General features: G+C 56.3%; 46 protein-coding genes (1 of these 46 cut by a window edge). 24 read left to right on the forward strand and 22 right to left on the reverse strand.

What is annotated here, in order from left to right:
* The 3 genes from BEQ56_07810 to BEQ56_07820 all read right to left on the reverse strand — a co-directional run.
* Positions 1-507, reverse strand: the 5' end (the start) of a protein-coding gene (locus tag BEQ56_07810; GenBank protein AOH43384.1) for a hypothetical protein. The gene continues 588 nt to the left of window position 1, outside the view; the window shows 507 of its 1,095 coding nt (coding positions 1-507); the start codon lies at positions 505-507; its stop codon lies beyond the left edge, outside the window.
* Between the two features lie 3 nt (positions 508-510).
* Complete coding sequence (locus BEQ56_07815; protein AOH43385.1) at positions 511-960, reverse strand: SsrA-binding protein; 450 nt, start codon at positions 958-960, stop codon at positions 511-513.
* A 194-nt stretch (positions 961-1,154) separates the two neighbouring features.
* Positions 1,155-1,874: a peroxiredoxin gene (locus tag BEQ56_07820; protein AOH43386.1), complete on the reverse strand. Its 720-nt coding sequence runs from the start codon at positions 1,872-1,874 to the stop codon at positions 1,155-1,157.
* A 230-nt stretch (positions 1,875-2,104) separates the two neighbouring features.
* Here BEQ56_07820 and BEQ56_07825 point away from each other — a divergent pair, with 230 nt between their 5' ends.
* The 3 genes from BEQ56_07825 to BEQ56_07835 are packed head-to-tail and all read left to right on the forward strand — an operon-like array spanning position 2,105 to position 5,327.
* Complete coding sequence (locus BEQ56_07825; GenBank protein AOH43387.1) at positions 2,105-2,701, forward strand: hypothetical protein; 597 nt, start codon at positions 2,105-2,107, stop codon at positions 2,699-2,701.
* A 38-nt stretch (positions 2,702-2,739) separates the two neighbouring features.
* Positions 2,740-3,084 carry a hypothetical protein gene (locus BEQ56_07830; protein AOH43388.1) on the forward strand — a complete coding sequence of 115 codons (345 nt, stop codon included), beginning with the start codon at positions 2,740-2,742 and terminating at the stop codon, positions 3,082-3,084.
* 5 nt (positions 3,085-3,089) lie between these two features.
* Positions 3,090-5,327 (forward strand): hypothetical protein, encoded by a 2,238-nt coding sequence (locus BEQ56_07835; GenBank protein AOH43389.1) that lies wholly within the window; start codon positions 3,090-3,092, stop codon positions 5,325-5,327.
* 103 nt (positions 5,328-5,430) lie between these two features.
* Here the strand turns inward: BEQ56_07835 and BEQ56_07840 are convergent, their stop codons facing one another.
* The 10 genes from BEQ56_07840 to BEQ56_07885 form a co-directional block, all read right to left on the reverse strand.
* The gene (locus tag BEQ56_07840; GenBank protein AOH43390.1) at positions 5,431-6,207 is read right to left on the reverse strand and encodes a hypothetical protein; all 777 of its coding nucleotides are present in this window, start codon (positions 6,205-6,207) and stop codon (positions 5,431-5,433) included.
* An 84-nt stretch (positions 6,208-6,291) separates the two neighbouring features.
* Positions 6,292-9,210, reverse strand: coding sequence for an excinuclease ABC subunit A (locus tag BEQ56_07845; protein ID AOH43391.1), 2,919 nt, complete (start codon positions 9,208-9,210; stop codon positions 6,292-6,294).
* 29 nt (positions 9,211-9,239) lie between these two features.
* A complete protein-coding gene (locus BEQ56_07850; protein ID AOH43392.1) occupies positions 9,240-9,818 on the reverse strand; it encodes a Holliday junction DNA helicase RuvA in 579 nt (192 codons plus the stop codon).
* Between the two features lie 2 nt (positions 9,819-9,820).
* The gene (locus BEQ56_07855; GenBank protein AOH43393.1) at positions 9,821-10,639 is read right to left on the reverse strand and encodes a hypothetical protein; all 819 of its coding nucleotides are present in this window, start codon (positions 10,637-10,639) and stop codon (positions 9,821-9,823) included.
* Positions 10,632-11,126, reverse strand: a complete 495-nt coding sequence (locus BEQ56_07860) for a crossover junction endodeoxyribonuclease RuvC (protein ID AOH43394.1) — start codon at positions 11,124-11,126, stop codon at positions 10,632-10,634. Before BEQ56_07860 ends, BEQ56_07855 begins: the two co-directional genes overlap by 8 nt.
* 6 nt (positions 11,127-11,132) lie before the next feature.
* The gene (locus tag BEQ56_07865; protein AOH43395.1) at positions 11,133-11,891 is read right to left on the reverse strand and encodes a transcriptional regulator; all 759 of its coding nucleotides are present in this window, start codon (positions 11,889-11,891) and stop codon (positions 11,133-11,135) included.
* Between the two features lie 390 nt (positions 11,892-12,281).
* On the reverse strand, positions 12,282-13,061 hold the full coding sequence (locus BEQ56_07870) for a 2-hydroxyhepta-2,4-diene-1,7-dioate isomerase (GenBank protein ID AOH43396.1): 780 nt from the start codon (positions 13,059-13,061) through the stop codon (positions 12,282-12,284).
* Positions 13,062-13,086: 25 nt separating this feature from the next.
* Positions 13,087-14,025, reverse strand: a complete 939-nt coding sequence (locus BEQ56_07875; protein ID AOH43397.1) for a magnesium transporter — start codon at positions 14,023-14,025, stop codon at positions 13,087-13,089.
* 178 nt (positions 14,026-14,203) lie between these two features.
* Positions 14,204-15,850 (reverse strand): hypothetical protein, encoded by a 1,647-nt coding sequence (locus tag BEQ56_07880; protein ID AOH43398.1) that lies wholly within the window; start codon positions 15,848-15,850, stop codon positions 14,204-14,206.
* Positions 15,825-17,192, reverse strand: coding sequence for a hypothetical protein (locus BEQ56_07885; GenBank protein ID AOH43399.1), 1,368 nt, complete (start codon positions 17,190-17,192; stop codon positions 15,825-15,827). The genes BEQ56_07880 and BEQ56_07885 overlap by 26 nt, the downstream gene beginning before the upstream one ends.
* A gap of 325 nt (positions 17,193-17,517) precedes the next feature.
* On the opposite strand from BEQ56_07885, the gene BEQ56_07890 reads away from it, so the two are divergent.
* From BEQ56_07890 to BEQ56_07910, 5 genes are all read left to right on the forward strand, one after another.
* The gene (locus BEQ56_07890; protein AOH43400.1) at positions 17,518-18,786 is read left to right on the forward strand and encodes a hypothetical protein; all 1,269 of its coding nucleotides are present in this window, start codon (positions 17,518-17,520) and stop codon (positions 18,784-18,786) included.
* The gene (locus tag BEQ56_07895) at positions 18,783-19,136 is read left to right on the forward strand and encodes a histidine triad nucleotide-binding protein (GenBank protein AOH43401.1); all 354 of its coding nucleotides are present in this window, start codon (positions 18,783-18,785) and stop codon (positions 19,134-19,136) included. The genes BEQ56_07890 and BEQ56_07895 overlap by 4 nt, the downstream gene beginning before the upstream one ends.
* 32 nt (positions 19,137-19,168) lie before the next feature.
* Positions 19,169-20,932 (forward strand): hypothetical protein, encoded by a 1,764-nt coding sequence (locus BEQ56_07900; protein AOH43402.1) that lies wholly within the window; start codon positions 19,169-19,171, stop codon positions 20,930-20,932.
* Positions 20,922-22,733: a hypothetical protein gene (locus tag BEQ56_07905; protein AOH43403.1), complete on the forward strand. Its 1,812-nt coding sequence runs from the start codon at positions 20,922-20,924 to the stop codon at positions 22,731-22,733. Before BEQ56_07900 ends, BEQ56_07905 begins: the two co-directional genes overlap by 11 nt.
* A 106-nt stretch (positions 22,734-22,839) precedes the next feature.
* Positions 22,840-24,534, forward strand: coding sequence for a hypothetical protein (locus tag BEQ56_07910; protein ID AOH43404.1), 1,695 nt, complete (start codon positions 22,840-22,842; stop codon positions 24,532-24,534).
* Between the two features lie 22 nt (positions 24,535-24,556).
* Here BEQ56_07910 and BEQ56_07915 read toward each other — a convergent pair whose 3' ends face one another.
* From BEQ56_07915 to BEQ56_07925, 3 genes are read right to left on the reverse strand one after another with little or no spacing between them, the layout of a single operon-like run.
* Complete coding sequence (locus tag BEQ56_07915) at positions 24,557-25,612, reverse strand: tRNA (adenosine(37)-N6)-threonylcarbamoyltransferase complex transferase subunit TsaD (protein AOH44464.1); 1,056 nt, start codon at positions 25,610-25,612, stop codon at positions 24,557-24,559.
* A gap of 15 nt (positions 25,613-25,627) precedes the next feature.
* Positions 25,628-26,878 (reverse strand): hypothetical protein, encoded by a 1,251-nt coding sequence (locus tag BEQ56_07920; GenBank protein ID AOH43405.1) that lies wholly within the window; start codon positions 26,876-26,878, stop codon positions 25,628-25,630.
* A 2-nt stretch (positions 26,879-26,880) separates the two neighbouring features.
* A complete protein-coding gene (locus BEQ56_07925) occupies positions 26,881-27,297 on the reverse strand; it encodes a hypothetical protein (GenBank protein ID AOH43406.1) in 417 nt (138 codons plus the stop codon).
* A gap of 119 nt (positions 27,298-27,416) precedes the next feature.
* Here BEQ56_07925 and BEQ56_07930 point away from each other — a divergent pair, with 119 nt between their 5' ends.
* The 13 genes from BEQ56_07930 (at position 27,417) to BEQ56_07990 (ending at position 46,122) form a co-directional block, all read left to right on the forward strand.
* Positions 27,417-28,181, forward strand: coding sequence for a pantothenate kinase (locus BEQ56_07930; protein ID AOH43407.1), 765 nt, complete (start codon positions 27,417-27,419; stop codon positions 28,179-28,181).
* A complete protein-coding gene (locus BEQ56_07935; protein ID AOH43408.1) occupies positions 28,178-29,389 on the forward strand; it encodes a phosphopantothenoylcysteine decarboxylase in 1,212 nt (403 codons plus the stop codon). Before BEQ56_07930 ends, BEQ56_07935 begins: the two co-directional genes overlap by 4 nt.
* A 117-nt stretch (positions 29,390-29,506) precedes the next feature.
* Positions 29,507-30,502 (forward strand): hypothetical protein, encoded by a 996-nt coding sequence (locus BEQ56_07940; GenBank protein AOH43409.1) that lies wholly within the window; start codon positions 29,507-29,509, stop codon positions 30,500-30,502.
* A gap of 82 nt (positions 30,503-30,584) precedes the next feature.
* Positions 30,585-33,092, forward strand: a complete 2,508-nt coding sequence (locus BEQ56_07945; GenBank protein AOH43410.1) for a hypothetical protein — start codon at positions 30,585-30,587, stop codon at positions 33,090-33,092.
* Positions 33,093-33,135: 43 nt separating this feature from the next.
* On the forward strand, positions 33,136-34,296 hold the full coding sequence (locus BEQ56_07950; GenBank protein ID AOH43411.1) for a hypothetical protein: 1,161 nt from the start codon (positions 33,136-33,138) through the stop codon (positions 34,294-34,296).
* 84 nt (positions 34,297-34,380) lie between these two features.
* Positions 34,381-35,004: a hypothetical protein gene (locus tag BEQ56_07955; protein AOH43412.1), complete on the forward strand. Its 624-nt coding sequence runs from the start codon at positions 34,381-34,383 to the stop codon at positions 35,002-35,004.
* Positions 35,005-35,023: 19 nt separating this feature from the next.
* Positions 35,024-35,611 carry a DNA-deoxyinosine glycosylase gene (locus BEQ56_07960; GenBank protein AOH43413.1) on the forward strand — a complete coding sequence of 196 codons (588 nt, stop codon included), beginning with the start codon at positions 35,024-35,026 and terminating at the stop codon, positions 35,609-35,611.
* A gap of 71 nt (positions 35,612-35,682) precedes the next feature.
* A complete protein-coding gene (locus BEQ56_07965; GenBank protein AOH43414.1) occupies positions 35,683-37,467 on the forward strand; it encodes a hypothetical protein in 1,785 nt (594 codons plus the stop codon).
* A gap of 22 nt (positions 37,468-37,489) precedes the next feature.
* On the forward strand, positions 37,490-38,161 hold the full coding sequence (locus BEQ56_07970; GenBank protein AOH43415.1) for a cytidylate kinase: 672 nt from the start codon (positions 37,490-37,492) through the stop codon (positions 38,159-38,161).
* A gap of 58 nt (positions 38,162-38,219) precedes the next feature.
* Positions 38,220-39,614 carry a hypothetical protein gene (locus BEQ56_07975; GenBank protein AOH43416.1) on the forward strand — a complete coding sequence of 465 codons (1,395 nt, stop codon included), beginning with the start codon at positions 38,220-38,222 and terminating at the stop codon, positions 39,612-39,614.
* A 30-nt stretch (positions 39,615-39,644) separates the two neighbouring features.
* Complete coding sequence (locus BEQ56_07980) at positions 39,645-41,009, forward strand: hypothetical protein (protein AOH43417.1); 1,365 nt, start codon at positions 39,645-39,647, stop codon at positions 41,007-41,009.
* Entirely contained in the window at positions 41,006-42,445 is a 1,440-nt protein-coding gene (locus tag BEQ56_07985) for a hypothetical protein (protein ID AOH43418.1), read from the forward strand. The genes BEQ56_07980 and BEQ56_07985 overlap by 4 nt, the downstream gene beginning before the upstream one ends.
* Positions 42,446-42,810: 365 nt before the next feature.
* Positions 42,811-46,122, forward strand: a complete 3,312-nt coding sequence (locus BEQ56_07990; protein ID AOH43419.1) for a hypothetical protein — start codon at positions 42,811-42,813, stop codon at positions 46,120-46,122.
* Between the two features lie 195 nt (positions 46,123-46,317).
* Here the strand turns inward: BEQ56_07990 and BEQ56_07995 are convergent, their stop codons facing one another.
* Complete coding sequence (locus tag BEQ56_07995) at positions 46,318-47,727, reverse strand: adenylosuccinate lyase (GenBank protein AOH43420.1); 1,410 nt, start codon at positions 47,725-47,727, stop codon at positions 46,318-46,320.
* On the reverse strand, positions 47,727-49,004 hold the full coding sequence (locus BEQ56_08000) for an adenylosuccinate synthase (protein ID AOH43421.1): 1,278 nt from the start codon (positions 49,002-49,004) through the stop codon (positions 47,727-47,729). The genes BEQ56_07995 and BEQ56_08000 overlap by 1 nt, the downstream gene beginning before the upstream one ends.
* A gap of 156 nt (positions 49,005-49,160) precedes the next feature.
* Here BEQ56_08000 and BEQ56_08005 point away from each other — a divergent pair, with 156 nt between their 5' ends.
* The 3 genes from BEQ56_08005 (at position 49,161) to BEQ56_08015 (ending at position 52,257) form a co-directional block, all read left to right on the forward strand.
* Complete coding sequence (locus BEQ56_08005; protein ID AOH43422.1) at positions 49,161-49,712, forward strand: hypoxanthine phosphoribosyltransferase; 552 nt, start codon at positions 49,161-49,163, stop codon at positions 49,710-49,712.
* Between the two features lie 69 nt (positions 49,713-49,781).
* Positions 49,782-50,969, forward strand: a complete 1,188-nt coding sequence (locus BEQ56_08010) for a hypothetical protein (protein AOH43423.1) — start codon at positions 49,782-49,784, stop codon at positions 50,967-50,969.
* A gap of 22 nt (positions 50,970-50,991) precedes the next feature.
* Entirely contained in the window at positions 50,992-52,257 is a 1,266-nt protein-coding gene (locus tag BEQ56_08015; GenBank protein ID AOH43424.1) for an MFS transporter, read from the forward strand.
* 22 nt (positions 52,258-52,279) lie between these two features.
* On the opposite strand, the gene BEQ56_08020 is transcribed toward BEQ56_08015, so the two are convergent.
* From BEQ56_08020 to BEQ56_08035, 4 genes are read right to left on the reverse strand one after another with little or no spacing between them, the layout of a single operon-like run.
* Positions 52,280-53,884, reverse strand: a complete 1,605-nt coding sequence (locus tag BEQ56_08020) for a hypothetical protein (GenBank protein AOH43425.1) — start codon at positions 53,882-53,884, stop codon at positions 52,280-52,282.
* The gene (locus tag BEQ56_08025) at positions 53,875-55,134 is read right to left on the reverse strand and encodes a hypothetical protein (protein AOH43426.1); all 1,260 of its coding nucleotides are present in this window, start codon (positions 55,132-55,134) and stop codon (positions 53,875-53,877) included. The genes BEQ56_08020 and BEQ56_08025 overlap by 10 nt, the downstream gene beginning before the upstream one ends.
* Positions 55,118-55,591 (reverse strand): hypothetical protein, encoded by a 474-nt coding sequence (locus BEQ56_08030; GenBank protein ID AOH43427.1) that lies wholly within the window; start codon positions 55,589-55,591, stop codon positions 55,118-55,120. Before BEQ56_08030 ends, BEQ56_08025 begins: the two co-directional genes overlap by 17 nt.
* Before the next feature lie 4 nt (positions 55,592-55,595).
* Positions 55,596-57,098: a hypothetical protein gene (locus BEQ56_08035; protein ID AOH43428.1), complete on the reverse strand. Its 1,503-nt coding sequence runs from the start codon at positions 57,096-57,098 to the stop codon at positions 55,596-55,598.
* Between the last annotated feature and the right edge of the window lie 573 nt (positions 57,099-57,671).

Here is a 57,671-nt window from a genome sequence, read left to right on the forward strand (position 1 = left end):
GATCCAGAAAACCTGCTGATAATAGAGCCGCGGATTATGGTCCTGGATCTCCTGGTACCAGGCCGATATCGGTTCCGCGCCATAGATAATTCCCACGTATGGAACCGTGACCTCGGCCCAGAAGCCAGGCCCCGTCGACGAAGGCGGAAGTTCAGTCTCCGGCTCATTCAATTCGATCTTAACCAGCTGGACCCCCGGCGCGAACGCGTACCCATACGGCGTTTCATACCAGGTCGACGTATACGTTCCGGCGACATCTTCGCCGACGACCTCGCGATAAACCGGGAACAGCGTATCTTCGTAAACGATCTTATTAATCTCGGCGGTCGCGCTCGGGCGAACCCGAAAATTCAGGATCCCCGACTGACAATTTCGCCCCAGGAATTCCGCGTCGGGAAAGCTGTCAAATTGATCCTGCGCATACGTCGCGGAAGCGGTCTTCGGCAGTAAGAGAAGCCCGCCCGCCATCAGCGTCGTTTTTAAAAAATCTCTCCGCGATAATTTCATCCGTTATTCTTTTCCCCTGCGCGACGATTCGCGCTCAAAATCGCGTTTCGCAATCTCCTGACGTTTATCATAATTCTTCTTCCCGCGCGCGACGCCGATTTCTATTTTCGCGTACCCGCGCGAAAAATAGATCCGAAGCGGGACGATTGTCAGCCCTTTCATCCGGACCTGATCCCAGAGCTCGCGAATCTCCTTTTTATTCAGGAGCAGCCTCCGCTCGCGCAGCGGTTGATGATTGAACCGGCTGGCGGGATCGTACGGCGAAACGTGGCAATTGATCAGCCAAGCCTCGCGCCCGTTTTTAATCTGAACGTAGGCTTCGCTGATGCTGACCTGTCCGGCGCGGATCGATTTAATTTCCGTCCCCTGAAGCGCCAACCCGGCTTCGTACGTTTCCAGAATAAAGTATTCGAACCGCGCTTTCCGGTTCGTCGCGACAGTTTTCTCACCCATGCACTCTATTTTAGCACAACGCCGCCGCAGCGTCGGGCGCCGCGTGCGGCCCTGTTTCCGCCCGGTTCACACTTCCACTGAATGCGCCGAGGACCTCGCGCCGAAGGCTGAGGGAGGCTGAAAACGGCGGGGCGTCGCTTAATAACGGAATCCCGCCCAAACTGCGGCGGGATTCCGAACGGCTGCGTTCGAGCTCAGGCCTTCCTGAAGAGTTCTTTTTCGATCGCGGCCTGATCCAGCTTCTTCATACAGAAGAACCAATCGTAGCAATGCGTTTCGCCGCTTTGATCTCCCATGCGCTCCTTCGCAACGCCGCAGGAACCCGCGGGCGGAACGATCACGTCGTCGCCCGGGCGCCAATCCGCCGGCAGCGCGACGTCGAACGCATCCGCCGTCTGCAAGCCGACGACGACGCGGTACAATTCGTCGAAATTCCGGCCAAGGCTCAGCGGGTAGTAAATAATCGTTCGGATAACGCCCTTCGGATCGATAACGAAGACGGCGCGAACCGCTCGCGTGCTGCTTTCGCCCGGCTGGATCATCCCGTATTTCGTCGCAACTTCCATCGTGATATCTTCGATAAGCGGGAACCTGACTTCAACGTTCTTCATTCCCTTATATTCAATTTTTTCGTTAATTGTACGCAGCCAGGCGATATGGCTGTACAGGCCGTCGACCGACAGGCCGACCAGCTTCGTATTAACTTTCGCGAATTTCTCTTCGAGCGACGCGAAGGTCATGAATTCCGACGTGCAGACCGGAGTAAAGTCAGCCGGATGGCTGAACAGGATAACCCAGCTGCCGCTGAAGTCAGCAGGGAAATTGATATCGCCCTGCGTCGTAACGGCGTGGAAGGAGGGAGCTTTATCGCCAATACGCGGCATCATCACAACTTGATTTTCAACAGATTCCATGATTCTTCTCCATAACTTATGTGCTTATAAAATTTCTTTCGACCCGTCAGGATTACTGACTGCGATCGACACGATAGAATAACTTCTAACTTGTAATGATTATAACCTGGCTGGCAGGAATGTCAACTGGAACCGCAGAACTGATGACAGCCGATTAAACACAAAAAAAAGCGCAAACGCGCGACCAAAAACCCTTGACAATATAGAATTAAAGTTCTATAATTTGAAATATGAAACCGCTCGCCGCTATCCAACCGCAGCTTCCGCTTCCGTCCGACCGGCAATCAGGATTATACACCATTTCCGGCCCGCATGCGGCCGGGACGCCGCTGCTGCAGCTGGCCGCGCATCTCGCGCTGAACCGGACCGTCCGAATCCTCGACTGCGGAAATCGCGGCGACATGTACCGGATCGCGAAAACGCTGCGCGGCCTGACGCCGGATCCGGCCGCGGTGATGAGCCGCGTCCTCCTGTCGCGCGCGTTTACCTGTTATCAGGCGGAAGCGCTGCTCAGGAACAGCCGCGACCTGGCGCGGACGCCAATCCTGGTCCTGGATCTTCTCGCGACGTTTTTTGACGAAAGTGTCGGCACGTCTGAGATCGGCCGCCTGTTCCGCGATACGCAGGATCACCTGAAAACGATCGCGGCGCAAAATTTCGTTATCGTCAGCGTCAGCCCGCCCGGCGAAGCCACGGCGGAACGCGCCGCCCTCTGGAACGGGCTGACGCGGCTGTCAACAGGATTTATCCAACTGGATGAGCGGAGCGAAGCGCGGGACGGCGAACGGGTCCGGGAACCGCCCGCGGACCAGCTACCGTTATTCTAAATAAAAAGACAACTTCTGGACACTGAGGAGGAAAGAAAATGGGAAGAACGATCCGATCCGCGTCACAAACCTGGTATGAAGAAGAGAAAGCGTTAGCGCGTTTTGCACGCGCGCTGCGGCGCGAAGATCAGCGCTGTTTAAGCGAATTGCTGGATCTTTCCAGGCTGCATATCGCCGAAGCCTCTTACGCCGCCAACCTGTATCCGATGGATATCTTTCTGATCAGTATGCTGATCGAAACGTATAAGAAACTGGTCCGATCGGAAGCGAAGGTTTCGGAACTCTGCGCAAGGCTCGGAATCGAAGCGCCGCAGGAACGCGAACTCCCGATTTCGACCGATATTCAATCCCTGATCGCCTCGCTCGGAGACGCGGAGGACTGACCGGAATGAACGAGACCTCCCGGGGCTGGCTTCTGGATCTTTATGAAGATGAAAACGACGGCGTCCGCCTCTGGTTCATCCTTGAAGACGGAACGCGCCGAATGTTCCGGCAGCCGTTTCAAGTCGCGTTTTACCTCGCCGGCGCGACGGACCGGCTCCATCAATGCTGCCTTGAGCTGCGAAACGCGCCGGGCGTACTGAAACTCAGCCGCGCCGTCAAGCAGGACGTTTTCAAACCGGATCCGATCTGCGCTTTAGAAATATGGACCGATAATCCGACGCGGCAGGCGGCGCTCTTCCGCCGGCTCAAAAAACGCTACGCCGAGCTGACGTTCTACAACACCGATCTCCCTGTCCAGATTCATCACGCCGCCCGATACGGAACGTTCCCGCTGGCGTACTGCGAGCTGCGTTATGAAAAGGAAAGCCGGACGCTGGAAACGATCCGTATCCTGAATTCGCGCTGGGACGTCGCGCCGGTCCTGCCGCCCCTACGCGTCATGACGATCGAACCCGACCGTAACCCGGCGCAGGAAGCGCCGCGCTTTCTTCGGATCGAAACGGCCGGAACCCGTCCGCAGCGCGTCAGGCTCGCCGAGCGGAAAAAAATTATTCCAGCGCTGAATCAGGCCATCGCCGCGCAGGATCCCGACCTGATCCTGACGCAAAATGGCGACGACTGGCTGTTTCCCTTCCTGCTCGACGTAGAAAACGAGCGTGCGGACGCCGCGCCGGCGGAAAAGCTCGTGATCAGCCGCGATCCCGAACGCGGGGTCCAGAAAAAAAAAGAAACCAGCTATTTCTCCTATGGGCAGGTTATTTACCGCAGCTGTGAAGCGCATCTTTTTGGACGCTGCCATATCGATACGCAAAACACACTTCTCTGGAAAGATTACGGGCTGGACGGGACGATCGAAACCGCCCGCGTAACCGTGCTCCCGATCGAACAGGCCGCCCGCGCTTCGTCGGGTTCCGGAATCTCCGCGATGCAGATGCTGACCGCGCTCGAACGCGGGATCCTTGTCCCGGAGCAGAAGCAGCAGGTCGAAACGATTAAAACCGGCCCCGAGCTCATCCGTTCCGACCGCGGCGGGCTCATCTATCAGCCGGTCACCGGCTTTCATACCAACGTCGCGCAGCTCGATTTCACCTCGATGTACCCCGCGATTATTATCAACAGCAATATCTCGCCGGAGATTCCGCTCCCGGACGGACTGGAAGCGGCGTCGCCGGAACTGGGCGTCGTCCCTGCGACGCTGAAACCGCTGTATGAAAAACGCGTTGAACTGAAACATAAGCTCCTGACGATCCCCGATAAACACGGAGCGCTCTGGAAAAGTTACGCCGCCCGGGCTTCCGCGCTGAAATGGCTGCTGGTCGTCTGCTTTGGGTTTCTCGGCTATAAAAACGCGCGGTTCGGACGGATCGAAGCGCACGAAGCGGTAACGGCCGGCGGGCGCGAGGTCCTGATGCGCGCGAAGCAGGTCTGCGAATCGATGGGTTTCCGCGTGCTGCATATGTACGTAGACGCGCTTTGGATCGCGAAGCCCGGCTGCCGAACGGTCGCGGATTTCGACGACGTCCTCGCCGAAATCTCCCGCCAGACGCGGTTGCTGATCTCGTTGGACGGGATTTATCGATGGGTCGCGTTCCTGCCGTCGCGCGCGAACGACCGCGTTCCCGTTCCGAATCGATATTTTGGCTGTTTTCAGGACGGGAGCCTGAAAATCCGCGGGCTGGAACTCCGCCGGCATGACAGCCCGCCCTGGGTCGCCGGCGTCCAGAAACAGATCCTGAACGTTCTCGCCTCCGCCTGGGACGTTCGGCAGATTTCCGACCTGCTCCCGAAAGCTTTCCGGATTTTCGTCGACGCGCTGAATTGCCTGAACGAAGGGAACGTCGCGATCGAGGAATTGATCCTGACGATTCGGATCAGCCGCGAGCCCGAAGCGTATAAATCGCCGACCGCCGCCGTCCGCGCCGCGATGCAGCTTCAGGAACGAACCGGGAAACGCACGGCGCCGGGGCAAAAGGTGCGGTTCCTGTTCGTTGAAAGCGAATCCGGCGTTTATAACTGGGATCAGCCGATCGAGCAATATCCGCCCGAACCGATCGACCGTCCGAAATACCGCGAGCTGCTAGCCCGCGCGGTCGGCTCGGTTCTTTGGCCATTCGGCATTAAAGCGAAAGATCTCAGCGACTACGCAAATAATTCATTGCAGCTGCGCTTCGAGGGTGTGTAAACTTCGCGGCAGCAGCGCTTACCCGCATACCTACATTAAAGAAAAACCGTGTCTTCTACAGACTGGAAGACACGGCCTTGTCGTTTCGGGTCCCGGCGAAAGCTTATTCGGGAATCTGCGTAAACGTTGGGACCGGCGTCGGCGTCGGCGTTACCAGATTCACCGGAATCAGCAGGACCTGACCGGCGCGCAGCACGGCGTTCTCGTCCTCAAGCTTATTCAATTGGATAACTTCTTCGAACGTTGAGTTAAAGTTCGAGACAATTTCCCGCAGCGAATCATTCAGCTTAACTTCATACTCGATCTGCTGTCCGGCGCTGTACTGGCTCAACGCGATCGGCGTCTCCGTCGGAAGCTCGGTATCCGGTCCCGGAATAATAATCTCCTGCCCCGGAGACACGGAACAATTCAGCATCGTAAATCCGTTGATCGCCAGGAAAACGTCCATCGGGACCTTGAATTTTTCGGTCGCGATATACCAGCAATTATCGCCCTCTTCAACCGTGTACATCTGCGGACCTTCCGGCGTCGGCGTCATCGTTACCGTCGGCGTCATCGTCTCCGTCGGCGTAATCGTCGGCGTCGAGGTCGGAACGGTCGGCGTCATCGTCGGCGTTTCCGTCGGCGTCGGCGTCGGGGACGCGAACAAATCAGAGATCATCCGAATCGGATTAAAACTGAACCCGCTCCCGGGCGTCGCTTCCGCGCTTATCCCCGTCTCCGGGTTCACGGAAGAATTTCCGCCCATGAACCAGAAGTAAATCAACAATACGCCGCTGGCAAAAATAATCCCCGCCAGACCCCAGATAATAAAAGGCAGAAGTTTTCGTTTCTTCTTATACGACTTGATTACATATTGTGGGTTGTTTCGTCTCGCCATGTCCGCGTCCTTTCGTTCAATCGGGGCCCCCGATTCGCTTTCTCTTCGTATATTTTACACAATTGCAGGCAGTTTGCCAACCGGTCAGCGCGCGTTCGCCTTCATCAGCTCGCGTGTCTTCCGAAGCGTCTCGCGCAAATACTGCCCTGTATACGATCTTTCGACAGCCGCGACTTCGTCGGGCGTTCCGGTCGCGACAACCTCTCCGCCGCGAACCCCGCCCTCGGGGCCCAGATCGATAATGTAATCCGCGACTTTAATAATATCCAGGTTGTGCTCGATGATCAAAACGGAATTCCCTGCGTCGACCAGCTGATCCAGCACGTCGACCAGCCGGTGTACGTCGGCGGCATGCAGCCCGACCGACGGCTCGTCAAGAACATACAGCGTCCGTCCGGTCGCCCGCTTCGACAGCTCTTTCGCTAATTTGACCCGCTGCGCCTCGCCGCCGGAGAGCGTCGTTCCGGCCTGACCGATCCGGATATAGCCCAGTCCAACCTCCTGAAGAACGCGGAGTTTATTCCTGATCGGTTCGAAAGCGTCAAAAAATTCAATCCCCTCGTCGATCGTCATATCCAAAACGTCAGCGATATTTTTCCCTTTATATTTGACCTGAAGCGTTTCATTATTAAACCGCTTCCCATGACAAACGTCGCATTCAACGAAAATATCCGGCAGGAAATGCATCTCGATCTTGGTCACGCCCTGCCCTTCGCAGGCCTCGCACCGTCCGCCATGAACATTGAACGAAAACCGCCCCGCCGAATACCCGCGCAGATTACTTTCCGGCAGCCCGGCAAACAGCTTCCGGATTTCGTCGAAAACGCCGGTATACGTCCCGGGGTTCGATCGCGGCGTCCGTCCGATCGGAGATTGATCGATGTCGATAACCTTATCAAGATAGGAAATCCCTTCGATCTTCTTAAATTTACCCGGCGTCGTTTTCGCATGGTTCAAATCGCGCGCCAGAACGTTATATAAAATATCGTTCATCAGCGTCGACTTTCCGCTTCCCGACGATCCGGTAATACAGACCAGCTTTCCCAGCGGAATTTCGACGTCGATGTTTTTGAGGTTGTTTTCCGCCGCTCCAATGATCCAAAGCGATTTCCCATGTCCTTCGCGGAGACGCGCCGGAACGGGAACGACCTTCCGCCCGGTAATATAATCGGCGGTCAACGAATCCTCATGCGCCAAAATTGACGTCAGCGGCCCCGAGGCGACGACATTTCCGCCGTTGACGCCCGCGCCCGGGCCGATATCGACGATCCAATCCGCCGCTTCGATCGTATCGGCGTCATGCTCCACGACCAGAACGGTATTGCCCTGGTCGCGAAGCTGTTTCAGCGTCATCAGCAATTTATCGTTATCGCGCGGATGGAGCCCGATCGACGGCTCGTCCAGGACGTACAGGACGCCCATCAGCCGCGAACCGATCTGCGTCGCCAGCCGGATCCGCTGCGCCTCGCCGCCGGAAAGCGTCCCCGCGGATCGGTCCAGCGTCAGGTAATCAAGCCCGACGTTGACAAGAAACTCGAGCCGGTTATGAATCTCTTTAAAAATCTTATCCGCGATCTGATGTTCCCTGTCGGAGAACATTTCATGATCCTTCTCGATCTCGGAAATCCAGCGGTACGATTCGGCGACGTTCTGTTCCGTGACTTCGATGATATTCGTATTCTTAACCGTGACCGCTAACGACGAAGGGCAGAGCCGTTTCCCACCGCAATGCGGACAGGGCCTGACCGCCATGAAATCGGCAATCCGCGTCCGGATCCATTCAGAATTCGTCTCGCGGAAACGCCGCTCCAGGTTGGGGATAACGCCTTCGAACGGCGCTTCGATCGAAGAAACGCGGTTGTTTCTCCCTGAAAACTGCATTTTTATTTTCCGCGCCTTCGAGCCGAAAAGGATGACGTTCTGCTGTTCCTTTGTCAGCTTACCGAACGGCGTCGTCAGGTCGAATGCGTACGCCGCCGCGACCGCTTGCAGCTCCTGCCAGGTGTACGACATGTCGCCGTTCGACCCCGCGTGCCATTCAAGAACACGGATCGCCCCGTCCTGAAGCGAAAGACTGCGATCCGGAACGATTAAATCCGGATCGATTTCCTGCTTGAATCCCAACCCCTGGCATTCGGGACACGCGCCGTTCGGCGTATTAAACGAAAACGAACTCGGTTCAATCTCCGGGATCGAAATCCCATGGACCGGGCAGGCTAAAAATTCGGAGAACGCGTGGTCGACGGGAGGCTCCTGCGTCAGGTCGCAGACCGTCATATAGCCTTCCCCAACCTTCAGCGCGGTTTCAACCGAATCCGCCAGCCGCGTTCGGTTCTGCGCCGCTTCCTCGTCGGACTCAGCCGCGCGGATAACGATCCGATCGACGACGGCTTCGATCGTATGCTTTTTATAGCGATCGAGCGTGATTTCTTCGTCGAGCGAATAAATCGTCCCGTCGATCCGGACGCGGACGAAACCACCTTTGCGAATCTCGTCTAAGACGACCTGATACGTTCCCTTCCGCGCGCGAACGACCGGCGCGAGAATCAGGAGACGCGTCCCGTTCGGGAATTTTTCAATCTGCGCGATGATCTCGTCGGAAGTCTGCTTGAAAACCTCCCTGCCGCATTCGGGACAATGCGGAACGCCGACCCGAGCGAAAAGCAGCCGCAAATAATCGTAAATTTCGGTAATCGTGCCGACCGTCGAGCGCGGGTTGCGGTTCGTTCCTTTCTGATCGATCGAAACCGCCGGCGAAAGTCCTTCGATCGCGTCGACATCCGGTTTATCCATCTGTCCCAGAAATTGACGCGCGTAAGAAGAAAGCGATTCGACGTAGCGCCGCTGACCCTCGGCGAAAATCGTATCGAACGCCAGCGACGATTTTCCCGACCCGGAAAGACCGGTAATAACGACGAGTTTTTCGCGTGGGATCTCGACAGTAATATTTTTCAGATTATGCGTCCGCGCCCCGATGACGCGAATGGTATTCAAATCAGTCATAAACTCTTTTATCGTTTCCTATCCGCGAATTATCCGAACGATTGAAGCGCAGCGCGAATCCGGTCCTCGACCGTCCCGGGCGTATCCTTCGGGATCGACTGGACGGCGGCCTGCGCCTGAACCAGACTGTAGCCAAGCGCTGTCAGCGCTTCTACGACCTCGAAATCGACCGCGCTCGAAGGAACGTTCTCCGAAAACGCGCCGCTTTCCGCCGGAACCTTCCCTTGAAGATGGAGCAGGATCTTCTGCGCCGTTTTTTTTCCCACGCCCGGAACGCGCGAAAGCAATCCCGCCTCCTCGCTCGCGACCGCTCGCCGGATCGCCGCAGGATTCAACGTCGACAGGATCGCCAGCGCCATTTTCGGACCGACGCCGTTCGCGCCGATCAGGAGCTCAAAATATTCCAGCTCCTCTTCGGTCGTAAACCCGAACAGCAGCATTGCGTCCTGCCGAACGATAAACGCAGTAAATAAAAACAGCTCTTTTCCAATTTCAGCGTTCGAAATCGTCTCGATCGGAGCGAATACCTGCAGGCCCAGACCCTGAACCGAGACGACAATCGAATCTTTTTTCTTCCGCTGAACGATTCCCTGAATACTCGCGATCATAGTTACTTTCTTAAATGATAGCCCCGCTGAACGTTATACGCCTGATACAGCATGACGCCCGCCGCCACCGCCAGATTCAGCGAGTCGCAGCTCCGCAGCATCGGGATCCGCGCGACCGCGTCGCAGTCAGCGATCTGCGCTCCGGTCAGGCCTTCCCGTTCCGACCCCATCATGACGATCGCGGTATCGGGTATATCAACCTCCAGATAATCCGACGCCGCGCTGTCGTCCGTCCCGATCAGGCGGATCCCATTTTCCCGTTTCCAGTCTAAAAACGCGCCGTACGCGGCCGTCACGATCTTCTGGGTAAAAACAGCGCCCATCGATCCGCGGATCGCGCCGATATCGTACGGGCTGACCGAATCGCCGATCAGGAAAACCCCACGGCAGTCCACCGCGTCCGCCGTCCGGATCATCGTTCCCAGATTCCCGGGATCCGCGACCGAATTCAGCGCCAGATACAGTCCCGGTTCGATCGCTAAATCCGCGAAGGAAGCCGATCGCTTACGCCCGAGCGCCGCGATTCCCTGCGGATTTTCCTTGATCGAGATGGATCCGAACGCAGCCGCGCTCAGCGTTAAAACTTCAATCCCATTTTCAGCCGCCTCGCCGACCAGATCCGCCGCAAAATCGCTTCGAATCAGCTCCGGCGCAACGATCAGCGTTTCAACAGCGCAGGGATCGGCGCGGAACGCCTCGCCAACGATCCGTGTTCCCTCCATATAAAAAAGCGGCGAATCCTTCAGGTATTTTCGCTCTCGAAGCCTGCGAATCTCTTTAATCCGGGCGTTGCCGGGGCTCTGAATGAAAACGTTATCCATTCATGACCTCCAAAAAACGATAACTATGCGCACAGCATATCGCGACCGCCAACGCGTCCGCCGCGTCGTCCGGCTTCGGGACCTGATCAAGGTTCAAAATCGCCCTGACCATCAGCTGAACCTGTTTCTTCTCTGCGCCGCCGTAGCCGACGACCGACTGCTTGATTTCCATCGGCGTAAACTCGGCTAAAGGAAGCTTTGCCTGAGCGAAGCTCAGGAGAATCACGCCGCGCGCCTGTCCGACCGAAATCGCCGTCGTGACGTTTCGCCGAAAAAACAACTTCTCCACCGCGCCGTATTGGGGTTGATGGAGAAGTATTTTCCGGGATAACGACTCGTACAGCGTTTTCAGCCGGTACTCCGGCTTTTCGTGCGCCCCGGTTGCGATCACGCCATAGTCAATCGCCGACAGACTCCCATCCGCGTCCTGAGTTACGAAGCCATAACCGGTCAGCGCCGTCCCGGGGTCTATTCCCAGAAATATCATCCGAAATTAATTATCGGATTCCAGCGCGGCGTAAACCTCGTCAGAAATAGTCAGGTTGTGATAAACCGTCTGGACGTCGTCCATATCCTCCAGCGATTCGACGCAGCGCAGAACCTGCAGCGTGTCCTCAAGCGATAAATCCACCGGCGTATTCGGGATCATCTTCAGCTGAGCTTCTTCGATATGCAGGTTCGCTTTCAGCAGCGCGTCGGAAAGAATCTTGAAATTCTCGACCGGCGCTAAAATCTCGATCCCATCGTCGGATTCCTCGATATCGTCGCCGCCGTTTTCGAGCGCCAGCTCAAAAACCCGATCGAAATCCAGATCGTCGCCAGTCAGGAGGAAGAACGCGCGCTGGGTAAACTGCCAGGCGACCGACCCCGATTCGCCGAGCGAACCGCCCGACCGGGAAAGCTGGTGCCTGACGTCAGCGACCGTCCGATTCTTATTCTCCGTGACACACTCGATAATCAGCGCCGAGCCCTTCGGACCGTACCCTTCGTAAACCGTGTTGGTAAATTCGACGCCGTCCTTGGATTCGCCGGTCCCGCGTTTGATAGCGCGATCGATGCTGTCCTTCGGCATGTTATTCGAACGCGCCTTGTCGATACTCAGCCGCAGCTTGAAATTCGTATTGGCGTCGCCGCCGCCTTCCCGCGCTGCCAACGTAATCTCTTTAGCCAGCTTCGTAAATAACTGACCGCGCTTCGCGTCCCCCGCGCCTTTCTTTCGTTTAATCGTAGCCCAATGTGAATGTCCGGACATAGTTTAATCCTCTCAAATAATTAAGAATCAGACTTAAGTTTTTCAGATCGGTTTTGCGCCGAACTCATTTTCTAAGAAATAAGCGCTATAATTATACTGAAAAACGGGCCGGACCGCCAACCTTTGGAGAATTTATAGGATTCATGCGGACAGAGACGGCGGGGCGGAAAAATGACCTTAGCCGGACTGCTGATCGGGTTTTATCAACCGGACAGCGGCGCGATCTTCCAGGCTTTCTTCGGCGAAACTCTGCGATAAGATTCTGCTGCTGAATCAGGCGAGAGCGAAAGCGATCGGAGCGCACGCGAAGCTGATGGCCTCTTTAGCTTTGTATAACCGGATGTTCACAGGGCAAGCGGCAATTTTTACGATACGAACCGCGGCAATTCGTCAGATCGCCGCGGTTGGGCCTGATACGACCGGATTGACCAGCCGTCCGATTCCCTCGATCGACGCTTCAATAATATCGCCCGATTCGAGCTTCGCCGGTCCCGCCGGCGTCCCGGTCAGGATCACATCCCCGGGCTCCAGCGTCATGATCGACGAAATATACGCGATCAGCGAATTCACCGGGAAAATCATGTCGCGCGTCGAGGCCATCTGCCGAAGGTTGGAATTCACGCTGCAGCTGATCATCGCGTCCGCGGGCTCGAATTCGGTCTCGATCCATGGGCCCAGCGGGCAGAACGTATCGAAGCCCTTCGCACGCGCCCAGGTATCGTCCTTCTTCTGCAAATCGCGCGCGGTAATATCGTTTCCGATCGTATATCCGAAAATATACGATTTCGCCGTTTCGGCTAAAACGTTCTTCGCGCGTCGCCCGATAACGATCGCCAGCTCGCTTTCATGTTCCACCTGCGCCGCGATCGGCGGCAGAACGACCCCTTCGCCCGTCCCGATCACCGCGCTGACCGGTTTCAGGAAAACCGTCGGAACCTCCGGAAGCGGACGGTCGAACTCCTTCGCATGATCGACGTAGTTCCAGCCGACGCCGATAATTTTTCCCGGAAGGATCGGCGCTAACAGCCGCACCTTTTCGAGCGGCGTCCTGGCTTCCGCGCGGCGATATTCGGTAAACATGTTCCCTTCGATCTCGCCGACCCAATCCTGATAGATCCAGCCGATCCGAACCGTTGATTCGTTATTTTCCACGTAGCGAATAAAGCGCATTTTGCACCTCAGATCATTCCGCTGTCTAAAACCAATCCTTACGATAGAAGAGAACGACGACCGCCAGCGTAACGGCCAACGTCACAACCGCCAGGATCGTCGGCATGTTCGGGTTATGCTGAATGATCGGGGCGAAATTAACGTTCATCCCAAAAAAGCCGGATATGATATTCGGGATACTCAGGATGATCGTCACCGACGCCAGCAGCTTCATCACAACGTTCAGGTTGTTCGAAATGACCGAAGCGTACGCGTCCATCAGGTTGGCTAAGATTGACGAAGTAATATTCGTCATGTCGATCGCCTGCGTATTTTCGACCAGAATATCCTCCAGCAACTCGACGTCTTCGTCAAAGCGCCTGATTTTTTCATACTTGGATAAACGGTACAGCGCAAGTTCGTTCTGCTTCAACGCCTGCGCAAAGTAGACGTAGCATTTCTGATACTGGAGCAGCGCCAGCAACTCCGTATTGCGCATCGAGGCATAAAGCTTACCTTCCAGATCATCCAAAACTTTCGACATCTCACGAACGTCATCCAGAAAACTCACGGTCGCGCGCATCAGGATCCGAAGCGCAAACCGGTTGCGTTTCGTCGTCGAAATTTTCGCCGCCTGACCCAGTTCAAAGATCGAAATAATTTCCGATTCTGTCGCGCTGATCGTCACGATATACTTATCAACGATAATAATTCCCAACGGGATCGTAATATACGGGACCGATTCGTCCGATCCGACATAATGCGGAACGCGAATGACGATCAGGATCGTCCCGTCGTCCTCCTCTTCAACGCGGGACCGCTCGTCGGCGTCGAGCGCGTAGGTAATATAATCGAGCGGAATCCCCAGACTGACCAGGAGCTTTTTCTCGTCGGGGGTAGGCGCTACCGCGTTAATCCAACAATTCGCGACAGGCTCGTCAATTTTTTCCAAATCGTAATCCTGATTCTTATAATAACTGAGCATGTTCTACCACCCTTATCGTTCTAATCTTTTTTCAGACAACAAAATAATTCTACTCGACCGGCGATAGTTTGACAACGTTAAATGGATGGGTTTCATGCGTGAAAACATCATGCTCAGACAATAGAAAAGGGCCGCTCCGTCAGGAGATTTCCGCCGCTGTGAACGACTGGGCCGCCCATTAATCCAGAGCGGGCGCAGGAACGGAGCTCAGCTCGACCACATGACTGCAGATTCGCAGCGGCGCTTTCCGATGCGTAATCATGAGGATAATTCTATCTTTGGCAATGTTTTCTTTCAGTTTAGAGATAATCTCGCCCTCCGTCGCCTCGTCCAGCGCAGACGTAAATTCGTCGAGGATCAGGAAATCGGCGTCCTTATACAGCGCGCGGGCCAGCGCGATCCGCTGTTTTTCGCCGCCGGAAAGATTCTGACCCATGTCGTCGATCCGGAAAACCTCCGGATCAGCGTCCTGAAACCCATCCAGCTGAACGTCCCGCAGGACGCGCCGGAGTTTATCCGGTTCGTCATCGTCAAACGCAATGTTTTCTTTCAGCGTTCCCTGAAAAATAAACGGCGACTGGTCGATATAGGAGAGCCTCCGATAAAACGAATCGCGGCTGATCTCGCGAAGCTCGCTCCCGTTGATCTGAATCGAGCCGGAATATGCGTCATGCAGCTTCATCAGGATTTCCGCGAGCGTCGTTTTTCCGCTTCCCGACGCGCCGATGACACCGACGATGTCCCCTTTCCGGAGCGCGAGCGAAAAATGATCGAGGACCGGCGAACCCGGCGCATAAGAGAAGGACAGGCCTTCCAACCGGATTTCCTGAACGGACTCGATTTTTTCGCCGCGATCGCTTTCTTCCGCCGGTTCGGGTTCTAAAAATTCTAAAACGCGGTCGACTACGCCTAACGCGACCTGAAGTGACGTAAAATAATCCGCGAGATTATTCATCGGCTCGTAAAGGAAGCTCAGGTAAAAATAGAACGAAAAAAGATTCCCGAGCGTCATTCGCCCCGACGCGACCTCGACCGACCCCAGGATCAGGATGATGATCGGGAGGAGCGTCGTAAACAATTTCCCGATGCCCTCCGAAAAAGCCGTGTATCGTTTGATCGATTTTGAACAGGTCTCGAAACCGTCCGTCTGATCTTCAATCCTTTTCAGGAAAAACGGCTCCCGCTGAAAAATTCTGATCTGGAAAAAGCCGTACAGGATTTCCCGGATCCCCGCGTTGAGATCGGAAAAAGCTTCCCGCTCCTTCCGGCTGTTCGTCTGGATCTGCCGCTGGGTGGACTGCAGGAAGACCACGTAGACCGGAACGACCGCCAGGATCACGAACGATAACCGCAGCGAGATCGTCGTCATGAACCCAAGGACCAAAGCGATCCGGAGGATATTCAGCGTCAGCATCGGGAACCCGACCCCGATCTTCCCTGCGACGACCGCGCCGTCGTTCAGGATCCGGGAATGCAGGTCCTTCTGCTTCTCCCGGATCAGCGCCGGGCTTTTCCGGAAAGCGCATTCCATCATCCGCAAGCGAAAATAATCGCCATATTCGACGCTGAACGAATGCCATTCGTAACTCTGCCAGACGTCCAATAAGATATCGAGAATCCCGAGAGCGAAAAGAAACGCGCCGTACCGAAGGATCGCCGCCAGCGGTTCGAGCTCCTGAACCTTCGTAACCAGGTTTCCGAAAAGCGCCGGCAGGACCGATCCCACGATAATTTCCAATCCGCAGAGACCCGTCACGTAATACCGCCGCAGCCGGTACGGCCCGATATAGGATTGGATTTTAAGCAGCTTCCGCCAGGAGTTCATCGTCACACCGCATAAATACTTCCTGACCAGTTTTAATAAAGCCCTTTTCTTCCAAGTAATCTATAAGCTTATATATTTCATTGACACAAACATTAAGCTCGCGCGAAATATGTAAAATTTCATTATTTGAGCTAGCCTTACTTTTTTTCAGAATATTAAATATCTTATAACTCATAGAATTTAGTTTTATCGTTGCTAAATTCTTTGTATTTACAATAATATATACATTTGATTCGGGATTTGCGATACGGCAAATTGCATTCCAGTATATATTATTATATTTTTTTGCATTAATACTATTTAAATATCTCTCACATTCTATGACCCGATGAACACCTTTACAAGAAAGAGGACACGGAAAGCATTCGCTCTTAAAATAACCGCAATCCTTGCATGGCTCCAGATTCATATAAGCATCACTTTCCATAATTGCAAAAGGAAGCCCATTTTCTTGCCTATCCCAAACAGCATCGAAATGATTTTCGGGCGAAATTTCGAAAGAACATTTATCTATTTCCCCAACATACAATCTATCACAAGCAAATAACCTGCCTCTATTATCTAAAAAAGCAAAATTAATACCAGCGCCACATCCATGTCTGACTTTCGGGAAATCCTTATTTAAAACAATTTTAGAATAGTCATATGCAAGTGGCATTACAAATTTTGGAACAATTGACAGTTTATCTTTCAAGTCAGGATATCGATCTGCAATTACGTTAATTGCAGTGAAAATTTCTTCTTGGGATAGCGACTTACCGTTACCCTTCGCATTCCCAGATTCGATTAGTTGCAGAAAATTCAGCTGATTAGCTTTTAATTCTAGAGATAAATCTATGATTTCATTTATTAAATGCGAATTATCTTTCGATAATACAGTATTAATAACTAATAATATATTCTTGTTATTTTTTGCTTTTGCTTTATTGAGTATTTTAACAGCAGCAATTATTTTATTGAAAACATTTCTTCCTCTTATGCTATCATTGACCTGAGAGTTAGGGCCATCCAAACTAATAGTAACATCATGAAGAAAGTTAAAATTCATTAAATTGGATATGAAATTATCATTCAATTTTATTGCATTTGTATTAAAACCAAAAGAAATCTTATGCATCTCTAATACTTGAAGAATTTCAAAAAAATCTTTTCGAGTGGTTGGCTCGCCGCCCAATAAATGCATTGAGGAGACTTCATAATGTGATTCAATATCGCGCAAAATTACATCTAGTCGATTTGCATCTATTTCATTGTCGAAATTCCCAAGCAAATCTCCATTTATACAATATGAACAAAAAAGATTGCATTTATAAGTACAATCCCATTTAATTGACAGAGCCATACCAAACTCCTTATTCCTGCTCGGCCATACGTTACTTGCAACTGTAAGAGATGGCCGAGCAAGCAAAATTAACAGTAATTAATAACTATTTCGGAATTAAACATTCGTTGCATGCATTACCATCTGAAGTCTCGCAATTATAAGAACGAGCAACATCTTCAAACGTCAACATGATAAACCTCCTTTCCATATTTCCGTCGCAAAACATATCTACAACTAATTTAAGTATAGCTAAATCCATCGCCTTGTCAAGGGGAAAATCGATTCAAATCGGATCGCCAAAAACGCCGGAAACCTCTTTATAATTAGGGCGAGGAAAAACAGGATGAATTTACTTCAAACTTCTTCGCCCAAAGGTTCGTCAGCGCGGAACCGGCGTCCGGGTCTCCCGGGCGTTCGGTTGCTCCTGACCTTCGGCGCTGCGCTGCTGGTCGCTGCCGGCTGCAACCTGCCGCCGGCCAACGTCACGCCGCCAACCACCGCGAGCGGAACGGAAGCCCTCGCCGAAGCCGACCTGATGTCCACCGCGCAGGCGCAGGTTCTCAGCGAGCTCCCGACTCAGGAGCCGCCGACGCCGACGCCCGGCCCGACCGAAACCGCGGCGCCTCCGACCGCCGACCCCAACCAGAAGCCGCCGGAGCTCCCGGAAATTTTCGTCTCCGAATTGCTGAACCCGCTCGACGTTCCGCATACGTATGAAAAAGACGTCTGCACGTTCCTGAAAAATCGCTGGGACGCCGGAAAAGCAGCTCCCGGAACCGCCGTCATGGTCGTCATGTATCATTCGATCGTCAAAGGCGACGATTCGAGCGTCAGCTTTGATAATCAGGTCACCGCTGAAAAGCATAACCAGTTCATGGAAGATCTCAAAGCGCAGGGCTTCGAAGCGATCGACATGACGCAGTTTGTCAACTTCATGTACAACAACGATTATATTCCGGAACGCTCCGCGCTGATTATTTCGGACGACCGTCATCGCGAAGGCTACTGGCGGGATCATTTCAAGCCTTACTATGAGAAATACGGCTGGCGCGTCGTCAACGGCTGGATCAGCGCCCCGGACACGGGCGCCGACCTCTGGGCCGAGAACCAGAAGGTAGAACAGGAAGGCTACGTCGACCATCAGGCGCATGGCGTTATTCATAATATCACGATGAGCGACGCGTCGACCGACGAGTTCCTCTACGGCGAGCTTCAGGGCTCTGTCGATAAAATCCAGGAATACTTCGGGAAAAAGCCGATCGGGATTATCTGGCCCGGCGGGAATTTCGGTTTCCGTCCGATCGAAATCGCCAAAGAAGCCGGATATAAAGTCGGCTTCACCGTCAATCCGCGCGGTCCGGTCATGTACAACTGGGTTCCGCTGGTCGACGAAAGCGACCCGACGCGCCCGTCCTTCTTGCCCGACGGGAAACAGGACCCGCTTTTCGTCATCCCCCGCTACTGGAACACCGACGGAAGCTACCATATCGATACCGTCCGCCAGCTCAGCAAAGCGGCTCAGGATTACATCTACGCGAATCGGGAAACCGAAATCGCCTATTATAATATTGTTTGCGCGCCTTCGTCAGGCCCACTCAAGGAGACACCATGAGCGAAAAAGATCCGAACTGTATTTTCTGTAAAATCGCCGCCGGAGAAATCCCCGCGGACGTCGTCTATGAAAACGAATCAGCGATCGCGTTTAACGACGCGTCCCCGAAGGCCCCGGTTCATGTTCTCGTTATCCCGAAGAAACATCTTCCATCGCTGCACGCCGCCGGGAATGAAGACCGGGAGCTGTTAGCCGAACTGCTCTTTGCCTGCAGGAAGATCGCGGAGAAGACCGGCGTCAGCGAAAGCGGATACCGCGTCCTGACCAATATCGGCGAGGATGGCGGCCAATCGGTACGCCACCTGCATTTTCACGTCCTGGGCGGACGGAAGCTCGGACTCGACGTTTAAACGGATCGTCCCGATTTCAGGCTGCGAATCGAATGAAACTGCTGTGGAACCGCTTTGCGCTGATTCTGGCTGGCTGCTTCCTGCTCGCTGCCTCCGGCTGCGCCCTGTTCAGGCAGCCGGAAAGCCAGATCGCGACGCTCGACCTGAGCCATTCGATTCAGACGCTGACCGCGGCGGCTCCAACCGCCGCCGAAACGCCGACGCCTTCCGCGATCCCGGTCCCGGAGACCGCGGCAGGTCAAAACGAAGCGGCGGTCATCCTGATCCCGCTCAGGACCGACGATCCGAACGCAGAGCCGACGCTGATACCGACGTCGACGCCGAAACCTGCGGCAGAAAACAAAGATGGAAGCGATCAGACCACCGCCGTTCAGGAGGCTCTCGCCGACGGCGGCGTCTATAATCGGAACGGCCGTCGTCCGACGCATCCGGTTTTCCGCCTCGAATCGATTCCGACGCCGCGGACCGAAGACATCACTTACACAGTCGTTTCCGGCGATTCCGTCGCGGCGATCGCCAACGTTTATCAGGTTCCGGTTTCCGCGATTCAGGATCGGAACAATCTCGCCAATCCGGAGCTGATCCAGATCGGGCAGACGCTGATCATTCCTGCGGTTGAACCGGAAGCGCTTTCGATCGGCTCCGCGATCGTCCCCGACCGGGAAATCGTCGACGGGCCGTCGACGTTTAACCCGGAGACATTTTTATCCGACTATCCGGAAAACCTGCTGACGAATTATATCGAACCGACGCCGACCCCTTATCCAACCGCGGAACCCGACGATCCGGTCCTGCCGACCCCGGTTTTCAACGCGCGCGGCGGTCTCGAAATCCTGAACGAAGTCGCGCTCGAAAACGCGGTTAACCCGCGAATCCTGATCGCGCTCCTGGAATACCAGTCGCAGACGATTACGAACGATCCCCCCAGGCGCTTCCTGATCGAGGATTATATCGGCGCGTTGGGCTGGCGGACCTCGCTGGATCATCAGCTTTCCTGGGCGGCGAACACGCTCAATTTTGGCTATTATCAATGGAAGAACAACCGCATTAACCAGTGGATATTAGCGGACGACAGCGTCGTCGCCGTCGATCCGTCGGTAAACGCCGGAACCGCGGCGCTCCAATACTTATTCTCGAAGCTTTACGGGCGTGAAGACTGGATCAACGCGATCGGTCCCGACGGCTTCCGCGCAACGTTCGAATCGCTTTTCGGGACGTTCTCCGACGCGGAGCTCAGTCTTCACGACCCGCCCGAATCGGAGCCGGAATCAGCGCTCCCGTTCAGGGCGGAGGACGAATGGTTCTTTTCTTCCGGGCCGCACTACGGCTGGGCGTCGGGCTCGCCCTGGAGCGCGATCGATTTCGTTCCCGGCGACGCGATCGGCTGCAGCGCCAGCTCGTATCCGGTCACGGCGGCCGCGGACGGCCTCGTCGTTTATTCCGACGCGGGGCTCGTTGTCGTCGATCTGGATATGGACGGCGACGCCCGGACCGGTTGGACGCATTTGTATCTTCACGTCGGATCGAAGGATCGCGTCGCCTTAAACGCGCGCGTCCGTCAGGGCGACCCCATCGGTTACGCTTCCTGCGAAGGGGGCTTCTCTTCCGGAACGCATCTTCATTTCGCGCGCCGTTATAACGGGCAATGGATCCAGATCGACGGGGCGAATCCGCTCGTCCTCAGCGGATTCGAAGCTTTTTCGACCGGTACGGTATACGACGGATATTTAGTCAACGGCGATCAGGTCGTCGAGGCATGGTACTATCAGAACGATGCGAACCGGATTGACCGTTAAACAGCGAGCCGCGCTGACGCTGATCGGTTTAATGTGCCTGGGGGCGACCGCCGGCTGTCGGATGACCCGGGTCGCGTCGTCGCCCGAACGCCTGACGCAGGCGGCAATTCGCTATGAACTCACGAAAATCAGCCGGGAAACCGAACGGCCCTTCTACGAGACGCGGTCCGCGGCGTCGATCGCGAGCGGCCCGAGCCCGACCCTGACGCCGCGCCCGACCGCTGCGGCCGCGGTTTCGCCCGATCCGATTCCGCCGACCGAAACCGCGATCCCGATTATCGCGTTCGACCCGCCGGCCGCCGTTCCACGCCCAACGGGAACGCCGCGGAACGTTTTTCCCTCCGACTTGAGTATTACCTCGGAGCCGATTTACCTGTCTCCCGTCCCGGACGATCCCTTCCTCGTTCCCGGCGCGGAACATTTCGCTCAAAGCGAAGCGACCATTCCGCCAACCGCAACGCCGCTCCCCGATCTGGACCTTGCCAGGAGCGAACGAAAAATCTACATCACCCAAAACGGCGACACGCTTCAAAACGTCGCCGCGCGCTTCGGGACCGCGCCGGAACGAATTTCGGCGCTCTTCCCGATTCCCGGTTCGCGCTTCCTGAATCCAAACCTGACGTTATTCGTCGAATCGCCGTCAGACCGGCAGTACGAATCAGCGGTTAAAATTCTCCCGGACGAATACATTGTTTTCGCGTCAACCGCTTCAAATTATGATATCGAAAACGAAATCCTGAAAGCGGACGGTTTCTTAGCCCGCTACACGGAAGAAACTTCGACCGGGACGCGTTCCGGAATCGAAATCGTCAGGCAGGTCGCTCAGGATTATTCGATCAACCCGATGATCCTGCTGGCGCTGATCGAGTTCCGGAGCCACTGGCTTTTCGGCGAGCCGAACGGCGCCGCCGAACGCGATTATCCGGTAGGGTGGCATGAAACCGCTAACAAAGGACTTTACAAGCAAGTAGCCTGGGCGGCGAACACGCTTTCCGCCGGATACTACGGTTGGCGCGGGGGAACGCTCAGCGAAATTCCCTATTACCGGAACCCAAAACCGATTCAGCCAATCTATTTTGAACCTTCCTTGAACGCTGGATCGGTCGCGATTCAATACCTGTTCGCGCAGCTGTATGACTGGCAGGACCTCGACGCGGCGATCTACGCTGAAACCGGCTTTCTCAGCGTCTTCACCTCTATTTTCGGCAACGTTTGGGATACCGCCGACCCGCGCGGGATCGGGCTCAACGCCGACCTCGAGGTCCCGGTTATTACGCTTCCCTTTACGCCCGGCGAACGCTGGGCGCTGACCGGCGGGCCGCATCCAGTCTGGAGCACGGGAACGCCTTGGGGAGCGCTCGATTTCGCACCGCCATCGTCGGAAACCGGCTGCGCCAGGTCGGATCGCTGGGTCCGCGCGGCGACGGACGGCGTCGTGACGCGCGTCGGCGTCGGCGTCGTCATCGTTGACGCCGATTCTGATTTCAACGAACAAACCGGCTGGGTCTACCTGTATCTGCATGTCGCGACCGCCGAGAAAGTCCCGGTCGGGACCGTCCTCCATGCCGGCGATCCTATCGGTCATCCTTCCTGCGAAGGGGGGAACGCGACCGGATCGCACCTGCATCTGGCGCGAAAATATAACGGGGAATGGATTTCCGCGGCAGGGCCGCTCCCGTTTAACCTGAGCGGCTGGATCCCGTACAACGGTCCGGTTCCGTACCTCGGCGGACTCATCCGGAATAACGAAATTTCGGTCGCGAACCCATATGGATCAGGTGAATCGCTGGTCTACTTCTAAGCGACCGCCTACGGAGGCGAGCGGAAACCCCCGCGCGTATTTCTCGGACCGGATCGTTCCTTTCCTTTACGAAGCGATCGCCTATGCATGGTAGGATTAATTCGCTATGAAATTATCAAGCCCCGTTTTTTATCCAAATCGTCCAATCCGCACCCTTCTCAGGCTCGTTCTTTGCGGGTTGATCCTGACGGGCTGCACCCCGATCAGCCCGCCGACGCCAGCGCCGCTTGAACCGACGCCTCCGGGAGCGGTTGAGCCAACCCCGCCGCGTCCGGAAGAACCGGCCCCTCCCGGCGCCGACGATACAATAGAAATCCTGATCGAACCGTTCCGTTTCATCGAGCAAAACAACCCGTCCAGAGCAATCGACCCCGGACTCCTGATTCAGGGCGACGCTGCGTCAAGCGGCGACGAAACCTATACCTTCGCGCAGCGGCCCCGTTATCTTCCCGGCGAACTCGTCGATTATGTCGCGCAGCCCGGCGATACCGTCCCGGCGTTGGCCGCACGGTTCAACACGACCTCGGATGAAATCATGCGCAATAATCCGATCATCCCGGCCGACGCGACGACGATGCCGCCCGGATTCCCGATGAAAATTCCGATCCACTATCGGAACCCATGGGGAAGCGCATATCAGATCCTCCCCGACGCGCTTTTCGGCTATGGACCGTACGACGTCGGCTTCAACCCACGCGCAGAAGTCGACCGAAAGCCGGGCTGGTTTAAATATTATTCAGCGTATGTCAGCCAGCGGAGCCGCCGCGGCGGCGAAATCGTTCAATCGATCGCCGATGACTATTCGATCAGCCCGAAATTACTGCTGGCTATTCTGGAATATCTGACTGGCGCGCTGAGCGAACCCCGTCAGCCGGCGGAACAGAAACTGACCGGCGTTTTCGGGTTCCCCGGCGTCAATTCGCAATCGCTTAACGCCCAGTATAATCGCCTCGCCGATTACCTGAACGCCGCGTTTTACGAGTACCGCGAGGGAAGGATGCTGACGTACGAGCTACGAGACGGTCAATATTACTGGGCCGACCCATGGCAGAACGCCGCGTCGATCGCGCTGATGCAATACTTTTCGCGCGTCCTGGAACCGGACGCCTTCTTCAGGGCGATTGGCCCCGACGGCTTCCGCCGGACGTACGAAACGCTCTGGGGCGAGATCCCGCCGGACGCGGTCACGATAGAAGGCAGCCTGACCCAGCCGGAGCTCCGCCTCCCGTTCGAAGACAACCAAAGCTGGGCGTATACCGGAGGGCCGCACGCCGCCTGGGGATCAAGCCAGCCTTACGCCGCGCTCGATTTCGCGCCCCCCTCCTCGAAAACCGGCTGCACGCCGTCGGATCTCTGGGTCGTAGCGCCCGCGGACGGAACCGTCGTTCGAACCGCGACCGGGTTGGTCATCCTTGACCTCGACGGCGACGGAAGCGAACGGACCGGCTGGAACCTCCTCTTTCTGCACCTGCTGACCACGTCCATCCCGCCTATCGGGACGGTCGTCAAAACGGGAGATTACCTCGGCCATCCCTCCTGCGACGGGGGACGCTCGACCGGTACGCACGTTCATATCGCGCGGAAATATAACGGCGAATGGGTCTCGGCGGGGGGGATCCTCCCGTTTACGCTCGACGGCTGGCACGCCGAATACGGGATCGGGCCTTACGTCGGCTACCTGAAACGGCATTCAGCTATCGTAATCGCCAACTCATCCGCCGATGTCTCCAGCCTGATCCATCGCGGTCCGGCGTACGTCCCAACGCAGACGCCAACGCCCAAACCGCGCAGCACAAGATAAAAATGATCCGTCGAACGCGCGCTTACGCGATCGAAACCCGCGACAGCGGCCACGTCGGCAGCACGTCGAAATCCTCAGCCTCAAAAAGCTTCTTCTGATAACGCTGGTAACCAGCCGCGCCAATCATCGCCGCGTTATCCGTGCAATACTTCAATTTCGGGATAAAAACCGGGAAATCGCGCTGGCTCTCGAAGAGCGCGCGGACTTCGGCGTTCGCCGAGACGCCGCCGGCGACGACAATCGCTTTCGCCCGTTTTATTTTCGCCGCCTCAATCGTTTTCCTGAAAAGTGTATCGGCGATCGTACGCTGGAAGCTGGCCGCCAGGTCGGCGACCGGGAGCTTCGCTTCCTTTCCTTCTTCCGTCGCCGCCGACAGGCCCTGAACCGTTCGCAGCACGGACGTTTTCAGACCGCTGAACGAAAAATCGAACGGGTTATCGAGCTTCGCCCTGGGGAAGCGGAACGCCGCCGGATTTCCGCCTTTCGCCGCCGCCTGAATCGACGGGCCGCCCGGGTACGGAAGTCCGATCAGCCGCGCCGACTTATCGAACGCCTCGCCGGCGGCGTCGTCCAACGTCCCCCCCAGCCGCTCGTATCGCAGGTGATCGCGGACAAAAACGATCTCGGAATGCCCCCCGGAAACGAGAAGAACGATCAAGGGGAACTCCGGCTCCGCGGACGTGTTTTCTCCCTCGTTGAGGAGCCATGCCGAATAGATATGGCCCTCAAGATGATTAACGCCAATTAACGGCTTCCCGGTCGCGAGCGACAGCCCCTTCGCCGCGTTGATCCCTACGACAAGCGAACCGGCGAGCCCGGGACCGCGGGTTACCGCGACCGCGTCCAGCTCGTTATAATTCAGGTGCGCCTTCTGCATCGCTTCTTTAATCACGGCCGATATGACGACGACATGCTGACGCGAGGCAAGCTCCGGGAAAACGCCGCCGAATTGCTGATGAAGCTCGATTTGCGACGCGACGACGTTTGATAAAATCCGCCGTCCGTCCACGACGACCGCCGCCGCCGTTTCGTCGCAGGAGGATTCGATCGCTAAAATACGGACTGAAGGCCTGTTCATGCCGCTGATCATTTCTCAGGCCGTCTCATACGGCGGGACGTCGATCCCGAGCTGATACGGGTAGGGAGCGAAATAGCGCGCGTCGCCGTTCTCGTCGATATAGAAGGTATCTTCTAACCGGATCCCGAACGGAACGTCCCCGTCCGGGAAATACAGCCCCGGTTCGATCGTGAAAACGGTCCCGGGGCGAAGCTCCGACGACTTCGGATCTTTTCCGCGCATAAACGGCGGTTCATGCACGTTCAGCCCCAGCCCATGGCCCACCGAATGAACGTACCCGTTCGTACACTTCGCGTCCTTCCGGATCGTCTCGTACCCCATCTCTTCAAACAGGTCGCACGTTTTATCCTGCAGCTCGGAAGCGATCTTCCCCGCCTTCGCGAACGCCACGATTTCATGATGCACCTGCCTGACGCGGTCATACGCCTCCTGCAGCCATTGAGGCGGCGTTCCGATATACCAGGTTCGCGTAAAATCGAAAAAATACCCGCTCTCCCGACAGGGGAAAAAGTCAAAGACAATCGTCTTTCCGGCCTCAACCTGAGCTTCGTCGTTCCCGGCGTTATGCGGAACGCCGGCGTCGCGGCCAATCGAAAAAATCGTTCCTTCCGGATTTTCGGCGCCAGCCTCGGTCAGCATGAGATTGATCATGCGCTTGATTTCGCCGATTCGAACCGGCTCGCCGCTCCGCGTTACCAGCTTGCCGTCCTTAACACGGCATTCCCGGATAAACGTGTTAATTTTTTCCACGATCCCCGTGACGACCTCGCCCATCGAGCGGATCGCCGCCAGCTCGCTTTCGTCCTTCTGATAACGGGCATCCGCCAAAGCTTTATCGCCAAGCTCAGCGTCGACAGTATACTCCGGAAACGCCTTACGAAACGCCTCGACCGCGGCGAAAAACGCGCCGAATTCAAAGCGGCCGGAAAACGCGACCGTTCCCCGTTCGACTCCCGCCGCGATCAGGACCCGACGGAGCGTCGCCGCCTCGCCGTTCCGAACCGGGCTCCCGTCCGATCCGAGAATCTCGCCCCCGGGAAGCGTTTCAATCCCCATTCTTTTCATCCCGGTTTTCGCCGCCGTGTCCCGTTCCATCGTCCGATAAAACAGGATCGGCTCCCCGCCGCGCGGAATCACCACATACGCCTTGGTAAACATATTTGAACCGGTAAAGTAATTCATCGACGGATTATGCGAGCTCATCCCCGCGACGACGACCGCGTCCAATCCGTACCCTTCCAATATCGCAGCTAATTCAGCTTTCATTGTTAATCCTCTTCGTCTGTATCTTTTATATTATTTTTATTCAATAAGTCGCTCATGCGCAGCAGAAGTTCAATCATGACAAACCCGCCGACCGTCATAAAAATTACCGCCGGCGTCAGCGCCCGTCCAACCTGGAACCAGAGCAGAACCGCCGCGACGATCCCGACCGCGAGCGATTCGCGAACGACCGAGACGCTGTCGATTTCGTCCGTCGGGGAAAACGTCCGGTAAAGCCATCCAAGAAGCGGAAGCGCAGCCCCGGTAAAAAACGTAATGACCAGAAAATACATCAGACCGCGCTCCGGCAGCTCCGGGAGCCGCTCCGTCACCAGCCATACCAGCGCGTATGCCGACAGGACCGCGAGAACCAGTCCCAGAACTAAAAATGAACTTAACCGACGCATCATATTCCCCAGCAAAAACTATTATAATCCTTACAAAGCGACTCGGCGTCCTCCTTCCATAATTTGCGGCCGGTTCAGCGGCGCGCGATCGCAAAAATAAAGAGAATCAAAGAGAATTACGGAAAAGACCGCGTATGCTGTTAGGAATTGATATCGGAAATACGAATCTGACGATCGGGCTCTTCGAGGGCGCCGAAATTATCATGCGCTGGCGGATCGCGACCCATCGCGACATGATGCCGGATGAATACGGAATGCAGTTCCGCTTCCTTCTCGAGCATAACGGGATCCAGCCGCTCTCCATCGAAGGAATCTGCATCGCGTCCGTCGTCCCGATCGTCACCGGGCGCGTCGTCGACGCCTGCGGCTACTATCTGGATCGTCCGATCGTCCTGGTTGATTATAAAGGCAGCCTGGGGTATGAAATCCTGATCGATAACCCGCGCGAACTGGGGCAGGACCGGATTATCGACGCGATGGCCGTCAGGCACCAGTACGGTTATCCGGCCTGCCTCGTCGATTTCGGGACGGCGACGACGTTCAACCTGCTGAACCGCGACGGGAACTATATCGGCGGGGCGATCGCCCCCGGGATCAACACGTCGGCCGCGGCGCTGACGCAAAAAACCGCCCAGCTCCCGACCGTCGCGATCGCCCGTCCGCCCTCCGTCGTCGGAACCAACACGATCGATTCAATCCAATCCGGTCTGTATTACGGATATATCAGCATGGTTGAGGGAATGGCCGCGCGCTACCGCCGGGAAATCTCGCCGGACATGAAAATTATCGCGACCGGCGGACTGTCGAAAGTTTTAGCGAAAGATACCGACGTTTTTCATGACGTCAACCCATGGCTGACCCTGACCGGACTTCGATTATATTGGGAAAGAAATAAATGAACCCTGTCTACAGAAAACGAATTATTCTCGGCGTGACCGGCTCGATCGCGGCGTACAAAGCCGTTGAAATCGCCTCGACGCTGACGAAGATGGGCGCGCTCGTCGACGTTATTTTATCCGCGGGCGGCGAAAAATTCGTCACGCCGCTGACGTTCCGGTCCGTAACCGGACGCGCTGCCTGCACGAATGAAAGCCTCTGGACGAGCGAAGACCATGTCCCGCATATCACGTTGGGACATACCGCCGACTGCGTCGTCGTCGCCCCCGCTTCGGCGAACGCCATGGCGGATATTGCGCTCGGGAGGGGCGATACGCTGCTGCCGCTGACGATTCTCGCGTCGGACTGCCCGCTGCTGATCGCGCCGGCGATGGATGGCCATATGTACCAGAACCCGGCGACACAGGCGAATATCGAAACGATCCGGCGACGCGGCGGAATCTTTATCGGCCCTGAATACGGGCGCTTCGCTTCCGGGATGACCGGACTCGGACGATTCTCTGAGCCGGAAAAAGTCGTCGGGGCGATCCGCTACCAGCTCTCGCGTCCCAACGATCTTCGTGGGAAGAAAATCGTTATCACGGCCGGGGGGACGCGCGAAGCGCTCGATCCGGTCCGCTTCCTGACGAACCGATCGAGCGGGAAACAGGGCTTCGCGCTGGCTCAGGCCGCGCTCGACCGCGGCGCGGACGTCACGCTGATTACGACAGTCGAAGCCCTTCCCGAACCCTACGGCGCAGCGATTCAGAAAGTCGACTCCGCGAAGGAAATGCTCGCCGCGGTTCTCGAAAATCTTCCCGGAGCGGATGCGTTGGTCATGTGCGCAGCGGTCGCGGATTTCCGACCCAGGGCCGTTGCCGCTCAAAAGATTAAAAAAACCGGGGAAAGCCTGACGGTCGAGCTGGAAGCGACGCAGGACGTTCTCCTCGAAGTCGCGAAAACCCGCTGCCGATATCCCGGGCTGAAAATCGTCGCAGGCTTCGCCGCTGAGTCTGAGGATCTCCTCGTGAACGCGGAAAAGAAAATGAAACGGAAGCGTCTCGACCTGATCGTCGCCAACGATATTTCTGCGAAGGACCGCGGAATGGGAGCCGACGACAACGCCGCGACGATTCTTTTCGCCAGCGGAACGCGAAAAGAAATCCCGCTGATGAAAAAAGACGCGCTCGCCGCCGAAGTGATTGAAGCGATCGCCGAAAAGCTTCGGTAACCGGCGAAAAAGCGGGAACCTTTCGCGCCTGGATCGCGTCCTGAAATTAAGTCGTTCAAATCCAACACGAACCGCTTAGAAAGCGGAACGCTGAATCATAAAAAAGGAGTCGTACCCATGAATCTACCCTGTTATCGTAAACTGATCCGTTTTTTTCTTCTGACTTCTCTGGCACTGGCGCTGACCGGCTGTGGAAGCCGTCATAACGACCGTCCTTCAGGCCTTGCCGCGCCGGAATCCGCTTTTCTGGAAGCCGGGCAGGCCATGGATTGGAATTACGACGAATCCGCGTCGATGTCGGAGAAAAAGTCCGCTGATCTGGCCGGATACACCCCTGACACGCCCGCCGCAGCCGAGGGATCCGGTATCGAGCGCATGATTATTAAAAACGGGACGATCTCGATTCAGGTCGGCGACCCAGCCGCAGCCTCGGATCAGGTTCGCGCGATCGCCGCGGCCAATCAGGGCTACGTCGTTTCCGGATCGGTCTATAAATCCTACGCAACCGATAAGCCCGAAGCCGACATTCAGATTCGCGTCAGCGCCGATTTATTCGAAAAAGCGATCGCCGAAATCGAAGCGCTCGTCGAGAACCCGGGAAAAGACATCCTGAGCAAGCGGGTCTATGGCGACGATATCACCGACGAATACGTCGATCAGGAATCGCGCCTGAAAAGCCTTGAAGCGAAGAAAGCCAAGCTGGAAGAGATCATGGAATCGGCGAAAACGGTCAAAGACACGCTTTCCGTCTATAACGAAATCGCCGACGTCAACGAGGAAATCGAAATCAGCAAGGGCCAGATAAAATACATGGAGCAAAGCGCGCGGCTGTCTTCGATCTCGGTTCAGATCCTCTCGATTCCCGACCCGATCGTTATCGCCGGGAACGAATGGAACCCGAACGATACGGTCCGGGGCGCGGTCAACGACTTCATCAATACCGGACAGGATTTCATCGACGCGCTGATCTACTTCGTCATCGCGGCGCTGCCGTACCTGCTGATCATTATTGTCCCGCTCATCCTGATTTTCCGTTGGCTGATCCGCCGCGGGAAGCGATCGAAAAAGACCGCCGCGCCGTCCGTATTAAACGATACCGACAAACCGAACTGAATTTACAGAGTAGGCTCAGGGCGTTGATGCAATCGCGCCCTGAGCCCCGTTTTCACGTTGCTTTCGAAAAATAATGCGTCCCATGCAGAAAAAGCCGTCCGAGTTCAAGCCCGATCCTGAGCTCGTCGTCTATCGCAAGCATTTAGCCGCCAAAGAAGCGGAATTCGTCCCTTTCCCTTCCTTCATCGACGCGCGGATCAGGCTCCGCCTCGCCGAACGCGGGATCTTCAGCGTCTATCGTCATCAGGCCGAGGCGCTGACCGCTGTTTATAACCATGACGACGTCGTCGTCGCCACCGGGACGTCGAGCGGGAAGAGCCTCTGCTACCAGGTTCCAATTCTTGAGCAGGCGCTGCTGTCGCCGGTCGACTGCGCGCTGCTGATCTTTCCGACGAAAGCGCTGACGCAGGACCAGCTGACGACATTCCGTCGCCTCCTCCCCGAATTCCGTTCGCAGATCGCGGTCTTCGACGGCGATACCGACCCGCGATACCGGAGCGTTATCAAGGAAAACGTCCGGATCCTGCTGACGAATCCGGACATGGTCCATTTCGGGCTCCTTCCGTTTCATCCCGGCTGGGCGCGCTTTTTCCAGAACCTGAAAATCGTCGTCGTCGACGAAGCGCATGTCTACCGAGGCGTATTCGGTTCGCATGCCGCCAACGTTTTCCGGCGCATGAACCGAATCTGTTCTTTCTACACGAAAACAGCCCAGCCGCACCATTACATTTTAGCGTCGGCGACGCTCTCAAACGCCGGAGAGCTGGCGGAAAAGCTGACCGAACGCCGCTGTAAAGTTATTCTCAACGACCAGAGCGGCGGCGGCGAACGGGATATCTATTTCGTCAACCCGCCGATCGTCAACCAGGAATTCCATCTCCGGGCCGGAAGCGTTTTTACCGGCGCAAGACTCGCGCGCGAGCTGACCCAGGCCGGACGGCAGACGCTCGTCTTCCTCTCCTCGCGGCAGTCGGTCGAATCGGCGGTCCGACGTCTCCGCGATTTCGGCGTCCCGGCGCAAGGCTATCGTTCCGGCTACCTCAAGTCCGAACGGCGCGAAATCGAAGCCGGACTGAAATCCGGGGAAACCCGCTGCGTCGCGGCGACGAACGCGTTGGAACTCGGGATGGATATCGGCGGGATGGACGCGGTTCTTTCGATCGGCTACCCCGGTTCGATCGCCGCTTTTTACCAGCGTCTCGGACGCGCGGGACGGAACCGGCGCGATTCAATTTTCTTTTTCGTCCCGTCTCAGAACCCAACCGATCAGTATATCGTTTCGCATCCTGAATTTATTTTCAGCCGCAGCGTCGAACCGGCGTTGATCGATCCGGATAACCTGCTCCTCCTGTACCAGCATCTTCAATGCGCGCTGTTTGAGCTCCCGTTCGCGGCCGACGAACGATTCGGCGGTTTGTCGCTCGACGCGACGCAGGAGATCCTCGATTATTTTCGAACCGCCGGCATTGCCCATTTCAGCGGCGGGCGGTATTACTGGATCGCCCCGGACACGCCGCAGCGGACCGTCTCCCTCCGCAACAGCGGTCTCGACCGGATTCATATCCGAAGCGAAAACCGCATGGGAAAGCTCGAAAAAATCGGCGAAATCGACCGTTCCTCCGCTTACTGGATGATCCATCCGGGCGCGATCTACTTCCATAACGGCAAGGCATATCGGATCGAGGAGCTGAATCTCGACGAGAATTCCGCGCTCGCCGTTCCGACGGTTCCAACCTACCTGACGCAGGCGGACCAACAGCGGCGGATCTCGGTCAATGAAACCGAACGCGAGCGTGAAACCGTAAACGGAAAAACGCTGATCGGGTCGGTTACCGTTACGACACAAGTCGTCGGCTATAAAAAAACCGATATCGAAACCGGCGAGTCGCTCGGCGTCTTCCCGTTAGAGCTTCCGGCCAATTCGATCGACACAAAAGCGTTCATCCTCATCCTTTCCGCCACATTCCGCGACCGGCTCCGGGACGAAGGCATCTGGACAAATGACGCGAACGACTACGGCGAAAACTGGCCGCAGCTCCGGAAGGCCGTCCTCGCCCGCGACCTGAATACCTGTCAGCTCTGCGGCAGGGTCGGGAAAGACGACTTTCTTCACGTTCATCATAAGATCCCGTTCCGAAGCTTCGCTTCGCGCGAGACCGCCAACGCGCTGGAAAACCTGGCGGCGCTTTGTCCCGAATGTCATCGGCGGGTTGAAGAAGCGGTCCGGATCAAATCCGGGCTCAGCGGATTCGCGAACGCATTCCATCAATTGGCCGCGCTTTTCCTGGAATGCGACGTAAACGATTTAAACTGCTGGTGCGATCCGGAGCACTCCGCTTTCGACGGACTGCCGGCGCTTTTCCTCTATGAAACGGTTCCCGGCGGGCTGGGCTTGAGCCAAACGGTTCAGGACCGGTTCGGCGAGCTGGCGATTGCCGTCTGCGACCTGATCCAGGGCTGCGGCTGCGTCGAAGGCTGCCCCGGCTGCGTCGGCGCGCCGGGAGAGGAAGGGTTCGGCGGCGTCGCCGCGGCGCTCGCGATCGGGCGCGGCTTTTCTGAACTGGATCCGGCGCGGCCGGAGCGGGTATAATGAAGCTGATTTACAGATTTCTATCACGGAGAGTAAGACTACGATGATTTATGATTTCGATAAAACCGTCGATCGCAGCCACAGCGATTCGTTTAAATGGAAAATTTATCCGGCGGACGTTCAACCGCTTTGGGTAGCGGATACCGACTTCGAGGTCGCGCCCGAAATCGTCGCCGAAATTCAAAAACGCCTGTCGCATCCGGTTTTCGGATACGCGATTGAAATCCCAGGATTCAAAGAGACGATCGTCCGGCGTATGGCTGATCGTTACCAGTGGGCCATCAAAGAAGAGGACGTTTTCCTCGTTCCCGGGATCGTCTCCGGCTACAACTTTGCCTGCCGCGCGTTCGTCCGCCCGGGTCAGGCCGTCCTGATCCAAACGCCGGCCTATCCGCCCTTTTTCACCGGGCCGCAGAATAACCAGGTCGAATCCGTTTTGAATCCGCTCGTGTTCAACGCCGAAAGCGGCCGCTACGAGATCGATTTTGAAGACTTTGAAGCCAGGATCCGTTCCGGGAAAGTCGACATGTTCGTCCTCTGCAACCCGCAGAACCCAACCGGCCGCGTTTTCACCAGAGAGGAACTGACCCGCATGGCGGATATCTGCGCCATGCATCACGTCGTCATCGTCTCCGACGAAATTCATTCGGATATTATCTACAGCGGCGAAAATCATACGCCCATCGCCTCCATTGCGCCGGATATCGGCAGCCGCTGTCTGACGTTGATCGCGCCCAGCAAAACGTTCAATATTCCTGGATTCGCCTGTTCGGTGGGAATCATTCAGGACCCAACGCTGCGGGAACGGTACGCGAGGGCGCTGAGGGGGCTGGCTCCGCAGGTCAGCCTGCTGTCGCAGTACGGCGGACTGGCGGCCTATCAGTATGGCGGAGAATGGCTGAAGCAGATGAACGCGTATCTCGAAGCCAACCGCGACTTCGTTTTTCAAACGGTCGCAGCAGAGCTCCCGGACGTCCGGCAATCCAAACCACAGGCGACATTCTTATCCTGGCTCGACTTTTCGGAAACGAAAATCGCGGACCAGCCGTTTAAGTTCTTCCTCGACAACGCAAAAGTCGCGCTTAACGACGGAAAAACCTTCGGGGACGCGTACGGAAGCTTCGTCCGGCTGAACTTCGGAACGAACCGCGCGCGATTAAGTCAGGCGCTCGATAAAATGATCGGCGCGTACCGGAAGAAATAAGCGCCCGGTTACCACGTCGATTCCGGCATGTCAGCGCAAATAATGCCCCGTTCCAATCGCCGCCCTCGTTCCCGGCTCTTCCTCGTGATCCTGATCGGCGTGGTCGTGCTTTTTCTCTGCGCGGGCGAATACCTCGTGATCGACAGTGATCCCAGGCCCGCCGACCTGATTACGGTCCTGAGCGGGAACGATTCGGTTCGCCTCGAAAAAGCGGCGCAGCTTTACCTCGATGGCTACGCGCAATCGATCCTGCTGACGAATACCGGGCGGAATTACGGCGATTATCAGACGCCGTATAACCAGCTCCAGGTCGAGCAGCTTCAGGCTCTCAACGTTCCCGGCGGAGCGATTTTCCTTTCAGACTTTATCGCCAAAAATACCGGACAGGAAGCGACCGCGATCGTTGAGCGCATGGTTGAATTGAACGCGAAATCGGTTATCATCGTGACCGACGCCTGGCACCTGCGCCGAACGCGGATTATCTACAGCGATACCTTCGCCAATACCGGTTATGACGTCCAATACGTCGGCGCGGACCGCTCCGAATTCAGCGCCCTGACCTGGTGGGCGTCGGTTCAGGGTTGGCGGACGGTTTCAGGCGAGTACGCACGGATTATCGGCTACTATATCAAGCGCGAAACGCATATTCCCGATTATCCGATCCTGCGCTTTTTCCGCGACAGGCCGACAGCCGGGCCGGAGGAATAAAACGGGAGATAAAAAGCCAATGACGCAGCGGAAATATCCGGAACCTGACCCGGCCCCCGGAGCTCAGTTCCTGACGCATCCGTTCGAACCGTTCCACGACACGGAATCGACGCGCCTGATCCTCGGGACGTTCCCGTCGCCGAAATCGCGCGAATTCGGCTTCTACTACGGCCATCCGCGCAATCGCTTCTGGACAGTCCTTTCCGCCGTCTTCGGGCTGCCGCTCCCGGGAACGATCGAAGAAAAAAAGGCCCTCTGCCGAAGCGCGGGAATCGCGCTTTGGGACGTCGTCGGGGCCTGCCGGATCGTCGGCGCGTCGGATCAATCGATCTCCGCGACCCAGGTCAATCCAATCGAGACGCTGATTCAGGGGTCAAAGATCCAAACGGTATTTACGACCGGGACGAAAGCGTACGCTCTCTATACGAAATACTGCGAAATGCGAACGGGGTTCCCGGCGACACGGCTCCCATCGCCCAGCCCGGCGAACTGCGCGATACCGCTGGAGACGCTGATCGAGCGATATCGCGCGCTTCTCCTGGGCTCCGAACCGAGCCGGGCGCGTCCCCGCTTCAGCGCCGGTTTCGGCCGAAAGCCGGGAAATTGAACTAAAATAAATCTGTGCCCCCTTGGGGTGCGTTAAATGACAACAATTTCGTTTTAAAGGCTGATTGAAACATGGAAGCAAGACAAACGACGGCATTTTTTACAACAGGAAATAAGCTCCTGATCCTGGCCCTGCTGGCTTTCGGGATCGGGCTGCGCTTCGCAGGGCTGGCGGATTTAACCATGACCGAGCGCGAAGCGATCAACGCCTCGGCCGCGCTCGCGTCAGTCGAGCCGAATTTTCCCGCGGACGGAACGCAGCCGTTCTACCTGTTCCTGACTTCGCTCCTTTTCAAGCTTTTCACAGCGAATAACTTCACGGCGCGGCTCGCTCCGGCGATTTTCGGGATTTCTCTCCTCTTTTTACCGTTCGCCTTCCGTCAGAAGCTGTCGCCGAAAGTGCTGACGCTGTGGCTGCTGCTGCTCGCGCTCGATCCGGGATTGATCGCCTGGGGGAAGCGCGCGGACGAAGCGTCGATTGTCATTGCGCTCGCCGCCTATCTTGCCGCCGCGATTTTCAACCGCGCCAATCGCTGGATCCCGGTCCTGACCGGCGCACTACTCGCCTCGCTTCAGCGCAGCCTCCCGCTCGCGCTCGCGGCAGCCATCGTGACTACGGTCGTCAGTCTCCTCGACGCGGCGCTTTTCAATGGCGAATTTCAGCCGCACCGTAGTTTTGCCCGTGCGTTTTCGTCCCGAACGCTCTGCGTCGCGTTCGCGCTCGCTCTTCTCTTCGCCGTTTCGTTCTTCGCGAATCCCGCCGGAATCGGAATCCTCGGCTCCGGTCTCATCTCAGCGTTTAACGATGCCTCTATCCAGCTTCCCGAGTCGGTCTGGCTCCTCCTTGCGATCGTCTACGATGGGTTCGGGATCGTTTTAACGATTGGCGCGTGGATCGAAGGAAACCGAACGCAGAACCGAACGAAGCTGCTGCTGTCATGGGGATGCCTGATCGCCGCGCTGGCGCTGCTGCTCTTCAATCAGGGCGCGCTCGTTTTTGTTTTCGTCGCTCCGCTGATGACGCTGGTCGGGGCGGTCGAGCTCGACTCGCTCCTGAACCGGGAACCGGGCTGCCGCGGATTTCTGGAAAAGATTTCGATCTTTATTCCGATCGGTTTCCTCTTAGGGATCTTCCTGACCGCGAGCGTCGCAATTCGCTTCGCCAGACAGGCGAATACGCTGACGACGGCCGCCGCGCTTGGATCGGTCACGCTGCCGTTTACGCAGGCGCAGCAGTTTTTTATCATCTCGACAATCGTCCTGATCGCGGTCCTCCTGATTGTACCGATGATCCTTCGCTATTTCTCCGCCAGAAGCCTGCGCCAGCCTCTGACGGTTGGGTTCCTGATCGCCGTGCTCGCCGTTTCGATCGCCAACGCCTGGGACGCCGCCGGCTTTTCGCATCAGAACGATTCCCCGGCCTCCGCGAGCGACGCGGTTCTTCCGTTGATCGGGAATCAGAGGTTTATCGACGACAGCGTCCTGATCCCGACGCTGAACGAACTCAGCGGCAAGTCGCACCGCAGCCCGACAGAAATTCGCGGCATGGTCGTGCTGTCCGGCATACCGTCCGCAGAAGCCGGGTACCGCTGGTCGCTCCGGGCGTTTCCCAAGGTCGTTTTTTCGCCGTTCCCAATCAAGGAAACGCTCGGCGATCTCGATTTCTACCTGACCTTTGGCCAGCCGCAGCAGCTCCTGCATTCCTGCAGCGGCATGGATTTCGTCCGAACGCGAACGATCGATTTCGCCGCGCTCAGCGATCTCGACTGGCTGAACTGGGTCGTTTATCGGGACCTCCCGGCCGCGCCTGAAATCCTGACGCTCTGGGAGAAAACCTCCGCGCTGTACGCAAACTGAAAGAATACGCATGAAATCACACATGACGAAACGCCCCTCTCAAATCGCTATCGACGGTCCCGCTTCTTCAGGAAAAACCTCGGTCGGGAAACGCCTTGCTCAACGCCTCGGCTATCTGTTCTTTGATACAGGGCTCGTTTACCGCGCCGCAGCCGTCGCCGCGCTCAACGGCGGAGAAACGCTTCCCGAAAGCGACGAAATCGTCCGCCGCGTTCGCGCCATGACGTTCGAGCTGCGAAACGACCCAAGCGGCAGCGAAACGCGGATCTTCCTGAACCAGCGCGACTGCAGCGATCTCCTGCATCTTCCGGTCATCGACGCCAACGTTTCGACCGTAGCCGCGCTTCCCGATGTCCGAGCCCTCCTGACCGGCCAACAGCGCCAGATCGGCCGCCGCGGCAGCGCCGTTCTGGTTGGCCGTGACATCGGAACCGTCGTTCTTCCCGACGCAGAGCTCAAGATATTTCTCCTCGCGTCAACCGAAGTCCGCGCGCGCCGGCGGCAGGCGGAAAATATCGCCAACGGGATCGACACGACTTACGAATCTGTCCTGAAAAATATTCAGCAACGGGACGAAAACGATTCGAAACGCGCCGTCGCGCCGCTCATCGCCGCTTCCGACGCGATCCAAATCGACACGGACGATCTCGATTTGGAAGGAGTCGTCGATGAAATCCTGAAATGGGTCGGCTGATCGTCTCCGGGCGCCGACTTTTTCGATATCGTCGAACCGGACGAAAGCGGGATCAGGCATGAACCAGAAACAGCAGCAGAAAATCAACCGGATGCTCGATACGCTTTTCGCGTTTAATCCGGTAAGCCTGCGGTTGATCCTGATCGATTCGAACGGAAAAAGCGGAAAAGGCGTAAAAAAAGGAGAAAAGCACTACCCGTTTATCAAGGGAACCAACAATTCGCTGCTGGAAACGCTTGACCTGAAGTTTCTTGAAATCATGCGCAGCCAGACAGAGCTGACGATTCCGGATATATCCAAATCCGCGCCCTTCAGCGGCCTGACGATGACCGGCTGCGGCGCTTTTTTCTGTTCAATCTTCGCGAATAAAGCGTACGCGGGCTTCGCCTGGCTGATTTATCGATTGGAAGACCGCGACGAACGCCTCCCGAAGCTGACCGCGTCGATCTGCGAATGGATCGTCGACGAGATCAGCGTCTCGCGTCAAAACGACCTGACGACGCAGATGCTTGCCAATACGTACGTTGAATTTCTCGACAGCCTGAATTCGCCGGCGATGATTTATATTCCCGCTTCGTCGCTGACCGCCGCGAACGTCACCTTCGAAGCGCTGCCGCAGAAGGTCGCGTTTTATAACGCGTTCCGGGAACAGGTCCGCGGTGAACAGCGGTTCGACCGCCTCGCTGTCGATTTCCATTTTCAGCTGGTCAACCTGCTCTTCCCGGACGGGAAAACCGGAAGCCTTTTCGTCTTCGCAAACCATGCGAACCGCGATTTATTTACACGGTTCAACACCAACGAACTCGAATATTTTCAGCTCCTTGTCCAAAAAATTCAATCTCAATTCGCGATGATCGAGAGTATCGGCGCGATTTCGGTTTCCAGCCGCGAACCGTTCAATAGGGCGAAGACCGACCTGAACCGTCTGGCGAAAATATTGAAGCTTGACGAGCGGCATTATCAAAACTTCCCACAGCCGGTCGAGGGCGCGATGCAGAAAACGAACGTCCGAGATATCCTGCGCGACGTCGTTAACGACCTGCGAACCGCCGCGGCAAAAAAAAACCTGACGATCGAATGCGAGCTGGAAGAAATCGAAGGCGTCATCGTTCAGAATGGCGAAGTTCTTGGCGACCCCTGGCTATTAACCCTGGCGATCTATAATATTCTCGATAACGCGATCCGCTATTCGAAAACCGGAAGCGATCCAATCCAGGTCGGGCTGACGTTTTCGAAAACCGACTGGTATCTCGAAATCAGCGATAAGGGCCCGGGGATTTCATCGATCGATCTTGAGTCGATCCTGAGCAGCGCCAATACCGGAAAAAAGACCGAACGAATTAACGGCCTCGATTTCGTTCAATACGCCATGCGGTTGCATCGCGGGAAGCTGGAGATCAGCAGCCGTTTAGGCCAGGGAACGACGGTAAGACTGACCGTTCCGATCGTTTAAAGCCGGATTCCGGTAAGAAAGGGGCCATTCATGAAAATTGTCATCGCCGGCGGCGGCCAGGTCGGAGAAAAGCTCTGCGAAGTCCTGACCCGGGAAAATCACGACGTCGTCGTCATCGATACCGACATCGAGCGTCTCGATCAGCTCGGGACGATTTACGATATCCTCTGCGTCCATGGGAACGGCGCGGTCTTCAGCGTTCTTAAGGAAGCCGAAGTTCCGCAGTGCAGCCTGTTCATCGCGGTCTCGCCGCATGACGAAGTCAATATCCTCGCCGCGATGACCGCGAAACGAATCGGCGCCGACTACTGTATCGCCCGCGTCCGGAACCCTGAATACATGGAACAGGTTTATTTCATGCGCGACGAATTAGGGATCGACCTGATTATCAATCCAGAGATGGAATCCGCGCGGGAAATCTTCAACGTCGTGCGTTTCCCTGAGGCGGTCACAGTAGATCGGACGAAAACCGATTCGATCTGGGTCGTCTCCGTCCGGGTCCCCGGTCCTTCCGTGCTGGCCGGGCTCCAGATCCGGGAGATCAACTGGAACGCGAAAAAGTGCCTGATTGCGGCGATCGAGCGTGAACGCGAAATCCTGATCCCCAACGGGCTGACGCGGATCCGGGAGGGCGATCGGCTCTACGTTATCGGGACGGTTGAAAACCTGAATCATCTGAACGAAATAATCGGGATTAAAAAGCCGCCGATCCAATCCGCGCTGATCGTCGGGTGCAGCCGGATTACGAATTACCTGATCCCAATGCTGATGAAGATACTGGACCGGATTAAGGTCATCGACTTACAGAAAAAAGCCCTGGACCAGCTCAACGAAAAGTACCCGAAAGTCATTACCGTCATCGGAGACGGCGCGAACCTGAACTTCCTGACCGAGGAGCGGGTTCAGGATTACGACGCGATTATCACGCTGACGAATTCCGACGAAGAGAACATGATTATTTCCATATTCGCAAAGCAGAACGACGTCAACAAAACGATTACAAAAGTCAACAGGCTGAACCTGCTCGGGCTGCTGCGCGAGATGGACGACGAAACGACAGTAACGCCGCATGAAATTATCGCCGAGGAAATCCTACGCACCGCGCGCGTCCTCGACCAGCGCGGCAAAACCGATATCACCGGGCTCGTCCGCCTCGCCGGATCGCGGATCGAGCTCAGCGAATTCAGCATTCAAGCCAGCGACAAAGTCATTTACAAACCGCTGACAGAACTGAAATTCAAGGAAAATACCTTGATCGCGATGATCACCCGCGGAAAAGAGACGATCATCCCCTCCGGCTCAACCGAGATCCAGCCGGGAGATTCAGCGATTATTATTTCAACCGACCGATCGATCCGCTCCGTCGACGGCGTCCTTCAGGGAGACGCGTCTTGAACCACCGCGTTATCGCGTTCATGATCGGGCGCCTGTTGACGGCGGCGGGGTTGACGATGGCGCTGCCGATTATCGTCGCGATTTATTACCGCGAGCCGCCCGCCGCGTTCGCCGCGTTCCTGGTCCCGATGGCGCTGATGGCCGCGCTGGGGAACGCGCTGACGAAACTGCCCGGGGAAAAAACCGCTTATTTCGCCCGCGACGGCCTCGTCATTGTCGGACTGGGCTGGGTCCTGCTGACGCTCTTCGGCGCGCTCCCCTACGTCATCCTCCCAACGGGAATCAGTTTTACCGACGCTTTTTTTGAATCCTGTTCCTCGCTTTCGACGACTGGCGCGACGGTTTTCTCCGATCTGAGCGTTTTTCCGCGTTCGCTTCTTTTCTGGCGAAGTTATTCGCTCTTCCTGGGCGGGCTCGGGATCCTCGTCGTCGTCATTACCGCGCTCCCGACGGCAGGATCGACCGGCGTATATATCATGCGCGCCGAATATCCGGGAAAGAAAATATCCGGCCGCGCGCGGACCTCGGTTTTTATCTATTATCTCATCTACATTCTTATCACGCTGAGCTGCGTAACCGCGCTGATCCTGACGGGGATGCCTGCGTTTGACGCGCTGCTGATCTCGTTTTCGCTCAGCGGGACCGGCGGCTTCTTCACGAGCAACCGCGGCGCAGCGGTCTATTCGGCGCCTTCCGCCGTCGTCGTCATGACCGTATTCATGTTCCTGTTCGCGATGAATTACGGTCTGTTTTTCCTTCTCTTCACCGGGAAATTCAAAAAGCTTTTCCGGGACGAAGAATTCCGCTGGTACCTTGGGATCGTCCTGATCTCCGGGATCCTGATTTCGCTCAACCTGCGGCCGATTTACCGCGATCCGTTCAAGATGATCCGCGAGGCCTTTTTCACCGTAACCTCGATCCTGTCGACGACGTCGTTCAGTATCGCCGACGCGACGAAATGGCCCACTTTTTCGCAAATCATCCTGCTGCTCCTCGCCTTTTCCGGCGGGATGTCCGGGTCTACGACGGGCGCGATGAAAATTTATCGGATCATCGTCTATCTGAAATCCGCCGTCCGCGAACTCCGCCTCGCGGTTTATCCGAATCGGAATATTCCGATCCGCCTCGACGGCGAAATTATTCCTGATAAAAAACTATCAGGGATCCAGCGTTACCTGATCGTGTATCTGATTGTATTCTTTACGATGCTGCTGCTGACGAGTTTCAGCGCGCCGAACTTTTCGAGCGCGTTCAGCGCCGTCGTCGCGACGCTGAACAACACGGGGCACGGACTGGACCTGTTCGGGACCGCCGCCGATTACAGCGTTTTCAGCCCCTTCGCAAAGGTCGTTTTCTCGTTCGGAATGCTGATGGGACGGCTCGAAATTTACCCAATCCTGATTTTACTGTCTCCTTCGACGTACAAGAAAGGATAACGGACGGAGCCGCTGATAACGGCGCGAATGTCGAACAACTATGCAAAATGTCATAAAAATGCATGACATTTTGATGACTTTTTTATATTGCGGATGACTTAACAATAGGCTGCCGCAACACTTACAATCCACATAAGCTCAGCCGGAATGAGTTAGACATTATCTACTTATCAAACGCCATTCCATCGCGCTGTTCCAATGTTCACAGGAAAGGAGGTTGACCCCAAACGAGATCTTGACAAGGAGGGAGCTGCGCCGACGAGTCTGTTTTTACGTCCGTTCAGGCTCCCTCGTGACGCACAGTTTTATGCAGAATTGTTATATATGCAAATCTGTTTTGCTGTAACGAAAAGGAGAATTCTCAAATGTCCAAATCACGAAATAACCTGTTAAGCCTGCTGTTAGCGCTCTGCATGCTGTTCAGCGCGGCTTCCCCCGCCTTCGCAGACCTCAGCGTCCCTACTTCAGACGAAGTATCCGAACATGAAATCAGGAGCGCGGAAATTTCGCTCCAGCTTGCAACAGAAGCCGTCGTGCTGCTGGAGAACGACGGCACGCTTCCGATTGCGAAAGAAAATACGAAAATCGCGCTTTTCGGCCCCGGCGCGATTCAGACGGTTAAAGGCGGAACCGGCTCCGGTGCGGTCAACAACCGCGTCGTTTATCTGGACGGAACGAAAAAAGACGGCGTGTCGATTAGCGTCAGCGTTTTAGAAGGCTTTGAAAACGCCGGTTATGAGGTCCTGACCGCTGATTTCCTGCGGACTTGGGACGAAACGCACCCATCGCAGTCCACGGGGATGATGTCCGTGGCGCTCGCGCAGGAGGAAATTCTGCCCGTCGATCTTGTACGCGAGACAAGCGCCGAAACCAATCTCGCGATCTACGTCATTAACCGGAACGCCGGCGAAGGCGCGGACCGAACGCCGACCAAAGGCGATTATTACCTCGCCGACGCTGAGTTGGGAAACATCGCGCTCCTCCGCCTTGCGTTCGAAAAAGTCGTCGTCGTTCTTAACGTTGTTTCGATCGACGCGAGCTGGTATGAGGCTTCCGGCGCCAACGCGTTGGTCCTGATGAGCAATCTGGGGCAGTTGGGCGGCGACGCTTTAGTCAGCCTCCTTAACGGGACAGTCACGCCATCGGGAAAACTGACCGACACGTGGGCATCTTCGCTCGACGATTACCCCTCGACCAAATATTTCGCCGCAATCAACCCGGACGATCCCTACGCAAGTCATATCGAGCTTTATACGGAAGGTATCTATACTGGCTACCGTTACTTTGACAAGTACGCCGCCGATAAAGTTATTTATCCGTTCGGATATGGCCTGAGCTATACGACGTTCGACATGACCGTCGACAGCGTTGAAGTCGACGGCAGGCAAATCAAAGCAGCCGTAACCGTCACGAACACGGGCGATACCTACGCCGGGAAGGAAGTCGTCGAAGTCTACTTCTCGGCGCCCGCCGTCGAACTGGATAAGCCGTATCAGGAACTCATCGCGTTCGGGAAAACCGACACGCTCGCCCCGGGCCAAAGCCAGACATTGGAAATCACGTTCGACGCTGCGGAGATGTCCTCCTACGACGAAGAAAAAGCCGCTTACGTCATGGAAAAAGGCGACTACATCCTTCGCATCGGTAACAGCAGCCGGAATACGAAGCCTGCCGCCAGGCTGACGCTCGTCGATTCCGTCGTCACGGAGCAGCTCGCGAACCAGATGGTCCGGACGCGCCCGGGCGTCAACGTCGGCGCGGCGCCGCAGCGATCCGTTCCGCCCTACGTTCCGACAATCGATACGACCGTCGAAGCGGTTGAAGCCATGTTCCAGGAAGAACTCGAACTCTTCCGCGAGAAGATCGCCGAAGGGACTGCGCTCGACGACCCGGCGACGACCGACGTTACGATCGCGCTCGATCCGGCCGCGCTGGAAAACCGCGAACCCGTATACGCCGACGGGGTCAACGAAAACGTCCACGAATATATCTCCGCGACGACCGACCGTGTCAACGTCAGAGGATACAACTACGAGACGAATACGCCTTATGAAATCATCCGGGTCTATTTCGACCAGAACGGCGCCGCCGTAGCCGAAGAACCAGCTGAGTTAAAAGACTTCCGCGTCAAAAGCGGCAGCGAAGCCGACGGGGCAGCGGAATACTACACGCTCCTGGATGTCCGGAACGGCGTTCTGACACTCGAGGAATTCGTCTCCGGACTGACGATTTCCGAGCTGGCGAACTTCGTACAGGGCGGCAACAAGTCCCCGACAGCCAACGGGCAGTCGGCGGGCGGCGGATCGCGCGACGGCGCGGCCCTCTCCGAAGAAGACGCGAAAGCGATCGACGACGCATACGTCCGCGGGGAAGCCGGCGAAACGAACGGCTTGATGATCTCTTCCCGCCTGATCCCCAATACGACGAACGCCGACGGGCCCGCCGGACTGCGCCTGACGCAGTCCTTCGAACATGAAGGCAAAACGTACTATCAGTTCAATACCGCCTATCCGGTCGGGAACGCAATCGCGCAGAGTTGGAATCTTGATGTTGCCTATAACATGGGCGCAGCGATTGGCGATGAAATGGTCGTATCGGGCGTTACCATGTGGCTCGCGCCGGGAATGAATATTCATCGCAACCCGCTCTGCGGACGAAACTTTGAATATTATTCAGAAGATCCGCTGCTATCGGGGATGATGGCGGCGTCGGAAACCAGAGGGCTGCAGGCCAAAGAAGGCGTCGGCGCAACCATCAAGCACTTCGTCGCCAACAGCCAGGAAACATCCCGGGCCCTGTCCAATTCGTACATGAGCGAACGCACGATGCGTGAAATCTACCTGAAGGGCTTTGAAATCGCGGTCAAATCAGCACAGCCGATGGGCGTTATGAGCTGCTACAACACAAACAACAGCGTACCGGGCAGCTCCGATTATGAGCTCCTCGAAAACGTCCTGCGGAAAGAATGGGGATTTCAGGGAATGGTCATGACCGACTGGGGCGGCGCAGGGGGTTACTCCGACGCACGATCCATGCACGCCGGCAACGATATCATCATGGCGGGCCATAACACGTCCTACACGCTCGGATATATCACCGACGTTGGACCGGATATTGCGCTCGACGAAGCCGGCCTCTCAATCAACGGAGGCTATCCCAAGACCGTCGCCACGACGTTCGCATTCGGAACATTCGTCCGCAACCGCGCTACAACCGACTGGGGCGATTACAAACCCGACCCAGAGGGCAAAGCCTACGTCGCCAAGACGAGCAAACAGGCATTCGACGAAACGATCCTGCCAACGGTTACCGATAACGTCATAACCGACAAGTCCGTCCGCCAAATCGTGACCGAAATGAGCGACGCCGGAACGGCTTCCTTTGAGGAAGACGGGGACGTCGTCACGATTACATACAAGCTCGTCAAGGTTTCCAGCCTCGACAACGTCAGCAGGGGCCATCAGGACTGGCCGGATACAATCGACATGCTGGGCGATCCGGACGAGAATACGCTGGCGCTCGGGGATTTGCAGAAAAGCGTCATCCGCATTCTGCGCATGGTCATGAACTCAAATCAGTTCGCCGACCTCGTCGGGATCGACCGCGCGGCCTACGACGCGAAGGTTGAGGCCGGACTGAAAATATTCTTTGATGTCGCTGCGTCGGAAATCAACTGATCCTTGATCCTTCGCTTCATCAGCACCGGTTACAAAAGCGCGCGGGGCCTCTTATCGCCCCGCGCGCTACAACCTCCCAGATCAACTCGATATCGATAACGCTGCGCCCGCGGACGCAACCGTTCGGTCGTTTCAAAACTTCCGGCCCAACACGAAACGCCACACTCAGGACCAGCTCCCATATCCACAGGATCGTCAGACGCTGATCTCGCCGGTCTCGACGTCGCTGTCTGGAAGCGGTAACGAGTCCAGGAATTGGTCCACCTGTTCCGCGGAGCGGCCGACAAAATCCTCAGGACGCAGCGCCGCTTCGATCTCCGCCGCCGAAAGATTAAAACGATCGTCCTCGGCTAACAACCGCAGTAAATCGAGCGTTTCGCCGTTCTTAGCCGCGTCGGCGACAGACAGTGAATGTTCCCGGATAATCTCATGACTTTCCTGACGGTTCCCGCCTTTCTTCACTGACGCCATCAGCAAATTTTCAGTCGCGATAAACGGCAGCCACTCGCCGACCGCCTTCGCGATCACCTTCGGGTAAACCCTCAGCCCGCCGGTCACGTTTTTCATCAGCCGCAGGATCGCGTCGACGCAAAGGAACCCTTCCGGAAGCGATATACGCCGAATCGCCGAATCGTCGAGCGTCCGCTCAAACCACTGAACCGAAGCGGTCGCCGGTCCGTTCAGCGCATTCGTCATCGCGTAGCGCGCCAACGAGCAGATCCGCTCGGAACGCATCGGGTTCCGCTTATACGCCATCGCGGAGGAACCGACCTGAGCCGATTCGGACGGCTCTTCGATCTGACGCATGTGCTGAAGCAGGCGCAGATCGTTAGCGAACCGGTAGCAGCTCGTCGCAATAGCGCTCAGGCAGTTCAAAACCTGCGCGTCCAGCTTACGCGGATACGTCTGGCCGCTGACCGCAAAAAGCTTCTCGAACCCGAACGCATCGGCGATCATCCGGTTCATGCGATCGATTTTCGTCGTGTCGCCATTAAAAAGCTCGACGAAGCTCGCTTCCGTCCCCGTCGTCCCACGGCAGCCCAGAAATCGCAGCCGGCATGAAACGCCGTCAAGCTCCTCTAAATCCATCCATAAATCCTGAATCCAGAGGCAGGCGCGCTTCCCGACCGTGACCAGCTGCGCCGGCTGCAAATGCGTATACCCCAGCGTCGGCAGCGCCCGGTACCTCCGCGCAAAGTCGCGCAGATTCCGCAGCACGGGAATCAGCTCCGCGCGGATCAGCCTCAGCGCGTCGCGATAAAGGACGAGGTCCGCGTTGTCCGTCACGTAGCAGCTGGTTGCGCCCAAATGAAGAATGCCGGCCGCGTTCGGACAAACCAGCCCATACGCGTAAATATGCGCCATGACGTCATGACGGATTTCGCGCTCCTTCGCTTCGACGACCGCGTAATCGATATCGCCGACATGCGCCGCCAGCTCGTCGACCTGCTCCTGACGGATCGGAAGCCCCAGCTCGCGTTCCGCCCGCGCCAGCTCAACCCAGAGCCTCCGCCAGGTTTCATGCCGCGTTCGCTTCGAAAACAGCCGAAGCATCTCCTCCGACGAGTACCGGCCGGAAAATGGACTCTCGTAAACGTCTTCCATCACGCTCTCACGCAGTACGCGTCGCGTTCCGGGCCGACCGAAATAAAGCTCATCCGGCAGCCGATTTCCGCCTCGACATATTCGATATAGTCGCGGGCTTCCTTCGGCAGCTCCGCATACTTCCGCACGCCGGAAATATCCGTTTTCCATCCGGGCAGCGTTTTGAAAACCGGCTTCGCGTCTTCAAGAACCGAATGATACGGGAAGTCGGCGACGATCTCGCCGTTCAGCTCGTACGCGAAGCAAATCGGGATTTCATCCAGATAAGATAAGACGTCAAGCTTCGTAAACGCGATCTCTGTCGCGCCCTGAACCTTAACGCCATACCGCGTCGCGACCAGGTCGATCGGACCGACGCGGCGCGGCCGGCCGGTCGCCGCCCCATATTCGCCGCCCGCCTCGCGCAGCTTATCCGCCGCATCGCCAAAATATTCAGCCGTAAACGGCCCTTCTCCGACGCAGGACGAATATGCCTTGACAACGCCGACGACGCGGTCAATCCTGATATCCGGCGCGCCCGATCCGACCGGCGCGTAGGCAGCCAGCGGATTCGAAGAAGACGTATACGGATAAATCCCGTAATCGATATCACGGAGCGCTCCCAGCTGCGCCTCGAAAAGGATCTGCTTGCCTTCGGCCTTTCCCTTCCGGAGGATCGCGCCGGTATCGGCGATAAACGGCCTGATCTTCGCGCCGAACGTCTCGACCCAGCTCCACATGTCTTCAAAGAGGAACGGTTCCGCGCCGTAAACCTTCTCGATCGTAATATTTTTCCAATCGAGAACCGAACGAAGATGCGCCCTGAGCTTCTCGGGATACAGGATCTCGCCGACATGAATCGCTTTTTTCATATATTTATCGCCGTAAACCGGAGCGATTCCGCGTTTCGTCGATCCATACGCTTTATCCGCGAGCCGCTTTTCTTCGAGCCCATCGAGCGCGACATGATACGGGAAGACCAGGACAGCGCGATCGCTGATCGCGAAATTCGCCGGCGTGATCTCGACGCCCGCCGCTGTCAGCCTGTCGATTTCACCGCTGAGGTGCTCCGGATTGACGACGGTCCCGCTCCCTAAAATATTGATAACTTCTCTTCGAAAAATCCCGGACGGAATTAAATTCAGCGCGAACTTTCCATAATCGTTAATCACCGTATGCCCGGCGTTATTCCCGCCCTGATAACGAACGACGATATCGTAATCCTGAGCGAGCAGATCGACCATCCGCCCTTTTCCCTCGTCGCCCCAATTCACTCCGACAATCGCACATGTACTCATCGTATGATTCCTCCCGTTCCGACTTTCTTCCGCTTAAATTATAGTTTGAAACGCCCTTTTCCGCCTCCTGAGGCGTCGAAATCGGGGAGGAAAGATGGTAGAATTTAATCGTTGTTCCAATGATTACGACGAAATCGAAAGGCGTTTAGAAACACGATGAATATCAACAACGAAAAAACCGACATCCTCCGCGTCCTCTACAACCAACAGCAGATCGAGGCCCGCGTCCAGGAACTCGCGGATCAGCTCTCCTCCGACTATGCCGGGAAAGATCCGCTCCTCGTCTGCGTCCTGAAAGGCGCGTCCTTCTTTTACGCTGATCTCTGCCGGAAAATGTCGACTCGGATTTTCATGGATTTCATCGCCGTTTCCAGCTACGCGAATAATTCAAAGTCAACCGGCGTCGTCCGGATTATCAAGGATCTCGACAAGAATATCACCGACCGCCACGTTATTATCGTCGAGGATATTATCGACTCCGGCCTGACGCTGCAATACCTGACAGACCTCTTCAAGTCGCGGAAACCCGCCTCGGTCAGGACAATCACGCTCCTCGATAAAATCACAGAGCACAAGCTCGTCATCGCGCCGAACTACTGCGGCTTCGAGATACCGGACGATTTCGTTGTCGGTTATGGGCTTGATTACTCGGATTACTACCGGAACCTTCCGTATATCGGCGTATTGAATCCCGCCGTTTACAAGTAAAACGGTGGGGGTTTAAATTCCGTATATAAAAACAGGCAGAATATCCGGAAGAAAGGAAATAAAAACCGCATGGAAAACTATACGCCTGAAAAGAAAACCGCATCCTCGGGCAACAGCCCGCGGGCCCCGAAGAAAGGGCGCGCCTTCCCGAAAACGTTCGGGATTATCCTTGCCGCTATTGCGGCGATCCTGTTTATCCTCGTCGTTTTTCGCCCTGTTTATATCCTGAAAGGCCTGGGGCAGCAGGAAATGGGCGTCAAGATCCGGGCCGGGAAAATCAACGAGATCGTCGGGCCGGGCGGCGTCTATTATGATTTCGGCCTGTTCGTGCGGATGGAAACGTATAATATTGAAGGCGTGCCGTTTATCGCCTCCGACGACGAGGTCTTTACCAGGGACATGCAGCCCGTTTTCGTTGAAATCCGCGGTCAGGTTTTTCGTCCATCAAAAACCTCGATCAAACAGATCGACTCCGACGGAACGCCGATCCTCTTCAGCGAAGAAGAAATCAAGCAGCATTACGTCAACTACCGTCGAATTTACACATCCGACGACGTCATGACAACCCAGATCGACGGCTTCTCGAAGCAGGCGATGAAAGTCTGCGTCGGTCAGAACGACCTGCGCGGCAACGCGGTCGCCGAAGGGCGCGATTTCCTTCGCAACTGCATCGAATCGGAGCTTGAAAAACTCACGCGCGATATCGGCCTGTATATCAATAATATTGTCGTCACCGACGTCCGCGCCTCGGAACAGGCGATGATCGTTATCAATGAGACCAACCAATACCTTCTTGACGCCAAGAAAGCCGAGGCGCAGGCGCAAAAACTCGAAGCCGAAGGAAAAGCCAACGCCGTCCAACGCGAGGCCGAAATCCGCGTCCAGCAAGCCGCAGCGCAGGAAACCGCCCGCCAGCAGGTCATCTTAGCCGGACTCGAAGAAGAGAAACTGATCGCGAACCGCGCCGTTATCGAAGCCGAGAAGGAAAACGCAATCTTAGAACAGGAGCTGAATAAGGAAAAAGCGCTCGCCGCGGCCGAACTGGCCAAAGCCGAACTGGCGAATACCGTCCTCCTGGCGCAGATTTACCAGGAGAACCCTGCCTACTTCAATTACCTTGTCGCCGAGCTGAACGCCGCCGCGATCAAGGAAACGGATAAGTTCATGATCCTCCCCGAAGGGACGATCCCGAACCTCGTCCTTGGGAAAGACGTCCTGCCAGTGATGAACGTGGAGCCGGTCGACGGCGACCAATAAAAAACCTGAAAGAGAGGGCGATCTGAAACCGACGCTCTGGACGCGCAGCTTTACCCGCCTGATCGGCGCTACGGTTCTCGGGGCGGCGGGGGGGATCGCCGGTAATTTCGCCCTCTCTTTTTTAGTCTTCGATGAAACCGGGAGCACTTTTGCCGCCGCTCTTGTTATCGCGGCCCAAATACTCCCCGATTTTTTTATCCCGTTGTTCCTCTCGCCGCTGATGGATCGGCTTCCGCGGAAACCGATCCTCGTCGCAGGCGACGCCGCGAACGGCGTTCTCTATACCTTAGCCGGGATTTATCTCCTCAATTTTAAGTTCTCGTATATCGGATTCCTTTGCTTCTCGCTCCTGATCGCCTGCCTGTCGTCGTTCGATTCGCTGGCGTTCACGGCGATTTTCCCGAAAATAATTCCGGAAGGCTGTGAAGAAAAAGGCTATACGATATCCGGAATGGTTTATCCGATCATGAAAGTCGTCATGATGCCGGTCGCGGCGTGGCTATTCGGAGCGGTCGGCGTTGCGTGGATCTTGATTTTCCAGGGCGCCTGCTCCGTTTTCGCCGCGTTGATCGAAAACAGCATCCACATCTCGGAGCAGACCGACCGTAACCGGGGAAAAATTTTTTCGTTTCGGCAATGGATAGAGGATATCAAAGAAGCCGCCGTCTTTCTTCGCGATCATAAAGGCCTGTATAGTATTTTTTCCTATATGGCGGTAACCAACGGCGTCGCCACCGGTTACGCCCCGATCATCGTAGCGTTCTTCCGAACCGCGCCGGGGTTTTCAGTCGCGATGTATTCGTTTTTCTCGATCGCCGAGTTTGCCGGGCGTTCGCTCGGCGGGTTGCTTCATTACAACGTTTCAATCTCCCCAAAGCGAAGGTTCGCCATGGCGTTCCTGATTTATCAAATTTATGAACTGATGGATATGATCTTGCTTTGGATTCCTTATCCGTTCATGCTCGCCAACCGGGCAGTCTGCGGGTTTCTGGGAATCAACAGCGCGTCTATGCGCCAACACGCAGTTCAGGGGATCATCCCGGAAAACATGCGCGCCCGCGTCAACGCTTTTAATTCGATGATCATGTCCGCCGCTTTCATACTGTTGTCCATGGGCGTCGGCTATCTGGGCGAACTCCTCGATTACCGCGTCTGCGTTACGCTCTGCGGCGCGCTCGCGGCGATCGCCTGCTGGGTCCTGATCTGGCGAAACCGCCGGAGCGTCATGACGATCTATAACCGCGAAGACGAACCGCGAAGCGAAACGCTTCAGCCCGCTGAAAGCTGAAATTTCAGGATTCGAAGCCAAATTATTGGGCCCCGATAACCCATTCGCTTTCGTCCTGATAAATAACCGGTAAGCCTTCGGTTAATCGCGTCACCCAGTTGTCCCCTCCCGCCGGATCGAGCCAATCGCCAACCTGAAAAAAGACGAGGATCGCCTCCCCTGAAAGGACTTGCCGGCGGATTTCGGTCTGGGTTTCGGCATAACCCGGTCGCTCCACGTCGCTCGACGGATCGATCGGGTCCAAAAGCGCGTATGAGCCGCGCCCGGTCCAGAAACTGACCGCTTCCTGTTGATTTGAATAGATAACCGTCTCCGCCGGAAGCGATTGAATCAGGTTCATCGCCGGAGAATCCCGCCAACCGGACCATGCCCAGCCGTATTGAAGCGAACTGAATTTCGGTACGAAAACCGCCGTTTCGGACGCGAAAATAACCGTAAAAATACCCCAGACCAGGATCGGGACCGCTCGAACGAACGCTGACGTTTTCGAGAAAATCTCAACCGAAAGGACAACCGCAATCAGCAACAGGACCATCCACAGCGGATATAAAATCCGTTCCTCGATATTGACCGAGGCGTCCAGAAACGAGATCGTCAGGTACACCAACGCCAGATACCCGAAACAGTAAACCAGCCCCGCCCAGACAAACCGCAACCGATCGGGAATTTCCCGTCCGCGCAGCGTCAGGATCCAGCCAGCAAGGCAGTACGCCGCCGCAAGTACGGCGAATAACAGCACTCCAACGCGCATCCAGGGAACCGGCGCCGTCAGTTCGCCGTAGCGCAGCGGGTTCAGCCATTTCCAGAAAATCAGGACGCCGGTCTGAAAATCATCGAAGCCTAAAAGATGAACGCCCGCCGCGCGGTTCATCGTATTTCCCGCAACGAGCTGATTACGAACCAGCCAGCCTGCCATCCAGGGAAGCGCGCCAAGGAGACATTGTCCCAACGCGCGGAATTTCCGAACCTGACAAGGAGCGATCATCAGGATCGCAGCAAGCGCCGCGCCCAGGGACGCAGCGCCGGCATAGCGGGCCAGAAACGCCCATCCGGCGAACGCCCCGCTCATCAGCCAATCAAACGCCCGATCTCGGTCCAGCCCGCGCCATAAGAAGAAAAAACTCCAAAGCGTCGTAAAAAAGAATACCGACTCGCTCATCGCGAAAACCTGAAAATATAAAAACGGTTTTGAGACGAGGAAAAGAATTCCGCCGAGAAGTCCGACCCAGCGATTATCCGATACGCTCCCGATCAGGATAACAATCGTTATCAGGTTCAGAAGATAAAAAATCAGCGCGACCCACCATGCCGCGGCGGCTGCGTCCAGCCCAGCGAAAAGGAACCCGGATAAAATAATCGAATAGAGAGGCGGGAAATTCGTAATCGGTTTGACGCTCTGATTTCCGCTTAGACGCGCGTAACCACGGCCCTCGGAGATCATCCTTGCGCCGTTCAGATAATTAACCGAATCGCTGACCAGTCCTACGCCCGACGGCGTCGATTTCAAAAAGATGAAAATCGCCGCGGCGCAAAGCAGGAAAACGCAGCCAATAAAAAACCAGCGGAACCTTTGCCGCCCTCCTTCCGCGCCCCTGTTTCGAATTTTATCCGCCGATTTTATTTGCATTCCTTCGCGACATGCTCCGCGTACGTTTCTGAAAAATTATGGCTTTGTAAATGATCGCAGCTCGCCCGAAAATACAGGTAATTCGATCGAACCGGATTCGCGACCGCTTCAAGCGCCTCGATTGAAAAATTGCTGATCGCTGTCGGCGGGAACCCAGCATAGACATATGTATTATACCGGGAGTCGATCGCCAAATCCTCGTACGTCAGCGACGGTTTCCACCACGAGGCCAGTTCCGGATCGTAACCCAGCGCGTATTGGACCGTCGGGTCGCACTGATACTTCATCCCTGCGTGAAAACGGTTGATAAAAACTGAGGCGATCAGTCCATATTCGGAGGAAAGCGCCGCCTCCCGCGTGACCATCGACGCCAGAATAACGCCCTGATCGAGCGTTAATCCCTGCCGTGCCAGCCCGTCGCGGATTTCCGGCGTGATCGATTCTTCGAACGTCCTGACCATTCCTTCCAGAAACGATTCCGGCGAGATTGCCTGATGGATCAGGTAGCTGCCGGAAAGCAGGTAACCTTCCAACGACGTTCCCCCGGTCGGATGCCGCGACGCGGGGTAATTCCGCGCCAGCGTCAGGAAATCCTCGCCGCTGAAGCTCATTCCGTAGCTTGAAAACGTTGCCGCGATTTCTTCGAGCCGAAGCCCGGGCAAAATTCCATATTGCAGCAGCCGCTGGTTCGACGAAATCAGCGCCTCCGCCGCTTCCTTCAAGCTCGACCGTTCCGGAATCACGTACTGGCTCGGAACAAGACGGCGATCGATTCCGCGATAGACCAGATATTCCAGGAACAACGCCTCATCCGCGATAATTCCCGCCGATTTCATGTGCGCGGCGACGGTTTGCGGCGTGTCCCCGTCTCGGATCGGGACGACCGCCCGCTCGGTCATCGCCTCGTTTTGCGCGAGAATCTTTTCACGCTGCGTTTCAAATTTCAACGTAAAGACAACCTTCTGATATTTGCTGAGATACGCTGCCGGCGCGCCGATCACGCTCCAGAGCTCGTTCGTCAGCTCGCGATAATAAGCGTAGCCAATCGCCGTAATCAGCGCAGCGATCAGGATCAAACCGATCCAAACCGCGCTGAACCGTTTCCTTTCAGGACGCACAGCCCTTCGCGAGGCCGAAGACCGATCCGGAAGCGTTCCGCCGGGTTCGGACGCTTCCGGTTCGCTCGTTTCAGGTTCGATTCGCTCCGTTTCGGGCGAATCGTCCAGTTCGTCTTTATCCATCCGATCCATTTTCGTTCCCTTCATCTCTATTGTCGGTCGAAAACTGCGGCGGCGCCTGCCAATCCAGATAATCCTGAAGGATATACGCAGCGGCGCGATCGTCAAGATGGCCCCGGCGATCCTTCCTGGGAACCCCCATTTCAATATACAGCCGCTTGACCGCCCGCGTACTTCCGGATTCGTCCCAGAGCCGAACGTCGCCTTCGGGAAAAACGTCGCGAATCGCCTGAGCGACTTTGGCCGCATGCCGCGCGGAAGGGGTCTCTTCCCCGTTCGGACCGAGCGCCTGGCCTACAATAATAACGCTCGCGCTCTCCGCGCGCGCGATATCGGCGAGCCGTCGCGCGTCTTCCGCACGATTTTCATGCCGAAGAACCCGGTACGGCTTCGCAATCATTCCCATCGGATCGCTCAACGCCACGCCAATATTCTTCTCGCCCAGATCAACTCCCAGATAACGCGTCATGCCTTTATCTTATCTCAACCTGAATATTTACTGAAGCGATCGGGAGATTTCGATACTGACCCGGGGCGAGATAAATTTCCGGGTTTACCGCCTCGCCGTAAAGCGTCCGCAGCGTATTCTTCGCCGCCTCGATCCCCATCCCACGAATCGCGTCCGCCGCCATCAGCGGATCGATCTCCTGATACCCCGGCTGAACCGCGTCCACCTTAAAATATACCTGCTCCGATGTCTCGTCCGGGGGAATCGAACGGATTTCAACCGCGATCGAATCCGTCCCGGAACGAAAACCGGCGACCGGACTCGACGCGAAAACCATTTTCGCCTGCTTTCGGATATCCTCCAGCGCGATCAAACGGATCGAAAAAATCGCGTCCCGCGTCATCGTCAAGCGCTCGCCCGCATATCCAACCGGAGGATTCGCGTCTTCGTCGTAAACCGAAACGAACGACAACGATTGACGGAGCGCCAGATGCGTTTCGGTCGAAAAATCGCTGACGCGGTCCAGCGCCGCCTCCGTCAGCGCAGCGTCAAGCTTCGCAGAGACAGCCTGATAATCGCGTTCGCTGACCGCCGGCTGCGACGATTCCGCGCCGCCGGAAAACGGATACTGCTGCTCAACGATGACGCAGCGATCGAACGGCGGCTCGACAGTATGAATCGTTCCCGGCGCTAAATTTCCGCTCCGTCCGGCCGTATTCGCCTGCACGACAACTTCCCGTGTCGCGCCGGATGGGATCGCCGCCTCATGAAGCGAGCGGAATTCAGGATCGTCGGCAGCCTCAGAAAGGAAACGCGTGCCCGTCGGAACGTGCCGCTCCAAATCGCAGCGGTTATACAGCAGCAGCGTTCCCTGCGCAAACGTTGGCGGCAAACTGAGCGACCCGCTCGCCGAAGCCTCCGCAGAAGCCTGAACATGGAAGCGGACCTCGGTCGAAGGGACACCGCCCGACGTCGTCAGCTCGCTCAAATCTTCAGCCGTCCATAAATAAAACGACAGGGGCCGCTGCGATGGGATCGGCGACAGCACAACGGTCGCGTGCGGAACGACCGTCAGGAAGACGAACCCGCTGAACCAGACGCCGATCAGGAATAACGGAAGCGCGAGCCAGCCTGACGCCCTCGGCTCACGAATAAACTCCGCCTGCTGACGCAGGTGAACCAGGTCGGCGATCCGCCTGGCGCTCAGCTTGAAATCCGCGGCGCTCGCGCCCCGCCGCTGAATCGCAGTTCCGACGTCCGCCTGGCGTGAAAGAACCGAAATACCGCGCTCTTCGGCGCGTCCGCGAAGGATCGCGTTCTCTGTCATAAAAACGACCTGGACCCCGCGCGAACGTCCCCAACCGGCGACCCGGCCAAATTCAACCGGATCGGTAAGGATCCGTCCGCGCTTCGGGAACTCAAGAATGAGCCGTTCCAGCCCGGAAACGGCCTGATAAACCTGATTCATCTTATCCAGCACTGAGTCGAAATTATCGAACGGAAAGAGCCGGATTCTTTCGCTTTTCATGTCCGAAATTATACCTGATCCGCGTCCTGATCAGAATCTGCGCCCAGTCAGCACCACCGGCGTCGCCTTCGAAATCCCATCTCTCCTCCGCGTTCGTCGCAAAACGGAACGCGTCCAGCTCAATCTTCACTCGCGTCAGCTCGTTTCCCGTACGGCCGCTTTTCCAGCTTCCACCTGCGCCCTGCCGGATGCTGTGAAACCTTCCATTCTCGGTAGCCCTTGAGTTCGGCCTCGTTCAGGCATTAGCGTGCGGCTCGCGCCAATCGCTCGCCGACAATGTGGTCGAGTTCCAACCGCATAAACGTCTTTTCCTGCTTTTCAGCAATCGATCGGATTGATTCCGCAACTTCCTGCTTTTTGGCAGACTGATTGCGACTCCTTCTTTGTCAGAAGAAATGCAACCCTGCATCATTATCAAGAAAGTCCCCGATCTTGACGCCGCTTACGTTCAACCTTCGACCGGATCCTCGGCGTCCGAAAAGAAATCCGTCAGAAAATCGGGATACAGCCCGGCGACCCCGTCCGTGTCACGATCACAGAACGCGACTGAGTTTACCAGCCATCCAATCAGAA

This window comes from Anaerolineaceae bacterium oral taxon 439 (genome assembly GCA_001717545.1).
Lineage (GTDB): Bacteria > Chloroflexota > Anaerolineae > Anaerolineales > Anaerolineaceae > Flexilinea.

Bases quoted from the DNA above. Each gene is read 5' to 3' on its own strand.
- BEQ56_07960 (AOH43413.1), top strand. From the start codon at position 35,024: ATGACGCAGCGGAAATATCCGGAACCTGACCCGGCCCCCGGAGCTCAG.
- BEQ56_07970 (AOH43415.1), top strand. From the start codon at position 37,490: ATGACGAAACGCCCCTCTCAAATCGCTATCGACGGTCCCGCTTCTTCA.
- BEQ56_07910 (AOH43404.1), top strand. From the start codon at position 22,840: ATGAAATTATCAAGCCCCGTTTTTTATCCAAATCGTCCAATCCGCACC.
- BEQ56_07875 (AOH43397.1), bottom strand. From the start codon at position 14,025: ATGCTCAGTTATTATAAGAATCAGGATTACGATTTGGAAAAAATTGAC.
- BEQ56_07990 (AOH43419.1), top strand. From the start codon at position 42,811: ATGTCCAAATCACGAAATAACCTGTTAAGCCTGCTGTTAGCGCTCTGC.
- BEQ56_08020 (AOH43425.1), bottom strand. From the start codon at position 53,884: ATGCAAATAAAATCGGCGGATAAAATTCGAAACAGGGGCGCGGAAGGA.
- BEQ56_07945 (AOH43410.1), top strand. From the start codon at position 30,585: ATGCAGAAAAAGCCGTCCGAGTTCAAGCCCGATCCTGAGCTCGTCGTC.
- BEQ56_07980 (AOH43417.1), top strand. From the start codon at position 39,645: ATGAAAATTGTCATCGCCGGCGGCGGCCAGGTCGGAGAAAAGCTCTGC.
- BEQ56_07940 (AOH43409.1), top strand. From the start codon at position 29,507: ATGAATCTACCCTGTTATCGTAAACTGATCCGTTTTTTTCTTCTGACT.
- BEQ56_07995 (AOH43420.1), bottom strand. From the start codon at position 47,727: ATGGAAGACGTTTACGAGAGTCCATTTTCCGGCCGGTACTCGTCGGAG.
- BEQ56_08010 (AOH43423.1), top strand. From the start codon at position 49,782: ATGGAAAACTATACGCCTGAAAAGAAAACCGCATCCTCGGGCAACAGC.
- BEQ56_07920 (AOH43405.1), bottom strand. From the start codon at position 26,878: ATGAAAGCTGAATTAGCTGCGATATTGGAAGGGTACGGATTGGACGCG.
- BEQ56_07950 (AOH43411.1), top strand. From the start codon at position 33,136: ATGATTTATGATTTCGATAAAACCGTCGATCGCAGCCACAGCGATTCG.
- BEQ56_07965 (AOH43414.1), top strand. From the start codon at position 35,683: ATGGAAGCAAGACAAACGACGGCATTTTTTACAACAGGAAATAAGCTC.
- BEQ56_07915 (AOH44464.1), bottom strand. From the start codon at position 25,612: ATGAACAGGCCTTCAGTCCGTATTTTAGCGATCGAATCCTCCTGCGAC.
- BEQ56_07885 (AOH43399.1), bottom strand. From the start codon at position 17,192: ATGGCTCTGTCAATTAAATGGGATTGTACTTATAAATGCAATCTTTTT.
- BEQ56_07975 (AOH43416.1), top strand. From the start codon at position 38,220: ATGAACCAGAAACAGCAGCAGAAAATCAACCGGATGCTCGATACGCTT.
- BEQ56_07900 (AOH43402.1), top strand. From the start codon at position 19,169: ATGAAACTGCTGTGGAACCGCTTTGCGCTGATTCTGGCTGGCTGCTTC.
- BEQ56_07935 (AOH43408.1), top strand. From the start codon at position 28,178: ATGAACCCTGTCTACAGAAAACGAATTATTCTCGGCGTGACCGGCTCG.
- BEQ56_07850 (AOH43392.1), bottom strand. From the start codon at position 9,818: ATGATCGCGAGTATTCAGGGAATCGTTCAGCGGAAGAAAAAAGATTCG.
- BEQ56_07890 (AOH43400.1), top strand. From the start codon at position 17,518: ATGAATTTACTTCAAACTTCTTCGCCCAAAGGTTCGTCAGCGCGGAAC.
- BEQ56_08000 (AOH43421.1), bottom strand. From the start codon at position 49,004: ATGAGTACATGTGCGATTGTCGGAGTGAATTGGGGCGACGAGGGAAAA.
- BEQ56_07835 (AOH43389.1), top strand. From the start codon at position 3,090: ATGAACGAGACCTCCCGGGGCTGGCTTCTGGATCTTTATGAAGATGAA.
- BEQ56_07895 (AOH43401.1), top strand. From the start codon at position 18,783: ATGAGCGAAAAAGATCCGAACTGTATTTTCTGTAAAATCGCCGCCGGA.
- BEQ56_08005 (AOH43422.1), top strand. From the start codon at position 49,161: ATGAATATCAACAACGAAAAAACCGACATCCTCCGCGTCCTCTACAAC.
- BEQ56_08025 (AOH43426.1), bottom strand. From the start codon at position 55,134: ATGGATCGGATGGATAAAGACGAACTGGACGATTCGCCCGAAACGGAG.
- BEQ56_07825 (AOH43387.1), top strand. From the start codon at position 2,105: ATGAAACCGCTCGCCGCTATCCAACCGCAGCTTCCGCTTCCGTCCGAC.
- BEQ56_07845 (AOH43391.1), bottom strand. From the start codon at position 9,210: ATGACTGATTTGAATACCATTCGCGTCATCGGGGCGCGGACGCATAAT.
- BEQ56_07840 (AOH43390.1), bottom strand. From the start codon at position 6,207: ATGGCGAGACGAAACAACCCACAATATGTAATCAAGTCGTATAAGAAG.
- BEQ56_07860 (AOH43394.1), bottom strand. From the start codon at position 11,126: ATGATATTTCTGGGAATAGACCCCGGGACGGCGCTGACCGGTTATGGC.
- BEQ56_07820 (AOH43386.1), bottom strand. From the start codon at position 1,874: ATGGAATCTGTTGAAAATCAAGTTGTGATGATGCCGCGTATTGGCGAT.
- BEQ56_07815 (AOH43385.1), bottom strand. From the start codon at position 960: ATGGGTGAGAAAACTGTCGCGACGAACCGGAAAGCGCGGTTCGAATAC.
- BEQ56_07930 (AOH43407.1), top strand. From the start codon at position 27,417: ATGCTGTTAGGAATTGATATCGGAAATACGAATCTGACGATCGGGCTC.
- BEQ56_07855 (AOH43393.1), bottom strand. From the start codon at position 10,639: ATGGATAACGTTTTCATTCAGAGCCCCGGCAACGCCCGGATTAAAGAG.
- BEQ56_07865 (AOH43395.1), bottom strand. From the start codon at position 11,891: ATGTCCGGACATTCACATTGGGCTACGATTAAACGAAAGAAAGGCGCG.
- BEQ56_07830 (AOH43388.1), top strand. From the start codon at position 2,740: ATGGGAAGAACGATCCGATCCGCGTCACAAACCTGGTATGAAGAAGAG.
- BEQ56_07880 (AOH43398.1), bottom strand. From the start codon at position 15,850: ATGAACTCCTGGCGGAAGCTGCTTAAAATCCAATCCTATATCGGGCCG.
- BEQ56_08035 (AOH43428.1), bottom strand. From the start codon at position 57,098: ATGAAAAGCGAAAGAATCCGGCTCTTTCCGTTCGATAATTTCGACTCA.
- BEQ56_08030 (AOH43427.1), bottom strand. From the start codon at position 55,591: ATGACGCGTTATCTGGGAGTTGATCTGGGCGAGAAGAATATTGGCGTG.
- BEQ56_07870 (AOH43396.1), bottom strand. From the start codon at position 13,061: ATGCGCTTTATTCGCTACGTGGAAAATAACGAATCAACGGTTCGGATC.